This is a genomic window from Micromonospora sp. NBRC 110037 (genome assembly GCF_001652995.1).
Taxonomy (GTDB): Bacteria; Actinomycetota; Actinomycetes; order Mycobacteriales; family Micromonosporaceae; genus Micromonospora; species Micromonospora chalcea.
Genome location: NZ_BBVA01000015.1, coordinates 1 through 53,870, shown reverse-complemented (window position 1 = coordinate 53,870; position 53,870 = coordinate 1). Strand labels below are relative to the sequence as shown.

At 74.4% G+C, this 53,870-nt stretch carries 59 protein-coding genes; 30 read left to right on the top strand and 29 right to left on the bottom strand.

The genetic code is table 11. The features are described from left to right. Positions 1-6: 6 nt before the first annotated feature. The gene (locus A4R25_RS29130; RefSeq protein ID WP_043325043.1) at positions 7-594 is read right to left on the bottom strand and encodes a general stress protein; all 588 of its coding nucleotides are present in this window, start codon (positions 592-594) and stop codon (positions 7-9) included. A gap of 112 nt (positions 595-706) precedes the next feature. Between A4R25_RS29130 and A4R25_RS29125 the strand changes: the two genes are divergently transcribed. Both A4R25_RS29125 and A4R25_RS29120 read left to right on the top strand, forming a co-directional pair. Further along, complete coding sequence (locus tag A4R25_RS29125; protein ID WP_064448761.1) at positions 707-2,515, top strand: glycoside hydrolase family 15 protein; 1,809 nt, start codon at positions 707-709, stop codon at positions 2,513-2,515. A gap of 89 nt (positions 2,516-2,604) precedes the next feature. Next, positions 2,605-3,105: a metallophosphoesterase gene (locus tag A4R25_RS29120; protein ID WP_064448760.1), complete on the top strand. Its 501-nt coding sequence runs from the start codon at positions 2,605-2,607 to the stop codon at positions 3,103-3,105. 4 nt (positions 3,106-3,109) lie between these two features. Here A4R25_RS29120 and A4R25_RS29115 read toward each other — a convergent pair whose 3' ends face one another. Beyond that, positions 3,110-3,334, bottom strand: coding sequence for a DUF3072 domain-containing protein (locus tag A4R25_RS29115; RefSeq protein WP_013474820.1), 225 nt, complete (start codon positions 3,332-3,334; stop codon positions 3,110-3,112). A 101-nt stretch (positions 3,335-3,435) separates the two neighbouring features. Here A4R25_RS29115 and A4R25_RS29110 point away from each other — a divergent pair, with 101 nt between their 5' ends. Then, positions 3,436-4,374, top strand: a complete 939-nt coding sequence (locus tag A4R25_RS29110; protein ID WP_043330356.1) for an NAD(P)/FAD-dependent oxidoreductase — start codon at positions 3,436-3,438, stop codon at positions 4,372-4,374. A gap of 12 nt (positions 4,375-4,386) precedes the next feature. On the opposite strand, the gene A4R25_RS29105 is transcribed toward A4R25_RS29110, so the two are convergent. The 3 genes from A4R25_RS29105 to A4R25_RS29095 form a co-directional block, all read right to left on the bottom strand. Further along, positions 4,387-5,676: a sodium:proton antiporter gene (locus A4R25_RS29105; RefSeq protein ID WP_043325040.1), complete on the bottom strand. Its 1,290-nt coding sequence runs from the start codon at positions 5,674-5,676 to the stop codon at positions 4,387-4,389. Positions 5,677-5,776: 100 nt separating this feature from the next. Then, positions 5,777-6,454, bottom strand: coding sequence for an HAD family hydrolase (locus tag A4R25_RS29100; RefSeq protein WP_043325039.1), 678 nt, complete (start codon positions 6,452-6,454; stop codon positions 5,777-5,779). Positions 6,455-6,463: 9 nt separating this feature from the next. Further along, complete coding sequence (locus tag A4R25_RS29095; protein WP_043325038.1) at positions 6,464-8,617, bottom strand: SpoIIE family protein phosphatase; 2,154 nt, start codon at positions 8,615-8,617, stop codon at positions 6,464-6,466. 200 nt (positions 8,618-8,817) lie between these two features. Here A4R25_RS29095 and A4R25_RS29090 point away from each other — a divergent pair, with 200 nt between their 5' ends. Beyond that, positions 8,818-9,678 carry a hypothetical protein gene (locus tag A4R25_RS29090; RefSeq protein ID WP_043325037.1) on the top strand — a complete coding sequence of 287 codons (861 nt, stop codon included), beginning with the start codon at positions 8,818-8,820 and terminating at the stop codon, positions 9,676-9,678. Between the two features lie 76 nt (positions 9,679-9,754). On the opposite strand, the gene A4R25_RS29085 is transcribed toward A4R25_RS29090, so the two are convergent. Then, positions 9,755-10,117: a DUF6401 family natural product biosynthesis protein gene (locus A4R25_RS29085; protein ID WP_064448772.1), complete on the bottom strand. Its 363-nt coding sequence runs from the start codon at positions 10,115-10,117 to the stop codon at positions 9,755-9,757. A gap of 162 nt (positions 10,118-10,279) precedes the next feature. On the opposite strand from A4R25_RS29085, the gene A4R25_RS29080 reads away from it, so the two are divergent. Then, positions 10,280-10,726 (top strand): hypothetical protein, encoded by a 447-nt coding sequence (locus tag A4R25_RS29080; protein ID WP_030499855.1) that lies wholly within the window; start codon positions 10,280-10,282, stop codon positions 10,724-10,726. A gap of 1 nt (position 10,727) precedes the next feature. Here the strand turns inward: A4R25_RS29080 and A4R25_RS29075 are convergent, their stop codons facing one another. From A4R25_RS29075 to A4R25_RS29055, 5 genes are all read right to left on the bottom strand, one after another. After that, positions 10,728-10,940 (bottom strand): hypothetical protein, encoded by a 213-nt coding sequence (locus tag A4R25_RS29075; protein ID WP_030499856.1) that lies wholly within the window; start codon positions 10,938-10,940, stop codon positions 10,728-10,730. A 165-nt stretch (positions 10,941-11,105) separates the two neighbouring features. Continuing rightward, entirely contained in the window at positions 11,106-11,369 is a 264-nt protein-coding gene (locus A4R25_RS29070) for a hypothetical protein (protein ID WP_030270328.1), read from the bottom strand. 130 nt (positions 11,370-11,499) lie between these two features. Then, positions 11,500-11,721, bottom strand: coding sequence for a hypothetical protein (locus A4R25_RS29065; RefSeq protein ID WP_018788305.1), 222 nt, complete (start codon positions 11,719-11,721; stop codon positions 11,500-11,502). Positions 11,722-11,825: 104 nt separating this feature from the next. Then, on the bottom strand, positions 11,826-12,836 hold the full coding sequence (locus tag A4R25_RS29060) for a sporulation protein (protein ID WP_064448771.1): 1,011 nt from the start codon (positions 12,834-12,836) through the stop codon (positions 11,826-11,828). Between the two features lie 164 nt (positions 12,837-13,000). Further along, positions 13,001-13,648 carry a helix-turn-helix domain-containing protein gene (locus A4R25_RS29055; protein WP_197494992.1) on the bottom strand — a complete coding sequence of 216 codons (648 nt, stop codon included), beginning with the start codon at positions 13,646-13,648 and terminating at the stop codon, positions 13,001-13,003. Between the two features lie 46 nt (positions 13,649-13,694). Here A4R25_RS29055 and A4R25_RS29050 point away from each other — a divergent pair, with 46 nt between their 5' ends. Further along, positions 13,695-14,366, top strand: a complete 672-nt coding sequence (locus A4R25_RS29050; RefSeq protein WP_064448759.1) for an alpha/beta fold hydrolase — start codon at positions 13,695-13,697, stop codon at positions 14,364-14,366. Positions 14,367-14,383: 17 nt separating this feature from the next. Here A4R25_RS29050 and A4R25_RS29045 read toward each other — a convergent pair whose 3' ends face one another. Genes A4R25_RS29045 through A4R25_RS29035 form a run of 3 tightly spaced genes read right to left on the bottom strand, consistent with a single transcriptional unit; the run spans position 14,384 to position 16,400 of the window. Then, positions 14,384-14,845 carry an SRPBCC family protein gene (locus tag A4R25_RS29045; RefSeq protein WP_030499861.1) on the bottom strand — a complete coding sequence of 154 codons (462 nt, stop codon included), beginning with the start codon at positions 14,843-14,845 and terminating at the stop codon, positions 14,384-14,386. A gap of 58 nt (positions 14,846-14,903) precedes the next feature. Then, entirely contained in the window at positions 14,904-15,320 is a 417-nt protein-coding gene (locus A4R25_RS29040; protein ID WP_043325035.1) for a DUF2795 domain-containing protein, read from the bottom strand. Between the two features lie 57 nt (positions 15,321-15,377). Continuing rightward, on the bottom strand, positions 15,378-16,400 hold the full coding sequence (locus tag A4R25_RS29035; RefSeq protein WP_064448758.1) for a YihY/virulence factor BrkB family protein: 1,023 nt from the start codon (positions 16,398-16,400) through the stop codon (positions 15,378-15,380). Positions 16,401-16,542: 142 nt separating this feature from the next. Here A4R25_RS29035 and A4R25_RS29030 point away from each other — a divergent pair, with 142 nt between their 5' ends. Next, entirely contained in the window at positions 16,543-16,947 is a 405-nt protein-coding gene (locus A4R25_RS29030; RefSeq protein WP_043325033.1) for a ChaB family protein, read from the top strand. A 60-nt stretch (positions 16,948-17,007) separates the two neighbouring features. Here the strand turns inward: A4R25_RS29030 and A4R25_RS29025 are convergent, their stop codons facing one another. Further along, positions 17,008-18,441 carry an aldehyde dehydrogenase gene (locus A4R25_RS29025; RefSeq protein WP_064448757.1) on the bottom strand — a complete coding sequence of 478 codons (1,434 nt, stop codon included), beginning with the start codon at positions 18,439-18,441 and terminating at the stop codon, positions 17,008-17,010. A 72-nt stretch (positions 18,442-18,513) separates the two neighbouring features. On the opposite strand from A4R25_RS29025, the gene A4R25_RS29020 reads away from it, so the two are divergent. Beyond that, complete coding sequence (locus tag A4R25_RS29020) at positions 18,514-20,106, top strand: NAD(P)/FAD-dependent oxidoreductase (protein WP_064448756.1); 1,593 nt, start codon at positions 18,514-18,516, stop codon at positions 20,104-20,106. 791 nt (positions 20,107-20,897) lie between these two features. On the opposite strand, the gene A4R25_RS29015 is transcribed toward A4R25_RS29020, so the two are convergent. Both A4R25_RS29015 and A4R25_RS29010 read right to left on the bottom strand, forming a co-directional pair. Further along, positions 20,898-21,665, bottom strand: coding sequence for a polyprenol monophosphomannose synthase (locus A4R25_RS29015; protein ID WP_064448755.1), 768 nt, complete (start codon positions 21,663-21,665; stop codon positions 20,898-20,900). A gap of 15 nt (positions 21,666-21,680) precedes the next feature. Next, positions 21,681-22,202: an SRPBCC family protein gene (locus A4R25_RS29010; protein WP_307189071.1), complete on the bottom strand. Its 522-nt coding sequence runs from the start codon at positions 22,200-22,202 to the stop codon at positions 21,681-21,683. 175 nt (positions 22,203-22,377) lie between these two features. Between A4R25_RS29010 and A4R25_RS29005 the strand changes: the two genes are divergently transcribed. Genes A4R25_RS29005 through A4R25_RS28970 form a run of 8 tightly spaced genes read left to right on the top strand, consistent with a single transcriptional unit; the run spans position 22,378 to position 31,074 of the window. Further along, complete coding sequence (locus tag A4R25_RS29005) at positions 22,378-24,042, top strand: HAD-IIIA family hydrolase (RefSeq protein ID WP_064448754.1); 1,665 nt, start codon at positions 22,378-22,380, stop codon at positions 24,040-24,042. Then, positions 24,039-25,013 carry a glycosyltransferase gene (locus A4R25_RS29000; protein ID WP_064448753.1) on the top strand — a complete coding sequence of 325 codons (975 nt, stop codon included), beginning with the start codon at positions 24,039-24,041 and terminating at the stop codon, positions 25,011-25,013. The genes A4R25_RS29005 and A4R25_RS29000 overlap by 4 nt, the downstream gene beginning before the upstream one ends. Next, on the top strand, positions 24,998-26,215 hold the full coding sequence (locus A4R25_RS28995; protein WP_043325028.1) for a glycosyltransferase: 1,218 nt from the start codon (positions 24,998-25,000) through the stop codon (positions 26,213-26,215). Before A4R25_RS29000 ends, A4R25_RS28995 begins: the two co-directional genes overlap by 16 nt. After that, entirely contained in the window at positions 26,215-26,907 is a 693-nt protein-coding gene (locus tag A4R25_RS28990; protein WP_064448752.1) for an SIS domain-containing protein, read from the top strand. The genes A4R25_RS28995 and A4R25_RS28990 overlap by 1 nt, the downstream gene beginning before the upstream one ends. Continuing rightward, positions 26,904-28,400: a PfkB family carbohydrate kinase gene (locus A4R25_RS28985; protein ID WP_064448751.1), complete on the top strand. Its 1,497-nt coding sequence runs from the start codon at positions 26,904-26,906 to the stop codon at positions 28,398-28,400. The genes A4R25_RS28990 and A4R25_RS28985 overlap by 4 nt, the downstream gene beginning before the upstream one ends. 43 nt (positions 28,401-28,443) lie before the next feature. Beyond that, the gene (locus tag A4R25_RS28980) at positions 28,444-29,145 is read left to right on the top strand and encodes an SDR family oxidoreductase (protein ID WP_043325024.1); all 702 of its coding nucleotides are present in this window, start codon (positions 28,444-28,446) and stop codon (positions 29,143-29,145) included. After that, the gene (locus tag A4R25_RS28975) at positions 29,142-30,101 is read left to right on the top strand and encodes a glycosyltransferase family 9 protein (RefSeq protein WP_064448750.1); all 960 of its coding nucleotides are present in this window, start codon (positions 29,142-29,144) and stop codon (positions 30,099-30,101) included. The genes A4R25_RS28980 and A4R25_RS28975 overlap by 4 nt, the downstream gene beginning before the upstream one ends. Then, positions 30,085-31,074 (top strand): DNA topoisomerase IB, encoded by a 990-nt coding sequence (locus tag A4R25_RS28970; RefSeq protein ID WP_064448749.1) that lies wholly within the window; start codon positions 30,085-30,087, stop codon positions 31,072-31,074. Before A4R25_RS28975 ends, A4R25_RS28970 begins: the two co-directional genes overlap by 17 nt. 170 nt (positions 31,075-31,244) lie before the next feature. On the opposite strand, the gene A4R25_RS28965 is transcribed toward A4R25_RS28970, so the two are convergent. The 4 genes from A4R25_RS28965 to A4R25_RS32050 form a co-directional block, all read right to left on the bottom strand. Continuing rightward, a complete protein-coding gene (locus tag A4R25_RS28965) occupies positions 31,245-32,288 on the bottom strand; it encodes a helix-turn-helix domain-containing protein (protein ID WP_043325022.1) in 1,044 nt (347 codons plus the stop codon). A 125-nt stretch (positions 32,289-32,413) separates the two neighbouring features. Further along, positions 32,414-32,917 carry a hypothetical protein gene (locus A4R25_RS28960; protein ID WP_064448748.1) on the bottom strand — a complete coding sequence of 168 codons (504 nt, stop codon included), beginning with the start codon at positions 32,915-32,917 and terminating at the stop codon, positions 32,414-32,416. Between the two features lie 64 nt (positions 32,918-32,981). Beyond that, complete coding sequence (locus A4R25_RS28955; protein ID WP_064448747.1) at positions 32,982-34,613, bottom strand: ATP-dependent DNA helicase RecQ; 1,632 nt, start codon at positions 34,611-34,613, stop codon at positions 32,982-32,984. A 68-nt stretch (positions 34,614-34,681) separates the two neighbouring features. Further along, the gene (locus tag A4R25_RS32050) at positions 34,682-34,804 is read right to left on the bottom strand and encodes a hypothetical protein (RefSeq protein WP_255358596.1); all 123 of its coding nucleotides are present in this window, start codon (positions 34,802-34,804) and stop codon (positions 34,682-34,684) included. 139 nt (positions 34,805-34,943) lie between these two features. Between A4R25_RS32050 and A4R25_RS28950 the strand changes: the two genes are divergently transcribed. After that, a complete protein-coding gene (locus A4R25_RS28950) occupies positions 34,944-36,443 on the top strand; it encodes a glycoside hydrolase family 3 protein (protein WP_064448746.1) in 1,500 nt (499 codons plus the stop codon). A 45-nt stretch (positions 36,444-36,488) separates the two neighbouring features. On the opposite strand, the gene A4R25_RS28945 is transcribed toward A4R25_RS28950, so the two are convergent. Then, positions 36,489-36,776 carry a GNAT family N-acetyltransferase gene (locus A4R25_RS28945; RefSeq protein WP_064448745.1) on the bottom strand — a complete coding sequence of 96 codons (288 nt, stop codon included), beginning with the start codon at positions 36,774-36,776 and terminating at the stop codon, positions 36,489-36,491. Then, positions 36,773-37,999, bottom strand: a complete 1,227-nt coding sequence (locus A4R25_RS28940) for a cysteine desulfurase-like protein (RefSeq protein WP_064448744.1) — start codon at positions 37,997-37,999, stop codon at positions 36,773-36,775. The genes A4R25_RS28945 and A4R25_RS28940 overlap by 4 nt, the downstream gene beginning before the upstream one ends. A gap of 99 nt (positions 38,000-38,098) precedes the next feature. On the opposite strand from A4R25_RS28940, the gene A4R25_RS28935 reads away from it, so the two are divergent. From A4R25_RS28935 to A4R25_RS28905, 7 genes are all read left to right on the top strand, one after another. Next, complete coding sequence (locus A4R25_RS28935) at positions 38,099-38,458, top strand: hypothetical protein (RefSeq protein WP_043325017.1); 360 nt, start codon at positions 38,099-38,101, stop codon at positions 38,456-38,458. Positions 38,459-38,524: 66 nt separating this feature from the next. Then, the gene (locus A4R25_RS28930) at positions 38,525-39,346 is read left to right on the top strand and encodes a DUF1206 domain-containing protein (protein ID WP_064448743.1); all 822 of its coding nucleotides are present in this window, start codon (positions 38,525-38,527) and stop codon (positions 39,344-39,346) included. Positions 39,347-39,424: 78 nt separating this feature from the next. Continuing rightward, positions 39,425-40,621 (top strand): mechanosensitive ion channel family protein, encoded by a 1,197-nt coding sequence (locus A4R25_RS28925; protein ID WP_043325015.1) that lies wholly within the window; start codon positions 39,425-39,427, stop codon positions 40,619-40,621. A gap of 242 nt (positions 40,622-40,863) precedes the next feature. Next, entirely contained in the window at positions 40,864-41,298 is a 435-nt protein-coding gene (locus tag A4R25_RS28920; RefSeq protein ID WP_043325014.1) for a phage holin family protein, read from the top strand. After that, a complete protein-coding gene (locus tag A4R25_RS28915) occupies positions 41,295-41,636 on the top strand; it encodes a DUF3618 domain-containing protein (RefSeq protein ID WP_043325013.1) in 342 nt (113 codons plus the stop codon). Before A4R25_RS28920 ends, A4R25_RS28915 begins: the two co-directional genes overlap by 4 nt. Further along, positions 41,633-41,905 (top strand): DUF4235 domain-containing protein, encoded by a 273-nt coding sequence (locus tag A4R25_RS28910; RefSeq protein WP_043325012.1) that lies wholly within the window; start codon positions 41,633-41,635, stop codon positions 41,903-41,905. Before A4R25_RS28915 ends, A4R25_RS28910 begins: the two co-directional genes overlap by 4 nt. Positions 41,906-42,192: 287 nt before the next feature. After that, entirely contained in the window at positions 42,193-42,396 is a 204-nt protein-coding gene (locus tag A4R25_RS28905; RefSeq protein ID WP_007075740.1) for a cold-shock protein, read from the top strand. 81 nt (positions 42,397-42,477) lie between these two features. Here the strand turns inward: A4R25_RS28905 and A4R25_RS28900 are convergent, their stop codons facing one another. Further along, positions 42,478-42,666 carry a hypothetical protein gene (locus tag A4R25_RS28900; protein WP_043325011.1) on the bottom strand — a complete coding sequence of 63 codons (189 nt, stop codon included), beginning with the start codon at positions 42,664-42,666 and terminating at the stop codon, positions 42,478-42,480. An 82-nt stretch (positions 42,667-42,748) separates the two neighbouring features. Then, the gene (locus A4R25_RS28895) at positions 42,749-43,732 is read right to left on the bottom strand and encodes an aldo/keto reductase (RefSeq protein ID WP_064448742.1); all 984 of its coding nucleotides are present in this window, start codon (positions 43,730-43,732) and stop codon (positions 42,749-42,751) included. 84 nt (positions 43,733-43,816) lie between these two features. On the opposite strand from A4R25_RS28895, the gene A4R25_RS28890 reads away from it, so the two are divergent. Next, positions 43,817-44,608 (top strand): trans-aconitate 2-methyltransferase, encoded by a 792-nt coding sequence (locus A4R25_RS28890; protein WP_064448741.1) that lies wholly within the window; start codon positions 43,817-43,819, stop codon positions 44,606-44,608. Beyond that, complete coding sequence (locus A4R25_RS28885) at positions 44,605-45,630, top strand: adenosine deaminase (RefSeq protein WP_064448740.1); 1,026 nt, start codon at positions 44,605-44,607, stop codon at positions 45,628-45,630. Before A4R25_RS28890 ends, A4R25_RS28885 begins: the two co-directional genes overlap by 4 nt. Here the strand turns inward: A4R25_RS28885 and A4R25_RS28880 are convergent. The 3 genes from A4R25_RS28880 to A4R25_RS28870 all read right to left on the bottom strand — a co-directional run bounded on the left by A4R25_RS28880 (position 45,587) and on the right by A4R25_RS28870 (position 48,195). After that, a complete protein-coding gene (locus A4R25_RS28880) occupies positions 45,587-45,862 on the bottom strand; it encodes a hypothetical protein (protein WP_113973165.1) in 276 nt (91 codons plus the stop codon). The genes A4R25_RS28885 and A4R25_RS28880 overlap by 44 nt on opposite strands. Before the next feature lie 225 nt (positions 45,863-46,087). Continuing rightward, positions 46,088-47,476, bottom strand: a complete 1,389-nt coding sequence (locus tag A4R25_RS28875; protein WP_176722905.1) for a HAMP domain-containing sensor histidine kinase — start codon at positions 47,474-47,476, stop codon at positions 46,088-46,090. A 29-nt stretch (positions 47,477-47,505) separates the two neighbouring features. Continuing rightward, positions 47,506-48,195 (bottom strand): response regulator transcription factor, encoded by a 690-nt coding sequence (locus A4R25_RS28870; protein WP_064448739.1) that lies wholly within the window; start codon positions 48,193-48,195, stop codon positions 47,506-47,508. A gap of 73 nt (positions 48,196-48,268) precedes the next feature. On the opposite strand from A4R25_RS28870, the gene A4R25_RS28865 reads away from it, so the two are divergent. Then, positions 48,269-49,198: an ADP-ribosylglycohydrolase family protein gene (locus A4R25_RS28865; protein ID WP_064448738.1), complete on the top strand. Its 930-nt coding sequence runs from the start codon at positions 48,269-48,271 to the stop codon at positions 49,196-49,198. Between the two features lie 140 nt (positions 49,199-49,338). On the opposite strand, the gene A4R25_RS28860 is transcribed toward A4R25_RS28865, so the two are convergent. Then, a complete protein-coding gene (locus tag A4R25_RS28860; RefSeq protein ID WP_064448737.1) occupies positions 49,339-50,304 on the bottom strand; it encodes a DUF1775 domain-containing protein in 966 nt (321 codons plus the stop codon). A 203-nt stretch (positions 50,305-50,507) separates the two neighbouring features. Between A4R25_RS28860 and thrS the strand changes: the two genes are divergently transcribed. The 3 genes from thrS to A4R25_RS28845 are packed head-to-tail and all read left to right on the top strand — an operon-like array spanning position 50,508 to position 53,786. Beyond that, positions 50,508-52,529: a threonine--tRNA ligase gene (thrS, locus tag A4R25_RS28855; RefSeq protein WP_043325007.1), complete on the top strand. Its 2,022-nt coding sequence runs from the start codon at positions 50,508-50,510 to the stop codon at positions 52,527-52,529. Between the two features lie 10 nt (positions 52,530-52,539). Continuing rightward, positions 52,540-53,100 carry an HIT domain-containing protein gene (locus A4R25_RS28850; protein ID WP_043325006.1) on the top strand — a complete coding sequence of 187 codons (561 nt, stop codon included), beginning with the start codon at positions 52,540-52,542 and terminating at the stop codon, positions 53,098-53,100. A gap of 32 nt (positions 53,101-53,132) precedes the next feature. Beyond that, positions 53,133-53,786, top strand: a complete 654-nt coding sequence (locus A4R25_RS28845; RefSeq protein ID WP_064448768.1) for a hypothetical protein — start codon at positions 53,133-53,135, stop codon at positions 53,784-53,786. The last annotated feature ends 84 nt before the right edge of the window (positions 53,787-53,870 follow it).

Sequence of the window (53,870 nt, the reverse complement as noted above, 5' to 3'; positions counted from 1 at the left end):
TGCCGGTCAGCGGGCGGTGGCGCCCGTCGGTGTCAGGTGCATCCGGCTGAGCAGCTGCTGGGCCTGCCCGGCCATCTCCGCGTCCACCGTCACCGCGTACTGGGCGGCCCGCAGCGAACTGGCCGACGTGAAGTCACGCTGACCGCCGCTCATCGCGTGCGCGACAGCGCCGAACACGGCACCCCAGATCGCGCCGATCACCAGGCCGACCAGGATCACCGCGAGCCAGTTGCCGGCGGTGAAGATGCCGAAGAGCAACCCGATGAACAAACCGAACCAGGCGCCGGTGCCGGCCCCGAGCAGGGCCGCCCGGCCCGTGGTGAGCCGTCCCATCACGGTCTCCACGAGCGTGAGGTCCGTACCGACGATCGAGGTACGTTCCACCGGGAACCGGTTGTCGGCCAGATAGTCCACCACGCGCTGGGCGGACGGATAGTCCGGGTACGAGCCGATTGTGACGGTCGCCGAACCGGCCTGCGGTCCGTGCCCGTCCCCGCTCGGCGGCGTCGGGCGACCGCCCGGGCCGGACGGGAGGTTGTCGCTGCCCGGCATGCCGGGTTGCCAGGCCGTGGTCGGAGTCGAGGGTCTGGTCATGAGCATCCTCCTTCGTCAACCCGCCGCGTTCCCCTCGCCGGGCAGCGGTAACGCACCGGCCCGGACCGATGTGGCGAGGCATGCCGACGCCCCGCGCCGGGTAGCCACACCCGTGCCGACCCGACACATCAGCGAGCACGGCTTCCTCGCCGACGGGCGCAGCGCGGCCCTGGTCGATCGCGACGGCTCGGTCGACTGGTGGTGCCCGCCCCGGTTCGACGCGCCGTCGGTGTTCGGCCGCCTGCTCGACGAGGACGCCGGGCACTGGAGCATCCGCCCGGAGGGGGAGTCGACGAGCACGCGCTCCTACCTGGACGACGCGCTCGTGCTGCGTACCGTCTTCGCCACCGCGACCGGCACGGTGGCCGTCACCGACGCGCTGGCGCTGGAGCCCGGCGCGCGCGGTCACGACATCGGGATGCGCTCGCCGCGGGTGCTGGCCCGGCTGGTGGAAGGGCTCACCGGCGAGGTGGCGATGCGCGTCGACTACGCGCCCCGCTTCGAGTACGGCCGCGTCGGCGCCTACCTGACCGAACGCGACGGCGTGATCCGCGCCACCGCCGGCGCATGCCGCCTGGAGTTGCGCGCCGATGTCCCGCTCACCATCGCCGGGGGCGCCGCCACCGGGCGGTTCACCGCCCGCGCCGGCAGCACGCACCGCTTCACCCTCGGGTACGCCCCGACGTACGCCGGCGCCGAACCGGCGCTGCCCGACGCCGCCGAGGTGATCGCCGAGACGGTGGCCGGGTGGCGGTCCTGGTCGGCGCTGCACGACTACCAGGGCGAGTACCGCGACGAGGTGCGGCGCAGCGCGCTCGCGGTGCAGGGCATGACGTACGCGCCCAGCGGCGCCGTCGTCGCGGCGGCCACCACCTCGGTGCCGGAGCGGCTCGGCGGCGACCGCAACTACGACTACCGCTACGTCTGGCTGCGCGACTTCAGCCTCACCCTCCAGGCGCTGTGGCGGGCCGCCTGCCCGGACGAGGCGGACCGGCAGTTCACCTGGGTGGCCCGGGCGATGGGGCGGATCGGTGACGAGCCGGTGCCGATCATGTACGGCGTCGAGGGGGAGCGGGACCTGACCGAGCACGACCTCGACCACCTCGCCGGGTACGCCGGCAGCCGGCCGGTGCTCGTCGGCAACGACGCCTGGCGGCAGCGGCAGAACGACGTGCTGGGCGAGGTGCTGGATGCGGCCTGGCTGATGCGCTACTACCTCGACCCCATGTCACCGGAGGTGCGTGACCTGCTGCGCACGCTCGCCGACCAGGCCGAACGCGGCTGGCACCGGCCCGACGCCGGGATGTGGGAGGCGCGCGGCCCGCAGCGGCACTACGTCTCCTCCAAGGTGGAGTGCTGGACCGCGCTGGACCGGGCGGTCCGGTTCGGCTCGCGCATCGGCGAGCCGGCCGACGTGGCCCGCTGGGCCGCCGCGCGCGACGAGGTGCGGGCGGCGGTGCTCGCCCGGGGCTGGAACGAGCGGGTCGGCGCGTACACCGGTGCGTTCGGCTCCGACGACCTGGACGCCTCGGTGCTGGTCATGCCGCTGGTCGGCTTCCTGCCGGCGGGCGACCGGCGGATGCGCGCCACGATGGACCTGCTGGAGCGGCGGCTGTCGCGTGACGGGCTGCTGCGCCGCTTCGACGGCGACCCGGCCGGGTTCGTGATCTGCTCGTTCTGGCTGGCCGCCGGCCTGGCCGAGGCGGGGGAACTGGACCGGGCGCGGCGGCTGTTCGAACGCCTTGCGGCCCGCACCAACGACCTCGGCCTGTACGCCGAGCAGATCGACCCGGGCACCGGCGAGCAGATGGGCAACTTCCCGCAGGCGTACTCGCACATCGGCCTGATCACCGCCGCCGGCCGCATCACCGACGCCGCCGCCCGCGCCGCCGCCCCCGCCCGCGCCGCCTCTCCGCGTTGATCATGAAGTTGACGGCGTAGTCGATCTCCCCGAGTGCCGCCAACCTCATGATCGGCGCGGGAAAGAGGGGGGTGGGGGAGGATGAGGGGGTGGATCTGGTGATCATGGCGGACACGCACGTGCCCAAGCGGGCGCGGGATCTTCCGGGGCCGCTGTGGGCGGCCGTGGAGGCCGCGGATGTCGTGGTGCACGCCGGGGACTGGGTGGACGTGGCGCTGCTGGACGCGCTGGAGGCGCGGTCGCGCCGGCTGGTCGCCGTGTACGGCAACAACGACGGGCCGGAGCTGCGCGCCCGGCTGCCCGAGGTGGCCCGGGTCAAGCTGGACGGCCTGCGCGTCGCCGTGGTGCACGAGACCGGCCCGAAGACCCGCCGCGAGGAGCGCTGCGCCGCCGCGTACGGCGACTGCGACCTGCTCGTCTTCGGGCACTCGCACATCCCCTGGGACAGCGTCGCCCCGGGCGGCCTGCGGCTGCTCAACCCCGGCTCGCCGACCGACCGGCGGGCGCAGCCGCACGCCACGTACCTGACCGCGCGGGTGGCGGCGGGGCGGCTCGACCGGGTCGAGCTGCACCGCCTGCCCCCGCGCTGACCGCTCAGCGGCCCCGGCCGGTCTCCGCCTGCAACTCGTCGATCCGCCGGGACGCCTCGGCCTTGGTCAGGCCCTCCGGCACCGGCTCGCCCGCCTCCTGCGCCAGCGTGTGCAGGTACGACTCCTGGGCGGCGGTGGGCGGCTCGTCGCCGGTGACCCAGTCGTCCGGGTCCTTGACGGCGGCGTCCGGGTTCACGTTCCTGCCGTTGGTGTTGGCGCGGTCGGCCATGCTCATCACCTCTCCTCGAACAGGTGTTCCACTACCCCCGGGCCGCCGGGTTCATGCCGGCCGCCGCCTACGATCACCTGGTGACGACGGACCGGGCGGGCGTGGTGGTGGTCGGCGCGGGCATCGCCGGAGTGGCGTGCGCGACCGAGTTGGCGCGGGCCGGGATCCCGGTACGGCTGCGCGAGCGCGCTCGGGTCACCGGCGGGCGGATGGCCAGCAAGCGTTTCGACGGCCGCCCGGCCGACCTGGGCGCCGCGTACTTCACCGTCGACGACCCGGACTTCGCCGCCGTGGTGGACCGGTGGCGGGCGGCCGGGCTGGCGCGGGAGTGGACCGACACGCTCGCCGCGTACGGGCCGGGCGGACGCGAGCAGGTCACCGGCCCGATGCGGTGGGCCGCCCCACGCGGGCTGCGCTCGCTCGTCGAACACCTGGCCGGCGACCTTCCGGTGACCCACAACCGGCTGGTGATGACAGTCGAGCCGGGCCCCCGGGCCGACGGCGCCGAGGCCGAGGCGGTGGTGCTCGCCATGCCCGGCCCGCAGGCCGCGCTGCTGCTGGACCCGGCGCTGGCCGAGGCGACCCGGGCGGTGGCCGCGCAGCGGTGGTCGTCCGCGTTGACCGGGGTGCTGCACTTCCCGGCCCGCCGCTGGGCGGACTTCCGGGGCGCGTTCGTCAACGACCACCCGGTGCTCAGCCTGGTCTGCGACGACGGCGACCGGCGCGGCGACGGCGCGCCGGTGCTCGTAGCGCACACCACCGCCGGGTTCGCCGCCCGGCACCTGCTCCAGCCCACCGCCGCCCGCGAGGCGATCGAGCAGGCGGTCCGCGACCTGCTCGGGCTGCCCGAGCCGGCGCTGTCGACCCACGTGCACCGCTGGACGTACGCGACCCCGGCCGCGCACGCCGGGGATGCCACGTTCCACCTGGACGACGACGGCATCGGCCTGGCCGGCGACGCGTTCGGCCGCCCGCGCGTGCAGACCGCCTGGCGCTCCGGCCGGGACCTCGGCCGCGCGCTCGCCGCCCGGCTGGGCTGAACCGGGGCGCGCTCAGCCGGTGGCGCCCACCGGCTGCGCCGCCGACCCGGCCCGCGTGTCCTCGCCGGTGCGTTCACCCTCCCGGTCCAGCAACTGCATGACCGGTGTCGCGGCGATCCCGTGCGCCACCACCGAGACCACCACCACGAGACCGACTGTGGCCCAGACCAGCTCCGCCTGCGGGAAGTCGGTCTTGCTGGTGGCGTACGCCAGGTAGTAGAACGAGCCGACGCCGCGGATGCCGAACAGCGAGATCACCCAGTGCTCGGCCGGCTTGCCGGGCGCGCCGCGCAGCGACAGCCACCCGGCCAGCGGCCGGATCACCAGCACCAGGGCCAACCCGGCCAGCGCGGCCGGCCAGGTCAGCGGCGCGAGCAGCCCGCCGATCACCGCGCCGCCGAACAGCAGCAGCAACAGCACGGTGAGCAGCCGCTCCACCTGCTCGGCGAAGTCGTGCAGCACGGAGTGGAACTCGTGGGTGCGCTCGGCGGCCCGGATCGCCCGGGCGGCCACGAACACGGCCAGGAAGCCGTACCCGCCGATCACCTCGACCAGCCCGTACGCGAGGAACGTCGCGGCCAGCGCGAGGAACCCCTCGGAGTGCCGGGCCAGCCGCAGCTTGCTCGGGGCGCGGAAGAACAGCTTGCCGAGCAGCCAGCCGACGAGCAACCCGCCGCCCACCCCGGCGGCGAGCTTGTAGAGCACGTCGACGGCGAACCACTCGCCGAGCCAGCCGGACGGCGCGAGCCCGGTGGTGGCGATCGCGATGGCCGCGTACACGAACGGGAAGGCCAGCCCGTCGTTCAGGCCCGCCTCCGAGGTGAGCGCGAAGCGCACCTCGTCCTCGGAGTCCTCCACGTCGGTCGGTTCGCCCACCTGCACGTCGGAGGCGAGCACCGGGTCGGTGGGCGCGAGCGCCGCGCCGAGCAGCAGCGCCGCGGCCGGCACCAGCCCGGCCCACCACCAGCCGAGCAGCGCCACCGCGGCGATGCACAGCGGCATGGCGATCGCCAGCAGCCGCCACGTCGACGACCAGCGGGCCCAGCTCAACGGACGGTCGATCTTCAGGCCGGCGCCCATCAGCGCGACGATCACGCCGACCTCGGTGAGGTGGGTGGTCAGCTCCGGCCAGCGCAGCGGATCCGGTGTGGGCAGACCGGTGGGCAGCACGAAGACGAGCATGCCGAGCCCGAGGAACGCGATCGGCATCGACAGCGGCCGTCGCTCCAGGACCCGGGGCAGCACCCCGGCCAGCAGCGCACCGACGCCCAGCAGAGCGAACGCGACATCGACCGGTTCCACGGCACCACCCTTCCGACGCCCGGCGGCCGGGCGGTGGAGTCCAGCAGTGCCCCGAAGCGGACCCGGCTAAGCCTGCGCGCGCCCGCCGGTTGACCGCCGCTCAGCCGAGCGAGGCGATGGCGCTGTCGGACAGGGCGTCCAGCAGCGCGGCCGGGTCGTCGTACACCGCGACCGCGCCGGCACCGGCCAGCTCCGCGCGGCCGGTGCCGCCGCAGGTCAGCCCGATGCAGGGGATGTCGAGCTTGCCGGCGGCGGCGACGTCCCAGACCGAGTCGCCGACGAACACCACCCGCTCGGCGGCCAGCCCCGACTGCTCCAGCGCGGCGACCAGAATGTCCGGCGCCGGCTTGCTCTCCCGCGCGTCAGCCGACGAGGTGACCGAGTCGATCACGTCGTCGGCGTCCAGCGCGGCCCGTAGCGCGGTCACCTCGTGCTCGGCGGCCGAGGTCGCGAGCACCACCCGCAGCCCGCGCTCCGCGCAGGCGCGCAGCAGCTCCCGCGCCCCGGGCAGTGGCGTGAGGCGCTCCCAGTACTCGCCGTAGAGCGCGTCGTGCGCGTCGCGCAGCCGGCCGTCGGCGTCCCGGTCGCGCTCCGCGCCGAGCAGGTGGTCGAGGAGCTTGTCCGAGCCCATGCCGATGGACCTGTGGATCCGCGCCATCGGCACCCGGTGGTCGGCCTGGCGCAGCGCCTCCCACCAGCTCACCGTGTGCAGGTACGTGGTGTCGACCAGGGTGCCGTCCACGTCGAAGAGGACACCGCGGCGCTTGTCGTCGGTCATGTCCGGCTCCTACCCGGCCGGGGCGTCGCCGACGCGCGGTCCGTCCGCCGGGATGAGGATCTCGAACCACACAGTCGATCCGCGTACGGTCGGGTCGGTCCCCCAGGCGTCGCTCAGCTCCTCGATCAGGCCGAGCCCACGCCCCCGGCTGCTGAGCGTGTCGGTCTGGGCGCGGGTCACCTGACCCCGGGTGCCCGAGTCGGCCACCGACACCAGCAGCCGCTCCGCGGACAGGTCGACCTCGACCCGGGCGGCGGTGCCCGCGTGCAGCAGCGCGTTCGTGGTCAGCTCGCTCGTGCACAGCACCGCCGCGCCGATCACCGCCTCGGGCACCTGCCACTCGGTGAGCTGCGCGGTCATCCAGTGCCGGACCCGGCTCGGCGCGGTCGGCTCGGCCGGCACCTCCATGCTCGCCGACCGGCTCGGCCGGACCGCGTACTCCACCGCGAGCACCGCCACGTCGTCCTCGGTGGCGCCCGGCACCGCGGCGGTCGCGACAGCGCACAGCGCGCGCGGGTCCCCGCCGGCCGCTCCGGTCACCGCCGCGCCCAGCCCCGCCATCCCGGCGGCCACGTCCTGCCAGCGGCGCTCCACCACGCCGTCGCTGTAGAGCAGCAGGGTGTCACCGGGGCGGAACGGCACGGTGGCGGTACGCGCCCGCCCGCCCAGGCCCAGCGGAGGAGCGGGCGGCACGTCGACGAACTCGGCCACCGCCGCGTCGGGTCCGGCGCGCCGGATCAGCGGCGCGGGATGCCCGGCGCTGGCCAGCGTGACCAGTTCCCGGTCCGCATCGATCACGCCGAACACCACTGTGACGAACAGCTCCTGGGTGCCGCCCTCGACACCGAGGCTGGCGACCAGCCGGTCCAGGCCGTCGAGCACCGCGTCTGGGCGAGGGTCGACCAGGGCGAGCGCGCGCAGCGCGGCGCGCACCTGGCCCATCCGGGCGGCGGCCTGCACGTCGTGCCCGGCCACGTCGCCCAGCACCACCCCGAGCGCGCCGGTGGGCAGCAGGAACGCGTCGTAGAAGTCGCCGCCGGCGGCGTTGCCGTCCACGCCCGGGTCGTACCGGGCGGCGATACGCAGCCGGGGCAGGTCCGGCAGCCGCTCCGGCAGCATGCTGCGTTGCAGCATCTGGGCGGTGCCGTGCTGGGTCTCGAAGCGGCGGGCCCGCTCGGCGGCCTGGCCGACCAGCTCCGCCGACGCGGCGAGCAGCGCCCGTTCCGCGGGGGACCACGGACGCGGCTCCCGGTAACCGATGGTGAGCGAGCCACGGACCACACTCGTGCGCAGCGGCAGCGCCGCCAGCGCGCGGATCTTCTCGTCGTGCCGGTCCGCCGCGACGCCGCGCAGCGGCTGGCCGTCGGCGGTGAACGAGGCCACGCCGCTGCGCGCGGACACCACCGCCGGCAGCGCCGACTCGGCGGACATCCGCCGCCACAGCGGGGGCAGCCGCTCGTCGGCCTCGTCGAGCAGTTCGCCGCGGATGCGGCGGACCAGCCGCCAGGCGCTGCCCTCGTCCACCGCGAACGACACCCGGTCCGCGTCGAAGGAGTGCAGGCAGTAGCGCAGCGTCACCCGGGCCACGTCGTCCAGGGTGAGCGTGCCGGACAGCGCCGCCGCGAAGTCGCTCAGGCTCTGCAACTGCTGGGTCAGCTGGGTGGTCTGCGCCGAGACGGTGAGCACGCCGACGATCCGGCCGGTGGAGTCGCGTACCGCGCAGTGCCCACGGGTGAACACGGCCGGCTCGGCCGGACCCTGCCGGTCGGCGGGCAGCACCGCCTCCCGCTGCAGGAACGGCTCACCGTGCCGGTAGACGCGCTCCAGCGCCTCGCCGGCGCCGGGATCACGCCACACCTCGGCGAACGCCTCGGCCGCCGGCCGGCCCAGCGCGTGCGGGTGCCGGTCGCCGATCAGCTCGGCGTACCCGTCGTTGTAGAAGACGACGAGGTCGTCGCCGAGGAGCAGCGCCATCGGCACCGGGGAGGCGAGCACCACGTCCATCACGGCGCGTACCGCCGGATCCCAGCCCTGCGGTGCGCCCAGCGGCGTGCCGGCCCACGGATGACCGGTCTGCGCGGGCGGCCCGTGGACGACGGGATCGGCGGGCGCTCCCGGTGCGGGGGCGGGCGGTGTGGGAACCCGACCGACGGTGCCTGGCATGACCGCAGCCTAACCGGAGCGTGGCGGGCTGGTTCCGATCATGCGTTCGTGGCGGGTCCCGGCTTCCGGCGGCGCGGACGTTCGGGCAGGTCACGGCCGGTTCGATCACCCATGTCGGGAAATTGGCCCGGTCCGGCTCGGAGTGCTGCCCAGGTCACCGGGTATGCGGGCGGCGCAGTTCACGCGACAGGAGGGACATCATGCCGAAAACCCTCGCGGTCGGGCAGGTCGACATCGGTGCGGCCTGGACCGACTTCTGGAGGTCGGTGCTGCTCTTCGTACCGCGGGCGATCGCGTTCATCGCGATTCTCGTCGTGGGTTGGCTCATCGCTAGAGCCGTACTCAAAATCGTGGACGCGGCACTGGAACGGGTCGGGTTCGACCGCGCCGTGGAACGGGGCGGTATCAAACGGGCCCTGGAACGCACCAAGTACGACGCCAGCGACATCCTGGCCAAACTGGCCTACTACGCGGTCCTGCTGTTCACCCTGCAGTTCGCCTTCGGGGTGTGGGGGCCGAACGCGATCAGCGACCTGATCCGCGGGGTGGTGTCCTGGCTGCCGCGAGCCTTCGTGGCGATCGTGATCGTGGTGATCGCCGCCGCCATCGCCAACGCCGTCCGGGACCTGGTCTCCGGCGCGCTCGGCGGGCTCTCGTACGGCCGGGTGCTGGCCGACGTGACAGCGATCTTCATCCTGGCGCTCGGCATCATCGCCGCGCTGAACCAGGTGGGTATCGCCACCACGGTGACCACACCGGTGCTCGTGGCCTTCCTCGCCACCGTGGCCGGCATCCTGATCGTCGGTGTCGGTGGTGGTCTGGTCAAGCCGATGCAGGACCGCTGGGACGGCTGGCTGCACCGGGCCGCCGAGGAGTCCCGGGCGATCCGGCAGCAGCGGCAGGCGCAGCAGGCCGGCCGGGGCGACTACGAACGCAAGATGGCCGACCGGGGCGGGCAGCCGACGCCGGCCGCGCCGCAGTCGTCGATGTCGGGCGCGGGTACGTACCGCTCCGGCGAGATGGGCGACGAGACGCAGCAGTTCCGCCGGCCGGGAGGCTGACGGCAACGGGTGACGGGGTGTCCGCGGGATGGTGGCGGGCGCCCCGAAACCGTGTCCGGGTCCGGCCGGCTGCCGGTCAGGCCAGGTGACGCGGGTCGAGTCCGCGGGCCAGCAGGCAGACCGCCAGCAGGCGGGTGAGCACCCAGTCCGGCGCGGACCAGTCCACCGGCTCGGCCGGCGGCGTCCAGCCGTGCTCCGCCGCCGCGTCGCGCAGCCCCTCGGCGTATCCGGCGAGCGCCGCCACGGTGAGCGGGTGGCGGTCGCCGTGGAGGCTGTCGCGTACCCCGGCGGCGTGCTGGTCGACCTCGGCGAGCAGCCCGGGGTTCGCGTGGGCCGCGGCGAGGCCGGCGGTGCCGACGGCGGCGGTCAGCGTGGTGAGGGTCGACCGCGCGGCCACTGCCGCGGAGCGGGTCGCGACCCGGTTGTTCGGCACGCGCATGGTGTCCGAGGCTAACGCCGCCCGGTGCGGACCGACCTCGGCCGACCGGCGGACTGCGGGGTCGTCCGGGAGAGCGGCCACGTCGTCCGCGGGGATTGAGTCGCCCGTGCGGGGGCAGAAGTCCGGCACGAGGAGCACGCAGCAGCCCCACGGAGGGACACCATGGGACATCTGGCCGACGGACCGGACCGGGCGCACCGCCGCCCCGACGGGGTGAGTGACGCCACGGTCGAGGCGCTGGGCAGGCTCAGCGAGGCCCTGGAGTGCGTCGAGCGGGCACGCGGGCACCTCTACGAGCTGCATCAGCTGATCGGCCACGCCGATCTGATGCTCGACGACGCCGTGGAGATGTTCCGCCGCGCCGGGCACCCGGGCCTGGCCGAGCGGATCGACCGGGAGCTGCTCGGGCGCAACGTCATCGCCGGGCGGTGGACGTTCCAGATCGTCGAGGACTTCGACGACGGGTACTACGCGCTCTTCCGGGAGCTGGACCGGCAGGCCCGCGACGAGCTGGTCGAGGGCCGGCGGCACCTCTACGAGGCCGAGATGAAGGAACGCCGCCGCAGCCGGGGGATGCCGGGGCACGAGGCGCGCCCGGGCACACGCTGACTCAGTCGGAGGAGCGGGCGTCGGCCGGACGGCGGCGCGCGCCGTCGTCGGCGATGATCACGGTCGCGACCATCAGCGCGACCACCAGGCTGAACAGCCAGGAGCTGTCCTCGGTGAACCGGGCGGAGACCGGAGCCTGGATCGCGGCGAGCAGGAAGCCCAGCCAAGCGAGCTTGCGCTGACGGTTGGAGAGGAAACCGGAGCCCTGTTGCATCCCGAAAGTCTTGCGCGCGACAGGGGGAGTGCCGTCAGCCGTTCGGCCGATTCTGGATGGGCTGTCCGTTTTCCTGGCTGTCCGTACCGCACTTTTTGTCGTATCGGCCGAGCATGAATCCGGCGGCCACGGGCATCGGCGCGGGTGCCCGCAGCCGTCCGGGGATCACATGCTGTCCGGGCCGGTCCGCCCGATCGTCGACGGCCGGTAGGCCCGGTCCGCATCGGTCATCTCGCGCCGCTCGGCCTCCGGGCCGGCGCCCCGGTCCACCGCCTCCGGGCCGTGCCCGAACGCGGCCTCCTCGCCGGCGTCGTTGGCGGTGACGTCGTCGCCCTGGCCGTCCGTGGCCGACCGGGCGATGGCCTGGTCCAGCTCGTGCAGGGGAGTGCGGTCCTCGTCGCGCCACACGTGGCGGTCGTTGTCGGTCATTCCCCTGCGGTACCCGGACCGGATGATCGCAAACGGCCGGGCGCGGCGACAGCCGCGGTCCCGGCTCGTTTCGATCCCGATGCCCGGTGGCCCGGAACGCTTCCCGGGCCACCGGGCATCGGCGATGGCGCTACTTGGCGCCGGTGAGGGCCACCAGGGCGTTGGCGGTGCGGAAGTACGGGTTGCGGCCGAGGTCGCCGACGGTGGTGATGTTGAAGGCGTCCTTGAGCAGCTTGGCGTCGCCGTCGCTGACCCCGGCGAGGGCGGACACCGGGGCGTCGACGATCTCGGTGAGGGTCTTGTCCTGGTAGGCCTTGTCGACCAGCTTGGTGAGGTCGGCGGTGACGGGCATGCACACTCCTTCGACTTCCGGTCGGGCAATCCGACCGGTTGCGGACAAACCTGACGGAATTAGATCATGAAGCGGTACCAGAGATCCACTGTGGATCCCCGGGCTCACTCCTCCTCGTCGCCGCCCTCGTCGTCGCCGAAGGAGTCGAACACCTCGTCGGCGAGCATCCCGCCGGCGAAGCCGAGCGCGGCGCCGCCGACCACGCCCGCGGCGACGGCGCCCATGCCCGGGCCGCCGTGCCGCTCGTGGTGCTCCTCCTTGTGGTGGCCGTACGCGGCGTGCCCGTAGCCGGGCGCGCCGTAGGCGGGCTGCCCGTAGCCGTGGCCGGCGTGCATGCTCTGGTAGCCGTCGAGGGCCTGGCGGACCCACGCGTCGACCTGAGCGGCCCAGTCGACCTGGTCGGCGTCGGTGTGCGCGACGTGGTAGCGGCCGAAGGAGTCATGGCCGCCGGAGAACAGGCCACCGCGCTTGTCGAACTCCAGCACGACGTCTACGCCGTACTCGTTCGCGACGAAGGTCAGCTCGACCTCGTTGACGGCGTGGGCGTACTGCGGGGCGGCGTAGTACTCGATCTCCTGGTAGAACGGCAGGCTCTGGCGCAGGCCCGAGATGTGCCCGCGTTCCAGGTCGGCGCCCTTGAACTGGAATCCGAGCCGGCCGAAGCCCTCCAGGATGCGTTCCTGCACCGGCAGCGGGTGCACGTACACCGGGTCGAGGTCGCCCTTGTCCACGGCGCCGGGGATCGCCACCTCGGTGCGCAGTCCCATCGTCATGCCGTGCAGGCGCTGCCCGTACAGGTCGGTCACCGGCGTCTCCCACGGCATCGCCACCTGGAACGGCAGCGACATCTGCTGTCCCTCGGACAGGCGCAGACCGCCGGCGACCTGGACCCGGTGGAACTCCACGAGGGTGTCGTACTCCTGCTCGGCGCCCTCCATCTCCACCCGGGTGACCAGCCCGACGGTGATGTGGTCGATCTCCACGTCGTGGCTGCCGCCGGTCAGGTTCACCTGCCCGCCCAGCATCAGCCCCGGGCGGGTACCCGGATTGGCCAGGACCGTGTCGACAGCGGGGCCGCCCACCCCGAACGCGCCCAGCATCCTCTTGAACACCACGAACATCTCCCTTGACGGCCACCGGACGTGCGGCACCCGGGATCCGGGGAGAGATTCACCTGGAACCCTTGTGCCGCAACGAGATCAACGGCGTCCATAATGGATCACGCCGCGCCGGGAGACTACCAACGCCACCTGAGAGGTAGCTGAAAGCATTCGCTTCGTCACTGTGGGCCATCGGTCGGCGTGGGGCGCCGGAACAGCCGCAGCAGGCGGGCCGCGACCTCGCCGTCGCCCCGGACGACGACGTCGGCGGCATGCAGCGGCACGCCACCGAAGATGAGCGAGCGGAAGGTCCCGGCGCCGGCCCGGATCACCAGGTCGGGATCGGCGGCGTCGGCGCGTACCACGTCGACGCGTCCGTCCTCGACGGTGACGAGCAGGCTGTCGCCGTCGAGAAGAAGCTGACACCGTACGGCGAAGTCGCGCGCCGCGGCCGGGTCGAAGGTGGTCTTCATGGCGAGGGCCAGCGCGTCGACGCTCAGCTGCGCCGACGAGGTCAGCGGACCCCGGCTGCCCCACCTGGCCAGCCCCAGCAGGGCGGGTTCGAGGTCCCGCCCCCATTCGGTCAGCTCGTACGCCCGGACGCCCGCCGGTGGCCCGAGACGCCGCCGGCGCACCACTCCCGCCTCCTCCAACTCGGCGAGCCGGGCGGTGAGCATGCTCTGACTGGCGCCGGGCAGGCCGCGCCGCAGGTCGGTGAAGCGCTTCGGTCCGAGCAGCAACTCACGGACGATCAGCAACGCCCATCTGTCGCCGACCAGGTTGAGCGCCCGGGCCAGACCGCAGGGATCGTCGTATGCGCGCGCCATCCGCTGATGGTATCGCTACAGCACTCTCTGGTGCTAAATTCGCACCGTGACGACGTACATCCTGATCCCGGGAGCCGGCGGCGACGCCTGGTACTGGCACCGCCTGGTTCCCCTGCTGGAGCAGCGCGGCCACGAGGCGATCGCCGTCGACCTCCCGGCCGCGGACGACAGCGCGGGACTGCCGGAGTACGCGGAAACAGTGGTCGAGGCGGCCGGTGACCGTGGAGACCTGGTGGTGGTGGCCCAGTCGATGGGCGGCCTGACCGCACCACTGGTCTGCAGTCGGCTGCCGGTCTCACGGCTGGTCCTGGTCAACGCGATGATCCCGGCGCCCGGTGAGACCGGCGGCGACTGGTGGACCAACACCGGGCAGGACCAGGCCCGCCGGGAGTGCGACAGGCGCGAGGGCCGCTCTCCCGACGGGCCGTTCGATCCGCTGGTGTACTTCTTCCACGACGTGCCGCAGGACATCACCGACCAGGCCATGGCGGGTGGGTCACCGCAGTCGGGCACGCCGTTCGCGCAGCCCTGGCCGCTTGATGCGTGGCCCGACGTGCCGACCGAGGTCCTGAGCGGCGGCGCGGACAGGTTCTTCCCGGCCGAATTCCAGACCCGGGTGGCCCAGCAGCGGCTCGGCGTCACGCCCGAGCGCCTGCCCGGCGGGCATCTGCTGGCCCTCAGCCGGCCCGAGGCGCTGGCTGCCGCGTTGGACCGCTGAGGGCGGGGGAGGTTGCCTCAGGGGATGGGCCGGTCGACCGCACCGCGCCAGGCGCCCGTCTCCTGACCGCGCCGCTCGATGAACTGCTTGAACCGCTCCAGGTCGCCCTTGGCGCGCCGGTCGACCACGCCGAGCTTGTCGCCGGCCTGCTCGACCGCGCCGTGCGGCTCGAACTCCATCTGCAGCGTGACCCGGGTGTGCCCCTCGTCGAGGCGGTGGAAGGTCACCACGCCCGCCTGCTGGGTGCCCCCGGTGGAGCGCCAGGCCACCCGCTCGTCCGGCAGCTGCTCGGTGATCTCGGCGTCGAACTCGCGCTTCACGCCCGCGATCTCGACGGTCCAGTGGGTCATCGTGTCGGAGAGCTGCCGCACCTCCTGCACGCCGTCCATGAAGTGGGGGAACTCCTCGAACTGGGTCCACTGGTCGTACGCGGTCCGGATCGGGACGTCCACGTCCACGTGCTCGGTAACGCCACTCATGTCGGGGTTCCTCCTGTTCCGCCGGTGTGTGTCTCGTACGGGCCGTGGGCCGGCCCGCTCACCAGCGCGTCGTCTCGTTCCTGTGCCCGAGTGCGGCCCACACCTCGGAGATCGTCTGGTAGTGGGCGTCCGCGGGCAGGGTCTCCAGAGCGGCGACGATGTCCGTCGGCGCCTCGTTCTCCCGCGCGTTCGCCAGCAGCGCCTCCCGGTCGCCGGGCAGGGCGGTCATCGTGATGAACCGCCCCAGACGGCTGCGCGCCTCGACGTCCTCGGAGCTCATGCCCTGCGGCGTGCCGCTGCGCAGCTCCCCGGCCGGCGCCGTGGTGGCCTCCGGCTGGTCCTCGCCGGCGGGCTCCGGGATCCGGAACTCCTCGGCCCGCGAACCGCCGGTGCCGGCGCTCTGGACGAGACCGCTGACCTCGCTGCTCATCTGGTCGTCGACCCTGGGCGAGTGCTTGCTGCTGCCACGTTCCATGCCTTGGGAGATGCCCCGGGGGACCGCCGGTAAACCGGCGCCGGCCGGGAGAGCCGGTCATCCGGGCGGCAACCGGTCGGCCGGCCGCTGCCCGTCCGCCTTCTCGTCGTCGGCCGGGGCGCGCGGCGGCAGCACCGGGTCGTCCGGCTCCTCGACCCCGGCCTGCATCGCCCGCCCGCGCTGCAGCTCGGCGTTGACCTGCACGCCGAGCATCAACGCGCAGTTGGACAGGTAGAGCCACACCAGGAACGCGATGACCGCGCCGAGACTGCCGTAGGTGACGTCGTACGAGCCGAAGTTGGCCACGTACAGGCCGAAGCCGAAGGACGCGAGCACCCAGGCCACGAGCGCCAGCGCGCCGCCCGGGGTGAGCCAGCGGAACCGCGGCTGCTGCACGTTCGGCGCGATCCAGAACAGCAGCGACAGCAGCGTCATGGCGACCACGGCGAGCAGCGGCCACTTCGCCACCGACCACGTGGTGCGGGCCACCGCGCCGGCGTGCAGCAGGTCACCCACCGCGTCGGTGACCGGGCCGCTGACGATCAACCCGGTGGCCACCACCGCGAGCAGCACGATCGTCACCGCGGCCATGCCGATCTGCAACGGGCGCAGGCGGTAGAACGGACGGCCCTCCCGCACCCCGTAGATCGCGTTGGAGGCGCGGGTGAACGCGCCGATGAACCCGGACGCGGACCAGAGCGCGCCGAGCAGACCGAAGCTGAGCAGCACCTTCGCCGAGCCCTGCTGCTCGACCACGTTGCGCACCACACCCACGAACGCGTCGTTGCCGACCACCGAGCCGGCGCCGATCTCCCCGGCCAGGTCGATCACGGTGTCGACGGTGCGCGGGCCGTCGGAGACCAGGCCGACCAGCGCCACCACCACGATCGTGGACGGGAACAGCGCCAGCACCCCGTAGTAGGTGAGCGCCGCCGCCCAGTCGGCGCAGTTGTCGGTGACGAAACCCTTGCCGCTGCGCACCAGCACGCCCCGCCAGGTACGCCAGTTGAGCTGGCGGATCCGGCGGGGGAGACGGGACCGCGTCCGGCCGCCGACCGTCTGTGGTGTCGTCACGGTCATGTCCGCCTCCTCCAGGCTCCGCCACCGGGCGTGGCCGGGCGGTACCCCCGGGGGGAAATCGACAAACCGGGGCGCCGGTTTGCCCGCCGGACGGGAGGGAACCACACCAGGCAGCCGATCGAGACTCCAGGAGGAGGACGAGATGCCCGGGCGCGAGGTACTGCCCAGCACGCTGCGGCGCTCCCCGGCGAAGGCGCAGCGGACCTGGGAGAAGACGCACGACTCGGCGGTCGAGACGTACGGCGAGGGGGAGCGGGCGCACCGCACCGCCTTCGCCGCGGTCAAGCACGAGTTCGAGAAGGTGGGCGACCACTGGGAGCCCAAGGGCCGTAAGGGGCCCAGCGACGAGCAGGCCGAAGGCGGCGGCCCGGCCCGGCGCGCGCCGACGGCCGGCGGGGTGGACGCCAACGCCAGCAAGGACCACCTCATGGAGGTGGCGAAGAAACTGGACGTGCGCGGCCGGTCCCGGATGACCAAGCCGGAACTGGTCAAGGCGATCGAGAAGGCAAACAACAACGCGACCCGCAAGGCCCGCGGGGGTCGCTGACCCCTGGGGGTACGCGTCGAGCCCGGGACCGCCTCGGTCCCGGGCTCGTGTCGTGCCGTCTCACCAGTGGCCGCCGCCCGGCGCCTGAAGGTGCACCGCCTTGACGGTGCTGAACTCGTCCAGCAGTTCCGGGCCGTACCCGAAGCCCTGACCGCTGCCCCGGCGCGGCTGGGCCGCGCCCCCCGGTGCCCCGCCGAACACCGAATTGATCTTCACGGTGCCGACCGGCAGTTCCCGCCAGGCGCGCTGGGCGTGGCTCATCGAGCCGGTCAGCACGGTGGCGGCCAGGCCGTACGGGGAGTCGGCCGCGCAGCGCAGCCCCTCGCTGAACGAGTCGACCACCACCACCGCGGCGACCGGCCCGAACGTCTCCTCGCGGACCAGCGCCATGTCGTGCCGGCACCCCTCGACCACTGTCGCCGGGTAGAACGCGCCCGGCCCCTCCGGCAGCACACCGCCGGCGCGTACCCGGGCGCCGTCGGCGAGCGCGGCCGTCACCTGCCCGTGCACGTGGTCCCGGTGCCGCCGGTCCACCAGCGGGCCGAGCTGCGTTTCCGGGTCACGGCCGGGGCCCACGGTGAGCGCCTCGGCGCGCGCCACGAGCGCGTCCAGGAAGCCCTCGGCGACGTCCCGGTGCACGTAGACGCGTTCCACCGCCACGCAGATCTGACCGGCGTTGGCGAAGCACCCGAGCGCCGCCTGCTCGGCCGCCCAGACCGGGTCGACGTCCGCGTCCACCACCAGCGGGTCGCTGCCGCCGTTCTCCAGCAGCACCTTCGCGCCGGTACGGGCGCCCGCGGCGGCGATCGCCCGGCCGGTCGCAGTGGAACCGACGTGGGCGACGACGTCGACGTCCTGCCCGGACAGCGCGGCCCCCACCTCGCCGCCGCCGCTGAGCAGCGACAGCACCCCGGCCGGCAACGCCGAGTCCAGCGCGCGGGCGAGCAGCCAGCCGGTGGCCGGGGTGCGCTCGCTCGGCTTGTGGACCACCACGTTGCCGGTGACCAGGGCCGCGCCGAGCAGGCCGCACGACACCGCCACCGGGTCGTTCCACGGGGTGATCGCGGCGACCACGCCGCGTGGCTCGGGGGCCATGAAGTCCAGCGCGTCGTGCGCGCCGTGCAGCGTCCGGCCGCCCCGGACCGGCGCCAGTTCGGCGTACTGTCGCAGCGTGCCGATGCCCGCCGCCACCCCGCCCCGCGCGTCCTCCAGGGGCTTGCCCATCTCCGCGGTGGTCGCCTCGGCCAGCTCTCCGGCCGCCGCCTCGACCGCGTCCGCGGCCCGGTGCAGCGCCGCGGCCCGCTCCGCGGTCGGGGTCGCGGCCCATTCCGCCGCCACGCCCCGGGCCGCCTCCACCGCCTTGGCCACCTCGTCGGCGGTCGCCACCGGCGTCCGGGTCACCGGCGACCCGTCCGCCGGATCGTGGACGACAAGCTCGCCGCCCTCGCCGCCGGCACCCCACACTCCACCTATGAGCTGCGCAACCGTGTACATGCGGCCCTGCTTGCCCCGGCCTGGGCCGGGCAAACGCGTTTCGCCCGGTGACCGGCCGGGTAGGCGGATCCGATGACCTCGACCGCCGACGCCGTCGTCATCGGAGCCGGGCACAACGGGCTGGTGGCCGCGAACCTGCTGGTGGACGCCGGCTGGGACGTCACCGTCCTGGAGGCCACCGGGGCGCCCGGTGGGGCCGTCCGCTCCGCGTACGTGACAGCGCCCGGTTACCTCAGCGACCTCTACAGCTCCTTCTACCCGCTCGGGTACGCATCTCCGGTCCTGGACGGGCTGGGCCTGGAACGGCACGGCCTGTCCTGGACGCACGCCCCGGACGTGCTGGCGCACCTGCTTCCGGACGGCCGGGCCGCCGTGGTCAACCGCGACCTGGACACCACAGCGGCCTCGCTGGAGGCGTTCGCGCCCGGCGACGGGGAGCGCTGGCGGCACGCGTACGCCGACTGGCGCCAGGTGGCCGAGCCGATGCTGCAGACCATCACCACCCCGTTCCCGCCGGTACGCGGCGGGCTGGGCCTGCTGCGGCAACTCCGGGTCGGCGGCGCGCTCCGCCTGGCCCGCCGCCTCCTGCTGCCCGTCCGCAAGCTCGGCGCGGAACTGTTTGAGGGCGAGGGCGGCACGGTCCTGCTGGCCGGCTGCGCCCTGCACACCGACCTGTCCCCGGAGGACGCCGGCTCCGGCGTGTACGGCTGGCTGCTCGCCATGCTCGGCCAGCAGGTGGGCTGGCCGGTGCCGGTCGGCGGCGCCCAGCGGATCACCGACGCGCTGGTGGCCCGGCTGGTCGAGCGGGGCGGGCGGATCGAGTACGGCGCCCGGGTCGAGCGGGTGCTCACCGCCCGGGGCCGCGCGATGGGCGTCCGTACCGCCGGGGGAACCGACTGGCGGGCCCGCCGCGCGGTGCTCGCCGACGTGCCCGCGCCGGCGCTCTTCCTCGACCTGGTCGGCGCGGCGGCGCTGCCGCCCCGGATGGTCGAGGACCTGGCGCACTTCAAGTGGGACGGCTCCACGCTCAAGGTCGACTGGGCGCTGTCCGCGCCGGTGCCGTGGAAGAACCGGGAACTGGCCGGCGCCGGCACCGTGCACCTGGGCGCGGACCTCGACGGGCTCACCACGTACGCGGCCGAACTGGCCCGCGGCGAACTGCCCCGGGACCCGTTCCTGCTGGTCGGGCAGATGTCGGTGGCCGACCCGAGCCACTCGCCGCCGGGCACCGAGTCGCTCTGGTCCTACACCCACCTGCCCTTCCGCCGGGACTGGCGGGCCGAGGACGTCGTGGGGCACGTGGAGCGGATGGAGGGGGTTCTCGAGGCGGCGGCGCCCGGCTTCCGGGCGTCGATCGTCGGGCGGCACGTGGCCGGCCCGGCCGACCTGGAGGCCGCCGAGCCGAGCCTGGTGGGCGGCGCGCTCGGCGGTGGCACTGCCGCCGCGTACCAGCAGTTGTTCCTGCGGCCGATCCCCGGCCTGGGCCGCGCCGACACCGCGGTGGACCGGCTCTACCTGGCCAGCGCCTCCGCCCACCCCGGCGGCGGTGTGCACGGCGCGCCGGGGGCGAACGCGGCGCGGGCCGCGCTGGCCCGCGACCGGGCCGTCACCGGCGCGGTGTACGCCCGCACGATCGCCGCCGCCCACCGCGCCGTCTACCGCTGACCGCTGACCAGGTCTGCGCGGCACCACCCTCGCCGCTGCCGTCCTCCGCGCCCTCGCGGGAGTGGGGCCCGGCCCGCGTCAGCGCACCCGCTGCGGCTGACCTCCGCCGACGTCCGCTCGCCCTGGCTGACCTCCGGTCGCACCCATTGCGGCTGACCGCCCGACCCGCCAACCGCAGGACGCCTGGCACCGGAAGCTCGCCCACCGACAGACGGGGTGCCGCTTCCCGCCCTCATCTCGCCAAGTGAAATCAGCAGCCCGCATCCCGGGAACTGGCGCAGATCTTGGTACGAAACGGCCCTCATGGGGGCCCTTTCGTACCAAGATCTGCGGGCCGCGCCTGGCGTGGCCGCGGTCTCGTGCCCGCTGACGTACTGACTGCGGTTAGGTGCCTGATCGTCGCGCGGGTGTGTCACGGGAGTGTTCGGCCAGCCCGCTCCTCGCCAGCCGCCACGCCGCACGCCCACGTCCCGCGTGATCTTGCAGTTGGCGCCCGAGGGATGCCGGTTTTGCCAGGCTTTGCCGGGCACCAAACTGCAAGATCGCGCCTGTGGCGGGGTGGCGGGGTGGCGGGGTGGAGCGGTGAGGCATGCGGCGTTGGTTACGCAGCGTGCTTGATTGCGCCTGGGTGGGGCCGTGGCGCCGGGAGAGCGCCCCAGGTCAACGCGGTGCTGCGCCGGTGGCGGCAGAGCAAAGGTGCGGGGTGCGGGACATGGCGGGGCGAGCGCGCCCTCACGCGCCGTGACAGCGGCGTGAGGGCGCGTTGCGGGCGCGCGGCAGGGCAGGGCGGATCAGGTGTCGAGGTTGCGGTGCCGGCTGCGCAGCTTGAACGGCATCAACGCGCTCTCGATCTTGGTGGCGGTGGTCATCTTCGAGTCGCCGTCGCGGCGCTCCTCGAAGCGGATCGGCACCTCCAGGATGGTGTGGCCCAGCTTGGTGGCGAGGTAGTGCATCTCCACCTGGAAGCTGTAGCCGTTCGACTGGACCCGGTCGAGCCCGATCGCGCGCAGCGCCTCGGCCTGCCAGATCTTGAAGCCGGCGGTCAGGTCACGGATGCGCACGCGCAGCAGCGTGTGCACGTACAGGTTGGCCCAGCCGCTGAGCGCGCGCCGGTACAGCGGCCAGTTCTCGTCCAGCTCACCGCCGGGCACGTACCGCGAGCCGATGACCACCGAAGCCTGCGTGGACAGCAGCGCGCCGAGCATGCCGGGCAGCGCCTCCGGCGGGTGCGACAGGTCGGCGTCCATCTGGGCGACGAAGTCCGCGCCGTCGTCGAGCGCCCGGCCGATGCCGTCCACGTACGCCCGGCCGAGACCCTCCTTGCCCGGGCGGTGCACCACCGTCACCCGGTCCGGGTGCTCGATGGCCAGCTTGTCGGCGACCTCACCGGTGCCGTCCGGGGAGTTGTCGTCCGCGACCAGCACCTTCAGCCCCGGCAGAGGCAGCGCGAGCAGGCGCTCGACCAGCACCGGGAGGTTGCCCGCCTCGTTGTAGGTCGGAACGACGACGGTCAGGCGCGCATCCCCCCACGGGGAGGGTAACTGCACGGGTTCGATCATCACGGACATCCTCGGTCAGCGGACAGGTTCATCTGAGAGGGTATCCAGTGGGCCGTGCGGCGGCCGCACAGACGCCCCGCCGAGGGATCGATCCCGCTCCGGCTTCTGCCGGGTCGCGATGTCGGACAGCCGGGCCAGCGTCTCCCGGTTGCGAAGATGCAGCACCAGGTCGTTGAGCTTGGTCCGGACCCACCGCAGCGGCCCGGCGGCGAAGTCCTCGCCGATGGTCACCCGGGTCCGGCCGTCCTCCAGCGGCTCCAGAGCGAACGCCACTGTCGCCTCGCCGGCCGGCCACAACCCGGCGCGCAGCACGAGCCGGTGCGGCGCCTGGCACTCCAGCACGGTGGACTTGTCCTGCAGCGAGAACGGCCAGGGCCCGGCCCGGTGGTGCAGGTTGCTGCCGACCCGGGGCCACGTGTCGTCCACGTCCCGCACGTGCACGGTGCCCACCACCCAGTCGCTGTACGTCCACCCGTCCGCGAGCACCTCGAAGACCTGCTCCGGAGGTGCGTCGATCACTTTCTCCACAACCGCCATCACCAACCGGTACCCCGCCCCGGGCCGCCGCTAACGGCGATGCGGGTTAGCTTCTCGGGGGCGGCGGGTATCGCCGGACCGGAACGGTCGTGGCAACGTGTGCGCCGGCACCGGCGGGGCGCGCCTGGCGCCGACGTCGACGTTTACTCCTCGGGGGCTCGGGAACCCGCCGCCCGTGCGACGGGACCAGGAGCGGGATCAGTGCAGGTCAGCCCGGGTTGACCCGGGTGCTGACCGGTTCCCGTCCGGCCTCTACGACGCGGTGCTGCTGGACCGGGACGGCACGCTGATCGAGGACGTGCCGTACAACGGCGACCCGGAGAAGGTACGGCCGGTGCCGGGTGCCCGGGAGGCGCTGGACCGGTTGCGGGCGGCCGGGTTGCGGCTCGCCGTGGTGACGAACCAGTCCGGCCTGGCCCGCGGCTGCTTCACCGCGGACGAGCTGAGGCTGGTCAACGCCCGGGTGGAGGAACTGCTCGGGCCCTTCGACCACTGGGCGATCTGCCCGCACGCGGAAGCCGACGGGTGCGCCTGCCGCAAGCCGGCGCCCGGGCTCGTACACGAGGCAGCCCGCGCGCTCGGCACCACACCGACCCGGTGCGTGCTGATCGGCGACATCGGCGCGGACACGGCCGCCGCCGCGGCGGCCGGCGCTGCCACGATCATGGTGCCCACGCCGGCCACCCGGGCCGCCGAGGTGGCCGCCGCGCCGACCGTCGCCGCCGACCTGCCGGACGCGGTGAGCACAGTGCTGGCCAGGATGCGCCTCACGGCCGCGCCGCAACGCGCGGGCCGTAACCGCCGGGGCACGATCCTCGTCGTCCGCAGCGACGCCGCCGGTGACGTGCTGGTGACCGGTCCCGGCATCCGCGCGGTGGCGGCCGGCGCGCAGCGGGTGGTGCTGCTGTGCGGGCCACGCGGCCGGGCGGCGGCCGAACTGCTGCCCGGCGTGGACGAGATCATCGAAGCGCCGCTGCCGTGGATCGACGCGCCCGCCCCACCCGTCGACCCGGGTGACATGCGCGCGCTCACCGACCGGCTCGCGGCCGTACGCGCCGACGAAGCCGTCGTCTTCACCTCCTTCCACCAGTCCGCGCTGCCGCTGGCGCTGCTGCTGCGCCTGGCCGGGGTGCCCCGGATCAGCGCGATCAGCGACGACTACCCGGGCAGCCTGCTCGACGTGCGCCACCGCGTCCCGGCCGGCGTACCCGAACCGGAACGCGCCCTGTCCCTCGCCGCCGCCGCCGGATTCGCGCTGCCCGGCCACGACGAACCCGCCCTGCGCATCCGCTCCGACCGGCTTCCGCCGCCCGCGGCCGAGGCCGGGGCGCCCGGCTACGTGGTGCTGCATCCCGGGTCCTCGGTGGAGACCCGCGCCTGCCCGGAGGAACTGGCCACGCGAGTGGTCCGGGTGCTCGGCGCGGCCGGTCACCGGGTGGTGGTCACCGGCGGGCCGGACGAGCGGGAGCTGACCGCCCGGGTCGCGGCGGCGGGCGGCGTCGACCTCGGCGGGCGTACCGGGCTGGCTGAGCTGGCCGCTGTGGTCGCCGGGGCCGGCGCGCTGGTGGTCGGCAACACCGGCCCCGCGCACCTGGCCGCCGCGCTCGGCGTGCCGGTGGTGAGCCTGTTCGCGCCCACTGTGCCGTTCGGGCAGTGGGGGCCCTACCGGGTGCCGACAGTGCGCCTCGGCGACGCGGCGGCGCCCTGCCGGGACACCCGCGCCACCGTCTGCCCGGTCCCCGGGCACCCGTGCCTGTCGGCGGTCGAGCCGGGCCGGGTGCTGGAGGCGTTGCGGCTGCTCGGCGTGCCGGCGCCGGTGGCGGGCGGGGTGGTCGGATGAACATCCTGCTGTGGCACGTCCACGGGTCGTGGACGACGTCCTTCGTGCACGGCAAGCACCGCTACCTGGTGCCGGTCACGCCGGACCGGGGCCCGTACGGGCTGGGCCGGGCGCGCACCTACCCGTGGCCGGACAGCGCGGTCGAGGTCACGCCGGAAGACCTGCGCGGCGCCGACGTGGACCTGGTGATCCTGCAGCGCCCGGAGGAACTCGACCTGGCCGCCGAGTGGCTCGGCCGCCGCCCCGGACGCGACGTCCCGGCGATCTACGTCGAGCACAACACGCCGAAAGGCGACGTGCCGAACACCCGTCATCCCATGGCCGACCGCGACGACCTGCTGCTCACCCACGTCACCGCGTTCAACGAGCTGTTCTGGGACAACGGCGGCACCCGCACCACGGTGGTCGACCACGGCGTCGTACCGCCCGCCGTCGAATGGACCGGCGAACTCGACCGCCTCGCCGTGGTCATCAACGAGCCGGTACGCCGCTGGCGAGTCACCGGCACCGACCTGCTCGCCCGGTTCGCCGCGCTCGCCCCGCTCGACGTCTACGGCATGAAGGTGGCCGGTCTCGCCGCCCACCTCGGACTGCCCGAGGACCGGCTGACCAGCCACGACGACGTACCCCAGCACGCCATGCACGCCGAACTCGCCAAACGGCGCGCCTACCTGCACCTGTGCCGCTGGACCTCACTGGGCCTCAGCCTCGTCGAGGCCATGACCATGGGCATGCCGGTGGTGGCGCTGGCCACCACCGAAGCGGTGGAAGCCGTCCCGCCGGAGGCGGGCGCGCTGTCCACCCGGGTCGACACGCTCGTCGAGGCCGCCCGTGGCCTGCTGGACGACAGGGAGTCCGCCCGCCGGGCGGGCGCCGCGGCGCGGGCCGCCGCCCGGGGCCGCTACGGCCTGGAGCGTTTCCTCGCCGACTGGGACCGGCTGCTGGAGGAGGAAGTATGCGCATCGCGATGATCTCGGAGCACGCCAGCCCGCTCGCCGTCCTCGGCGGGGAGGACGCCGGTGGCCAGAACACGCATGTCGCGGAGCTCTCCGCCGCGCTCGCGGCCGCCGGTCACGACGTACGGGTCTACACCCGGCTCGACGCGGTGGACCTGCCGGTGAGCGTGCGGGCCCCGGACGGGTACGAGGTGGTGCACGTACCGGCCGGGCCGGCCGAGCCGGTGGCCAAGGACGACCTGCTGCCGTACATGCCGGCGTTCGGCAACTGGCTGGCCGACCGGTGGCGCACCGGCGACTGGCAGCCCGAGGTGGTGCACGCGCACTTCTGGATGAGCGGGCTGGCCGGGCTCGCCGCGGCCCGCCGCGCGGGCGTGCCGGTGGTGCAGACCTACCACGCGCTCGGCACCGTCAAGCGCCGCCACCAGGGCGCGCAGGACACCAGCCCGCCGGGCCGGGTCGAGCACGAGCGGAAGCTGGGCCGCTCGGTGGACCGGGTGGTCGCCCAGTGCCAGGACGAGGTCGCCGAGCTGGTCCGGATGGGTGTGCCCCGCTCCCGGATGACAGTCGTGCCGTCGGGGGTGAACCTGTCCACGTTCGCCCCGCTCGGCCCGGTCGCCGACCGTGACGGCGGCCGGGCCCGCATCCTCACCGTCGGCCGGCTGGTCGAGCGCAAGGGCTTCCAGGACGTCATCCGGGCCGTCGCCGAGGTGCCGGACGCCGAGTGCGTGGTGGTCGGCGGCCCGCCGGCCGGACTGCTGGAGACCGACCCGTACGCGCTGCGCCTGCGGACGCTGGCCCGCTCGCTCGGCGTCGCCGACCGGGTGCGGCTGGTCGGCGCGGTCCCCCGGGAGGAGATGGGCCGCTGGTACCGGTCCGCCGACGTGCTCGTCGCCGCACCCTGGTACGAGCCGTTCGGGCTCACCCCGCTGGAGGCGATGGCGTGCGGCGTGCCGGTGGTCGGCACCGCGGTCGGCGGGCTCATCGACACGGTGGTGCCCGGCCGCACCGGCGACCTGGTGCCGGCCCGCGATCCGGCGGCGCTCGGCGCGGCGATCCGGGGCCTGCTCGGTGACCGGATCCGCCGGTTCGCCTACGCCACCGCGGCGCTGGAGCGGGCGCGCACCCGCTACTCGTGGGCCACCACCGCCGACCGCCTCACCGAGTTGTACGGCGAGGTGGCCAGCGTCGGCCGTCCCACCCGGGTGGTCGCCTGATGACGGCGACCCCGCCGGCCGCCGGCGGCACGCTGCTGGAGGACCATCTGGCGCTGCTGGCCGCCGCGCTGCTGCCGCTGCGGGAGTCGGAGCGGATGCTGGCCCGCTGGGGTGAGGAACTGGCGCAGCGGCTCGCCGCCGGCGGGAGGCTGCTGGTGGCCGGCAACGGCGGCAGCGCCGCCGAAGCCCAGCACCTCACCGCCGAACTCGTCGGCAAACTCCGCCACGACCGCCAACCCCTGTCCGCCATCGCCCTCCACGCCGAAACCAGCGCCCTCACCGCCATCGCCAACGACTACGGCTACGACGAAACCTTCGCCCGACAGGTACGCGCCCACGGCCGACCCCACGACATCCTCCTGCTTCTCACCACCAGCGGCACCAGCACCAACCTCCTCACCGCCGCCCACGCCGCCCACCAGACCGGCCTGCGCACCTGGGCCTTCACCGGCCCCGCGCCCAACCCCCTCGCCGACCTCTGCCACGAGCACCTGGCGATCGACTCGCCGGACGGGCAGGTGGTGCAGGAGCTGCATCTGGTGGCCTCGCACGTGCTCTGCGAGTACGTCGAACGGGCGCTGCCGGCGGCGCTCGCCGCCCCGGCGCCGGCCGAACCGGTGCGTACCGGCGTCGAGGTGGTGCTCGGCGACCCGGACCCGGCGGCGCCCGCCGGACCGGGAGGCCGGGCATGAGGGGGCCGGTGGTGGTGCTCGGGGACACGCTTCTGGACCGCGACGTCGAGGGTCTGGTGAACCGGCTCTGCCCGGACTCCCCGGTGCCGGTGCTGGACGAGACCTCCTCCGTCGACCGTCCCGGCGGCGCCGGCCTGGCCGCGGTGTTCGCGGCCGCCCAGGGCGCCGAGGTCGCGCTGGTCACAGCGGTCGCCGACGACGCCGGCGGGGCCCGGCTCGGCACGCTGCTCGCCGCCGCGGGAGTGCGGTTGTACGCGCTGCCGCTGGCCGGCGCCACCCCGGAGAAGGTCCGGCTGCGGGTACGCGGCCGGGTGCTGCTGCGCCACGACCGGGGCGGCGCGGCCGGTGTGCCCGGTCAGCCCAGCGACGCCGTGCTGCGGCTGATCGCCGACGCGTCCGCCGTGCTGGTGAGCGACTACGGCCGGGGCGTGGCCGGGCATCCCGCGCTGCGCGCCGCGCTGGCCGCCACCCGGGCGCCGGTGGTCTGGGACCCGCATCCGCGCGGACCGGCAGCCGTACCCGGGGTGCACCTGGCCACCCCGAACGAGCCGGAGGCCCGCGACCTGGCCAAGACGCCGCCGGGCGGGTCCCGCCTGTCGGCCGCGTCCCGCAGCGCGCAGGCGCTGCGCCGCCGCTGGCAGGCGCGCGCGGTCGCGGTGACGCTCGGCGGGGACGGCGCGCTGCTCTGTCACGCCGGATCCACGCCCCTGGTGGTGCCGGCGCCACCGGCCGAGGGGGACACCTGCGGGGCGGGGGACCGCTTCGCGTCCACCGCGACGCTCGCGCTGGCCCGTGGGGCGCTGGTCTCCGAGGCGGTGCAGGAGGCGGTCGCGCAGGCGTCCGCGTACGTGGCCGGGGGCGGCGTGGCCGCCGCGCTGCCGGCCCCGGTACGGGCGGTGGCCCCGGCGGTGGTCACCGGCGGCGGCGACCGGGTCGGCGCCGGGGCGGCCGGTGAGGTGGTGGCCCGGGTACGCGCGGCCGGCGGCACCGTGGTCGCCACCGGCGGCTGCTTCGACCTGCTGCACGCCGGGCACGTGGCGACGCTCCAGGCGGCCCGGCAACTCGGCGACTGCCTGGTGGTCTGCCTCAACTCCGACGCCAGCGTGGCCGGGCTCAAGGGACCGGAGCGCCCGGTCGTGCCGCAGGGCGACCGGGGCCGGCTGCTCGCCGCGCTCGGCTGCGTCGACGCGGTGCTGATCTTCGACGAGCCGACCCCGGAGGCGGCGCTGTCCTGGCTGCGTCCGGACATCTGGGTCAAGGGCGGCGACTACGCCAGCGGCGGCGGCGCCGAGACGTTGCCCGAGTCGGAGATCCTGGCCCGCTGGGGCGGGCACACGGTGGTGGTGCCGTACCTCGACGGGCGCTCGACCACCGACATGATCGCTGCCGCGCGGGCGGGACGGGGCAGCGGCGGCTGGCCGGCCCCGACGCTCGACCCGGCGGAGGCCGTCGCGCAGACGGTGGTCCGGTCCACGGCGAAGGGAGCACGATGAACGAGCGACGCATCCGATCCGGCGCGGTCGCGCGGGCGGCGGCATGAACGCCCCCGCCCCCGGCGCCGGGCCCGCGGTCCTGGTCACCGGCGGGTCGAGCGGGCTCGGCGCGGCGGTGGTCGCCGCGGTGGCCCGCTCCGGTGGACGCCCGCTGGTGCTGGACCGGCAGCGTCCCGCCGACGGTGTGCCCTGGGCCGAGTGCGACCTGGCCGACACCCGAGCCGCCGAGGCCGCCACGCGCGATCTCGCGGAACGCTCCGGCGGGCTGGACGCCGTGGTCACCGCCGCCGGCATGGACGTGCCGGGGAAGCTGGCCGACATCCCGGCGGAGACCTGGGAACGGATCGTCACTGTGGACCTGCTCGCCACGGCCGCGGTGATCCGGGCCGCGCTGCCCTGGCTGGAGGCGTCCCGCGGCAACATCGTCACGGTGGCCTCGACGCTGGGCGTGAAGGCGGTGAGCGACGCGACGGCGTACTGCGCGGCTAAGTTCGGGGTGGTGGGCTTCACCCGGGCGCTCGCCGCCGAGCTGGCCGGCACTGTGGGCGTGACGCTGCTGATCCCGGGCGGGATGCGGACCGCGTTCTTCGACGAGCGGGACGCGCAGTACCGCCCCGGCCCGGACGCGGTGCTCAACGAGCCGTCCGACACCGCCGCCGCGGTCATGTTCGCGCTCTCCCAGCCGGCCGGCTGCGCGGTACGCGAGATGGTGGTGTGCGCCGCGCAGGAGTCCTCGTACCCGTGATCCTGGTGCTGCGGGCGCTCGGCGTCGGCGACCTGGTCACCGCCGTGCCGGCGTTGCGTGGCCTGCGCGCCGGCCTGCCGGGCCGGGAACTGGTGCTCGCCGCGCCGGACTGGCTGGCGCCGCTGGCGGAGCTGACCGGGGCGGTCGACCGGGTACTGCCCACCACCGGACCGGACCGGATCGCGTGGACCGGACCGCCGCCGGAGGTGGCGGTCAACCTGCACGGCCGGGGGCCGCAGTCGCACCGGGCGCTGGCCGCCGTACGCCCCGGCCGGCTGCTCGCCCACCGCAACCCGGACGCCGGGCACCCGGACGGCCCGGCCTGGGACGACGACGAGCACGAGGTGCGCCGCTGGTGCCGCCTGCTGCACGCGTACGGCCTGCCGGCCGACCCGGGAGACCTCGCGCTGCGCCGTCCGGCGGCGGGCGGCGTACCGGCCGGGTTGACGCTGCTGCACCCGGGCAGCAAGATCCCGGCGAAGCGCTGGCCGGCGCGGCGGTTCGCCGGGCTGGCCCGGGAGCTGACCGCGCGCGGTCACCGGGTGGCGGTGACCGGATCTGCCGGCGAGCGGGCGCTGGCCGAGCGGGTCGCCCGCGACGGGGGGCTGCCGCCGGAGGCGGTGCTGGCCGGCCGGACCGGGCTGGCCGAGCTGGCCGCGCTCGTCGCGGGCGCGCGGCTGGTGGTCAGCGGGGACACCGGCGTGGCGCACCTGGCCACCGGCTACGGCACCGCCTCGGTGGTGCTGTTCGGGCCGGTGCCGGCGGCGCACTGGGGGCCACCGGCGGACCGGCCTCGCCACCGCGCCCTCGGTGCGATCGAGCCCACGCACGTCAACCCGGATTCGACCGGGTCACGCGGGGTAGGAAGCCACCCGACATTGAATGCCATCGGGATCGACGAGGTGGTGGCCGCGGTGGCCGACGTGGAACGGGTATCCGGTGAGGTTGCGGCGTAGCGATCCGGGCCGGCCGGGGTACGCGCGCCGGCGACGCGGCAAGGGCTGGCTGTTCCTCGACCCGGCCGGCGAGCCGGTGCGCGACGCCGGGGAGCTGGCCCGGCTGCGCGAGCTGGTCATCCCGCCCGCCTGGCAGGACGTGTGGATCTCGCCGTACCCGAACGGCCACATCCAGGCCACCGGCATCGACGCGGCGGGCCGCAAGCAGTACCTCTACCACCCGGGCTGGCGGCGCAAGCGCGACGAGGCGAAGTTCGACCACGTGCTGGAGGTGGCCCACCGGCTGCCCGCGCTACGGGACCGGGTCACGCAGGACCTGGCGCTGCGCGGCCTGCGCCGGGAGCGGGTGCTCGCCACCGTCGCCCGGCTGCTCGACATGGGCGCCTTCCGGGTCGGCAGCGACCAGTACGCCACCGGCGACGACCCGACCTTCGGGGTGGCCACGCTGCGCCCCGAGCACACCCGCTCCCGGGGCGGGTGCGTGGTCTTCGAGTTCCCCGCCAAGGGCGGCATCGAGCAGGTCCGCCGGATCGAGGACGCGGAGCTGTGCCGGGTGCTGCTCAACCTGCGCCGGCGGCGGCGGGCCCAGGAGCGGCTGTTCGGCTACTGGGACGGCCGGTCCTGGCGCGACGTGCGCAGCGACGAGGTGAACGACTACCTGCGCGACGCCAGCGGCGGGGAGATGACCGCGAAGGACTTCCGTACCTGGCACGCCACCGTGCTGGCGGCGGCCGAGCTGGCGAACGTGGGCCCGCAGCGCTCCGCCACCGCCCGCAGGCGGGCGGTGGCCGGGGTGATGCGGTCGGTGGCCGAGTTGCTCGGCAACACCCCGACGGTGGCGCGGGCCTCCTACGTGGACCCGCGGGTGGTCGACCTCTACCACGACGGGGTGCTGGCGCCGGTGCAGCCGGAGATGCCGCGCGAGGCGGTGGAGAAGTCGGTGCTGGCGCTGCTGGAGGAGGAGGCCGGCTGACCGGCCCCGTCGGTCCTGGGGGGAAGCGCGACGGGGCCGGAAACCTCGTCCGGCGCGGATGCGGGGAGACCGCCACCGGGGCGGCCGCCCGCGGCCGGGCCGCCGCGGACGCCACGCCACGGCCCCCCGATACCAGTGGGCCACCGCTGGGAGCGGTCTCAGCCCTGCGTTCAGTATGTCCGCGCCGAGTTGACTGCGGATGCCGTGGTGTTGACGATCCGTGCCGGTTCCAGATGACGGGCCCGGAATGCCTGCGGTGTCTCCGCGTGCGCGGCCCGGAAGGCGCGGCTGAAGTGTGCCTTGTCCCGGAACCCCCAGCGGGCGGCGATGAGCTGGATCGAGCGGTCGCTCAGCGCCGGGTCGGCGAGGTCGCGCCGGCACCGGGCCAGCCGCTCGTCCCTGATGTACGCCGCGACGGTGGTCTCCTCGTCCTCGAAGAGCCGGTGCAGCGAGCGCACCGAGATGTGGTGCGCGTCGGCGATCCGGCCCGGGTCCAGCGAGGCGTCCCCGAGGTGCTGCTCCACGTACGAGCGCACCTGGGCGAGCAGGGCGCGCCGCCGGATCTCGGTGGGGACCGCCTCCTCGGAGACCAGGTTGCGGCCGAGCAGCGTGGCGACCAGGTCCAGGCCGATCCCGCCCAGCCGCTCGGCGTCGGCGGCGTGGTACTGCTCGGGGTGCGCGGTGATCCGGACGAGGAAGTCGGCGAGCAGGCCGCCGACGCCCTCGGAGCCGGACATCCGCCCGGCGAACAGGGGAGCGAGACGGCGGCGCGGCAGCGGCAGCGCGTCGTACGGCATCAGGGCCACGATCGAGCGGGCGTACGCGGGCCCGGCCGGGTCGGCGTGGTGGCTGACCTCGTGCGGGCGGGAGCAGTCGTAGAAGGTGAGGTCGCCGGGGCGGCAGCAGGCCCGCTGCCCCGCCTGGTCGGCCTGGCTGGTCCCGGTGAGCGTGAGCGCGAGCAGGTAGTAGTCCGGGTCGGAGCGCTGGATCAGCTTCGAGGTGCGGACGCAGTCCACCGACGGGTAGCGGTAGCGGATGAGCCGCATCCGGCCCAGCTCGACGAACTCGGCCCGCGCGACGAAGTCGTCGGCGTGCGCGGTGTGCACCCGCAGCGGCGTCGGGGTGCTGGCCATCATGTCCAGCCACATGCCGAAGCGCTCGCGTGGTGGCAGATCCTCCGTGTCGAGCACCTGCCGGCGCAGCTTCCCGTCCATCAACCGACCCCCGTGGTTCGTCACACCTGCTAGAACCAGGACGCCCCACGGGGCCGAAAAGCGACACCCGTGGGGCCGTGACGTCCGTCATTGACGGACCGGGGAGCCTTCTGTTAGCAGTCCGTTCAGTCGTTCAGCACCTGGGCCAGCCGGTCCCGGAACCGCCGCTCCGAGTCGGTCACCGTGTCGCCGCCGAGGCCCAGGATGCCGCCGGTGGAGGCCGCGCCCACCACCTGCTCGGCGATGTCCACCAGCCAGTGCCGGTACGCCCCGGCCTGACCCTCGTCCACCCGGGCGGCGAGCAGGGCGGCGGCCTGGCCGGCCCGGGCCAGCACGTCCTCGATCATCGCCTTCGGGTCCTCCGGCGTGAGCACCGGAAGCTCCGCGCCGGTCTCCGGGTCGCCGACCCGGTCGACGATCTCGCCGGCCACCGCCGCGACGAGCGGGCTCGCCGACTCGCGGCCGGCGGCGATGGTCTGCAGCCCGGCGGCGTTCTCGGCCATGGTGCGGCGGGTGCCGTCGGACTCGGCGGCGGCCGCCGCGGTGAGCACCGACTGCGGCAGCCCCACCAGCAGCCCCCACTCCTCGTCGGAGACGCCGAACCGGGTGTACGCCGGCTGCTCGATCACGATCAGGCCCCTTTCGCCGTGGTCGTCGTTCGTCGACGGGCGCCGCCGCGGCGCCCGGGTCAGGCTAGTCGAGTTCCAGCAGTCCCTGTTCGGACACCACGGGCACGGAGAGCGTCTTGTAACCGACCTCGTCGAAGAGCACAGTCATCCGGTCCTCCTCGTAGCTGAGCACCAGGCCGGCGCCCCACTCCGGGTGGCGCACCTGGCTGTGCACGGGGAACGGCCCGACCGCGCCGTCTCCGGCCACGCTGGTGCCGGCGTGGCAGTTGTCGCAGTGCCCGCAGACCTCGTGCATCTGCTCGCCGAAGTACGCCAGCAGGGCCTGGCCCCGGCACCCGGTGGTCTCGGCGAACGCGCGCATCATGTCGGTACGCGACCGGGTCACCGTCTGCTGCCGTTCCGCCTCGGCCAGCGCGGCCCGGCCGGACTCGGCGGCCGCCGGGGCGTACCGGGGCGCGCCGATGCGCTGCCGGGCGCGCGGCTCGGCGGCGCCGACCTGCTCCAGCAGGGACAGGTACTGGCCCAGTTTGCGCGGGCCGAGCCCGGTCAGCTCGCGCAGCTCCTTGCGGTTGCGGGCCTTGCCGCGCAGCACCGCGGCCAGCTCGGTCAGCTCCTTTTCGTCCGGCAGCCCGCCGCTGAAGTAGCGCTGCAGGCCGACGTCCTCGGCGCGCCACAGCAGCAGCACCCGGGCCGGTGAGCCGTCGCGCCCGGCGCGGCCGATCTCCTGGAAGTAGCTGTCCGGCGAGTCGGGCAGCGCCATGTGCACCACCCAGGCGATGTTCGGCTTGTCGATGCCCATGCCGAACGCCGACGTGGCCACCATGATCGGCACCCGGTCGGCGAGGAACGCCTCGTGCAGCTCGTGCCGGGCCGCGGTGGGCATGCCGCCGTGGTAGAACTCGGCCGGGAAACCGGCGCCGGTGAGCCGCTCGGCCAGTTCCTCGGCCGCGCGCCGGGTCGGCACGTAGATGATGCCGGGCCGCTCGTCGTCGCGCAGCAGCGCGATCAGCCGCCGCCACCGGTAGTCGTCGGTGGGGCAGTGGGCCACCTCGAGGAAGAGGTTGGGCCGGTCCAGCCCGGAGACCACCACCTCGGGCTCGCGCAGCCGCAGCCGGGCGATGATGTCGTCGCGTACCGGCGGGGAGGCGGTGGCGGTGAGCGCCACCACCGGCGGGCGGCCCAGGCCGTCGATCAGGTGGCCCAGCGCCAGGTAGTCCGGGCGGAAGTCGTGGCCCCACGCCGAGATGCAGTGCGCCTCGTCGATCGCCACCAGCGCCGGCTTCAGCTCCCGGACCTCGGCGAGCCGGTCCGGGTTGCTCAGCGCCTCCGGCGTGATGAACAGGAACTCCGCCCGCCCGGCCCGGATGTCCTCGATCGCCTCGGCCTGCTGGGCGGCGCTCTCGTCCGAACTGATCCGCACCGCGCGCAGCTCCGGACGCTGCCGTTCGTTGAGCGCGGCGATCTGGTCCTGCTGCAACGCCAGCAGCGGGGAGATCACCACCGTGGGGCCGGGGATCAGGCTGGCCGGGATCTGGTAGATCGCCGACTTGCCGGCGCCGGTGGGCAGCACCACCAGCGCGTCGCGGCGCTTCATCACGGCGCGCATGGCGGCGAGCTGGTTGGGCCGCAGCGCGGTCCAGCCGAACAGGTTCCGTGCCGCCCGGCGCAGGCTGGAGGAGTGAGTGGTCAGTTTCATCAAGCGCCTCAGCTACCCCCGGCGATCCCGCGCGAAACCGCCTGCGCCGCTCACCCGCCCGGTGCGGATCAGCGGCGGAACATGGCGCGGATGGCGATCAGCAGGAACAGGCCGCCGACGATCAGGCCGAGCAGCCGTACGCCGGGGATGTCGGCGGCGCTGGTGGCGTCGGCGAGCGGCAGGGCGGACATGTGGGAACTCTCCCACGGGAGGTCGCGGGACGCCACCGCCTAACAGTAAGGATTGTTGACTATTTAGCTGCGCGGTGTGACCATGTCAGCACCCGCCGGCCCCGGCGGGTCCGTGGGGGAGACGGGGGTACGACAGCACATGAGCGAGCGGACCGAGGGATCGACCGGAGATCTGGCGGCGCTCGCCGCCGCCGTCCTGCAACCGGGGTTCGTCGGCACCACGCCGCCGCCGTGGGTGTGCCGCTGGCTCGGCGAAGGGCTCGGCTCGGTCGTCCTGTTCGCCCGCAACGTCGTCGACCACGAGCAGGTCGCCACGCTCACCGCGAACCTGCGGGCCGAGCGGCCGGACGTCATCGTGGCGATCGACGAGGAGGCCGGCGACGTCACCCGGATCGAGTCCGCCCGGGGCAGCTCCCGGCCCGGCAACTACGCGCTCGGCGCGATCGACGACCCGGCGCTGACCGAGGAGGTCGCCCGCGACCTCGGCGCCGAACTGGCAGCCGTCGGCGTCTCTCTGGACTACGCCCCGGACGCCGACGTCAACTCCAACCCGGCCAACCCGGTGATCGGGGTGCGCGCGTTCGGCGCCGACCCGGACCTGGTCGCCCGGCACACCGCCGCCTGGGTACGCGGCCTGCAGTCCGGCGGCGTCGCCGCCTGCGCCAAGCACTTCCCCGGACACGGCGACACCCGGGTCGACTCGCACCACGACCTGCCCCGCATCGGCGGCGACCGGGCCCGCCTCGACGCGGTCGAGCTGGCCCCGTTCCGGGCCGCCGTGGCCGCCGGGGCGCAGGCGGTGATGACCGGCCACCTGCTGGTGCCGGCGCTGGACCCGGAACTGCCCGCCACGCTCAGCCCGCGCGTGCTGGGCGGGCTGCTGCGCGAGGAGATGGGCTTCGGCGGCGTGGTGGTCACCGACGCGGTGGAGATGCGGGCGGTGGCCGACCGGTACGGCTTCACCGGCGCGGCGGTGCGCGCGCTCGTGGCCGGCGCGGACGCGATCTGCGTGGGCGGGGAACGGGCCACCGAGGCCGACGCCCGCGAGCTGCGCGACGCGATCGTCGCCGCGGTGATCAGCGGCGAGCTGCCCGAGGAGCGGCTCGCCGAGGCGGCCAAGCGCGTCGGTCAGCTCGCCGCCTGGAGCGTCGCCGCCCGCGCCCGCCGGGTCGCCGGCACGCCACCGGCCGACGGCTCACCGATCGGGCTGGCCGCCGCCCGCCGGGCGGTCCGGGTCAGCGGCGACGCCGCGCTGCTGCCGCTGGCCGGGCCGGCGCACGTGGTGGAGTTCGCGCCGCCGCGCAACATCGCCATCGGCGAGGAGACGCCGTGGGGGATCGCCGCGCCCCTGGCCAGCCTGGCGCCGGGCACCACGACCGCTCGCTACGCCGCCGACGCCGTACCGGCCGACCCGGCCGACCTGCCGGCCGGACGGCCGCTCGTGCTGGTCGTGCGCGACCTGCACCGGCACGACTGGATGCGGGACGCGGTGCGCCGGGCGCTCGCCGCGCGCCCGGACGCGGTGGTGGTCGAACTGGGCGTGCCCGAGCTGGTCACCGGCGCGGTGCACCTGGCCACCCACGGCGCCACCGCCGCCGCGGCCCGCGCCGCCGCCGAGGTGCTCAGCGGCGCCCGCTGACTCCCGGGCCGGCCGGGCGGGGAGGTCCCCCGGCCGGCCCGGGCCTCACGCCGGGTCGGCCACCAGGTCGGCGTACTCGGGGTGACGCTTGACGAACGCGGCCACGAACGGGCAGCTCGGCACGATCCGGCCGCCCCGGGCGCGGACCTCGTCCAGCGCGCCCCGGACCAGCGCCGCGCCGACGCCCTGACCCTGGAACCGGTCGTCGACCTCGGTGTGCGTGAAGACCAGCACCCCGTCGCCGGGGGTGTACGCGGCGAACCCGGCCAGCGCGTCGTCCACCAGGATCTCGAAGCGACGCTTGGCGGGGTTGTCCTCGACCTGAAAGCTCACCGGGCCATTCTCCCTCCGGGGCCGGCCAGCCGGTCCAGTTCGGTCAGCAGCCGGTCCACCTCCTCGACCGTGTTGTAGTGGTAGACGCTGGCCCGGACCGCGCCGCCGTCGGCGCGCAGGCCCATCGTGCGGAAGTACTCGTAGGCGTAGTAGTCGCCGTGCGACAGGCACAGCCCCGCCTCGCCCAGCGCCGCCGCCGTCTGCGCCGGGGCCAGGCCAGCCACCCGGAACGACGCCGTCGGGCAGCGCCGGGCCGGTGCGCCGTAGACGGTCACGAACGACCGGCCGGTCAGCCCGGCGAGCAGCCGATCGAAGACCGCCTCCTCGTGCGCCTGCGCGGCGGCCAGCCCGGCGCGTACCCGCTCCCGCCGGTCGCCGGTCGCGGCCGGATCCAGGCCGGCCAGATGGTCCACCGCGGCGGTCACCCCGGCCAGCAGCGGGAAGCTCGGCGTGCCGTACTCGAACCGGTCCGGCACCGAATCGGCGGAGGGAAGCAGCTTCGCCGGGCGCAGCGCCTCCCAGCGCGCCGGGTCGGCCACCATCGCCGCGAGGTGCGGCCCGGACCACTTGTACGCGCTGGTCACCAGGAAGTCCGCGCCGAGCGAGGCCAGGTCGGTCGGGCCGTGCGGCACCGAGTGCACGCCGTCCACGCACACCAGCGCGCCGGCCGCGTGCGCGGTCTTGGCGATCGCCGCCACGTCCGGCACGGTGCCGATCGCGTTGCTGCCGGCGGTCACCGCGACCAGCCGGGTCCGCTCGGTGACCAGGTCGGCGTACTGGCCGGCGGGCAGCTCGCCGCTCACCGGGTCGAACTCGGCCCAGCGCACGGTGGCGCCGGCCGCCTGCGCGGCCTGCACCCAGGGCCGGACGTTCGCGTCGTGGTCCAGCCGGGACACGATCACCTCGTCGCCCGGCCGCCAGCCGGCGCCGAGCGTGCGGGCCAGGGTGTACGTCAGCGCGGTCGCGCTCGGACCGAGCACCACGCCCGACGGCTGCGCGCCGAGCAGGTCGGCGACCGCCGCCCGCGCCCCGGCGACCAGCTCCAGCGCCCGGCGGCCGGGTACGAAAGCGGTGCTGCGGTTGCCGGTGGCGGCGCGCATGGCGCCGGTCACCGCCTCGATCACGCCGGCCGCGGTCTGGGTGCCCCCGGCGCCGTCGAAGTGGGCGAATCCCTCGGCCAGGGCGGGGTAGGCGGCCCGGACCCGGGCGACGTCGAAAGCCATTCCGGCACCCTAGCGCGCACCCCGGACGCCCCGCCCGGCGTGCCGTCGCGGGCCCCGGGCGCGACGGCGCGCTGGCGCAGTCCGCCTATCCTTGGGCGGGTGACGATCCGACGCGCCACCTCCGCCCCCGCCCGCCGTGCCGCCGGTCTGCTCGCCGGTCTCGCCCTCGGCGCCGCGCTGCTCGCCGGATGCAGCTCCGAAGGCGCCGAGACCGACTGCGGCCTCGACGCTTGCACGATCACCTTCGACCGTGGCGTGGAAGCAAGCGCCCGGATCCTCGGCGTCGAGGCGAAGCTGGTCGGCGCCCAGGGCGACCAGGTCACCGTCGAGGTGGCCGGGGAACAGCTCTCCCTGACCGTGGGCCAGCAGGCCACCGAGGTCGCCGGCTTCCAGGTCAGCCTGGACAGCGTCACCGAGCAGCAGGTGGTGCTGCGGGTCGCCCGCGACCTCGCCGGCTGATCCGTTTCGGCCGCTCCCGGCGGGCGCGGACGTTTGGAAAATCGCCCGCCGGGAGATTGAGGGCTCATGTCTCTCACCCGGAATGCCGGAGCCACCGCCGCCCAGGCTCGAAACAGCCGGTGGCTCGAACTGTTGACCCGTGGCGGCTTCATCGGATACGGAATCGTGCACCTTCTCCTCGCCTGGCTGGCGCTGCAGATCGCCTTCGGCAAGTCCGGCGAGGAGGGGAACCAGAACGGCGCGCTGCGCACCCTCGGTGAACAGCCGCTCGGGAAGTTCCTCCTGATCGCGATGGCGGTCGGCCTGTTCGCCATGGCGGTCTGGCAGGCCTTCGAGGCGATCTCCGGCCACGTCTCCCGGACCGGCAAGGAACGCACGTTCGAACGGATCGCCTCGGCGGTCCGGGTCGTCGTGTTCGTCTGGCTGGGCTGGACCGCGATCAAGGTCTTCCAGGACGCCAGCGCCAACGCCTCGGACCAGCAGCAGCAGTTCTCCGAGAAGCTGATGGCCTCCGACGGCGGCCGGTGGCTGGTCGGGCTGGCCGGACTTGCGCTCGCCGCGCTCGGCGTCGGCATGGTGATCTACGGCCTGAAGAAGAAGTTCGAGCGCAACCTCAAGACCGGCGAGATGAGCCCGAAGACCCGCCAGCTCACCCGCCGTCTCGGCATGGCCGGGTACGCCTCCCGGGGCACCGTGTTCGCCATCGCCGGCGTGCTCGTCGTGGTCGCCGCGGTCAACTACGACCCGGAGAAGGCGCGTGGCCTGGACGCCGCGCTGCGGACGCTGCGCGACCAGTCGTACGGGCCGTGGCTGCTGGCGCTCATGGCGCTGGGCATCGCCGCGTTCGGCGTCTACTGCTTCTTCCAGTCCCGGTACCGCAAGGTCTGATCCTGGTCGATACCCGGGCCGCCGGGCACCATTGGGCCTTTGCGCCCGATTCCGCCCGGTCGGAGGGAGAGAGAGTTCGTGCAGAGTTACGTCGTGACCATCGCCGCCGCGCTCGCCGCGGCGGCGATCGCGTTGGTGCTGGCCCAGGTGGTGCACCGGGTCACCCGCCGGCTGGGCCGCCGCTCGCTGCTGATGACCGAGCTGACCGAGCACGCGCACCGCGCGTTCCAGGTGGCCGCCACAGTGGTCGCGGTGCAGATCGCGGTGCGGTTCACCACCCTGTACGCGGTCGGCAGCCCGTGGCGGCAGTTCGTCCTGCACACGCTCGTGCTGGCGATGATCGCCGCCACCGCCTGGCTGGTGGCCTCGCTGCTGGTGGTGGCGGAGGACACCGCGCTGGCCCGGTTCCGGGTGGACGTGCCGAACAACCGGCACGCCCGCCGGGTGCGTACCCAGGTGGTGCTGCTGCGCCGGCTGACCATCGCGGTGATCGTGATCCTCACCGTCGGCGTCATGCTGATGACGTTCCCGGCCGTACGCGGCGTCGGCGCGGGTGTGCTGACCTCCGCCGGTGTGATCGCCGCGGTCGCCGCGCTGGCCGCGCAGAGCCTGCTCGGCAACGTCTTCGCCGGTCTCCAGCTCGCGTTCAGCGACGCGGTGCGGCTCGACGACGTGGTGGTGGTCGAGGGCGAGTGGGGCCGGATCGAGGAGCTGACGCTCAGCTACGTGGTGGTGCAGGTCTGGGACGACCGCCGCCTGATCCTGCCCACCTCGTACTTCACCAGCCGGCCGTTCCAGAACTGGACCCGGACCGAGGCGGCGGTGCTCGGCACCGCCGAGTTCGACCTGGACTGGGCCATCCCGGTGCAGGCGATGCGGGAGGAGCTGCGCCGCCTGTGCGAGGGCACCGAGCTGTGGGACGGGCGGGTCTGCGTGCTCCAGGTGACCGACGCGACCGGCGGCATGGTCAAGGTCCGCGCGCTGGTCAGCGCCGCCGACGCGGGCAGCCTGTGGGACCTGCGCTGCCTGGTCCGCGAGCACCTGGTGACCTGGGTACGCGACCAGCGCCCCACCGCCCTGCCCCGGCTGCGCGCCGAGGTGGGCGACGCCACCGGCCCCCTGCCCTGGCAGGCGGCGCAGCCGCGCCGCCCGGTCCGCCGCCCGGCCGGCACCGAGGCGCCCGACGACGCGCGGGTCTTCGGCGGCAGCGACGACGGCGAGGCGCGCAGCGAGGTGTTCGTGGGCCGCGAGGACCACGCCGAGGCGCGTCGCTGACCCCGTACCCCCGATCGGGGACCCCGGCTGCCCACGGCGCCGGGGGTTCCCGCGTTCGGGCGGCTTTCCGGCCGGACGGGTTTGGCCGGACGGTTGCGGGGGACGTGGTGCGCACGCCCCGGATCCGGCGCTCACGGCGCCGGGTTCCGGCGGCGCGCGGCCGGGCGGACCGGCCGCGCCGCGCAGGATTGACGGGCGGCGACTCCGGGCATACAGCGCGGTGATGACGAAAGGAGGACAGCATGGCTGACGTCGCGAGTCGCAGCACGTCCCGGACCGGGAACGAGCCGTCCACCGCGGAACTGGTCCAGCGCGCCACCGAGCAGGTCACCCGTCTGGTACGGGACGAGCTGGCGCTGGCCCGGGCGGAACTGACCCAGAAGGGCAAGCACGCCGGGATCGGGATCGGTCTGTTCGGCGGCGGCGGGGTGATGGCGCTCTACGGCGCCGGCGCCCTGGTCGCCACCGTGATCCTGCTGCTGGCGCTGGTCATGCCGGCGTGGCTGGCGGCCCTGATCGTGGCGGTGGCGTTGTTCCTGCTCGCCGGAATCCTGGCGCTCGTGGGCAAGAAGCAGGTCAGCCGTGCCGTCCCGCCGGTGCCCGAGGCGGCCGTCCGTAGCGTGCGGGCGGACGTCGACACGGTCACCGCCGCGGTGAAGGACGGGAGACGGGCATGACCGGCAACGGAACCGGGGACGTGGCGGCGCTCCGGGAGGAGATCCGCCGGACCCGGGTGGAACTCGGTGAGACGATGGAGCTGCTCGCGGCCAGGGCCGACCCGAAGGCGCTGGTGCGGCACTCCGCCGAGGCGGCGAAGGCGCGGATGCGCGAGCAGGCGTCGCTGACCGCGGCCCGGGTGCGCGGGCGGGCGGCGGAGCGGGCCCGGCTGGTCCGGGCGCAGGCGTACGAGAAGGGTGAGGCGGTCGGGCGCAACCCGTTGCCGTGGGCGGCCGTCGCGGCCGGGGCCCTGGTGACGGTGGTGGTGCTGGCGATCGTCCGAGGGAGGCGCAGGTGAGCGGGAAGATCGGCAAGGCGGCGTACAAACCGGTGGGGGTGCTGCTCGGCCTGGCCGCCGGTACCGTCGCCGGCGTGATCTTCCGCCAGGTCTGGAAGTTGACAGCGGGCGACGGCGAGGCGCCGAGCGCCACCGACGAGGACCGCCGCTGGGGCGAGGTGCTCGCCGCCGCGGCCCTGCAGGGCGCCATCTTCTCGGTGGTGCGGGCCGCCGTCGACCGAGGTGGAGCGGTGGGCGTGCGCCGGTTGACCGGTCGCTGGCCGGACTGACGAAAGGCCGGAAAGGCCCCTTTCCCGAGCGCGGGAAAGGGGCCTTTCGCATGGCTCCGGCGGGGCCGCGCAGCGGCGTCGGCGCGACCTTCAGGTCACATGTCGGAGAATTTCGTCCGCTAGGCTGTGCGAAGTTTTTGCGTACGTGGTTTGCTGTCTCACGCTGTTGAGAGACGCGTGGGTTGAGAGAAGTCTCCGGTACTGGGGGCCGCCTCAGGCGCCGCTGCTCGAAAACGGCCAATCGGCCGCACGGCGTGCTCGGCCGCCAGTTTTAGAAGGAGATACACATGGCGCAGGGAACCGTGAAGTGGTTCAACGCTGACAAGGGCTTCGGCTTCATCACCGTCGACGGCGGGGGTGCTGACGTGTTCGTCCACTTCTCGGCCATCCAGACCAGCGGCTACCGCACGCTGGAGGAGAACCAGCGGGTGGAGTTCGAGATCGCCCAGGGTCAGAAGGGTCCGCAGGCCGAGCAGGTCCGCCCCATCTGAGCTGACCGCACCGGCCGCGCCGGCCGGTGCCGGAAGCCCCGCATCCCGTACGGGAGGCGGGGCTTCGCCTTGCCCGGCGCCTCAGCGGCGGGCACGCATGCCCCACCACAGCCCGACGAGTCCGATCAGGATCAGCACCGCGCCCACGTACGCCCAGAGCCGCTCGTCGCTCAGCGCGCTGCCCTCGACATACCCGAGCCCGAGCACCGTCCACAGCGCACCCAGCACCACGGCGAGCAGCCCCACTGTGAGCCGGAACCAGCCCCTCATCGTTCCCCCTCCGACGACGACAGTTCCGCTCCAGCATGCCCGGCGGCGCGGGCGGCCGGCGACGCCGCGCCGACCGGCCGGCTCACCACCGGTCGTGCACCTGCGGGCGGATCAGCTCGTCGTAGGCGGCCCGCACCGCGGCCAGCTCCACGTCGGTCAGTGCCGGCTGGCCGGCTGCCTCCGCGTTGCGCCGCGCCTGCTCGGGGGAGCGGGCGCCGGGGATCACCACCGTCACGCCCGGCTGGTCGAGGATCCAGCGCAGCGCGAACTGCGCCATCGTGCGGTCGTCGCCGACCAGCGGGGCGAGCCGGCGCACCGCGGCCAGGCCCAGGTCGTAGTCGACGCCGGAGAACGTCTCGCCGACGTCGAACGACTCACCGTGCCGGTTGAACGTGCGGTGGTCGTCCGCCGGGAACGTGGTGTTCTCGTCGTAGCGGCCGGAGAGCAGGCCGCTGGCCAGCGGCACCCGGGCGATGATCCCGACCCCGGCGGCAGCGGCGGCGGGCAGCACCTGCTCCAGCGGCTTGTGCCGGACCGCGTTGAGGATGATCTGCACGCTCGCCACCCCGGGCCGGGCGATGGCGGTGAGCGCCTGGTCGCAGGTCTCCACGCTGACGCCGTACCCGGCCACGCGCCCCTCGGCGACGAGCGTGTCGAGGGCGTCGAAGACCCGGTCGTCGGCGAAGACGGCGGTGGGCGGGCAGTGCAACTGCACCAGGTCGAGCGTGTCGACGCCGAGGTTGGCGCGGGACCTGTCGGTCCAGGCCCGGAAGTTGTCGAGTGTGTACGCCTCCGGCGTCTGCTCCACCCGTCGGCCCATCTTGGTGGCCACGGTGAGCCCGTGTCCGGGGCGGGAGCGCAGGAACCGGCCGATCAGCGCCTCGCTGCGGCCGTCGCCGTACACGTCGGCGGTGTCCAGGAAGGTGACGCCCGCGTCGACGGCGGCGGCGAGCACGGCGAGCGCCGCGTCCTCGCTGACCTCGCCCCAGTCCGCGCCGAGCTGCCACGCGCCGAGTCCGATGATGCCGACGTGCCGGCCGAGCCGGTCGAAGCTGCGCTGTTCCACCCGGCCGAGCCTAGTGAGCCGCTTGCCGTGGCGCGCGGCGGGCCGTACGGTCTAACAAGACGTACGTACGGTTTGGAGGCTGTCATGTGGGATCCGCGCACCTACCTGCGCTACGGCGACGAGCGCTCCCGGCCGTTCCACGACCTGCTGGCCCGCGTCGGCGCCGAGTACCCGCGTGCCGTGGTCGACCTCGGCTGCGGCCCCGGCACGCTCACCGCGACGCTCGCCGGCCGCTGGCCCGGCAGCCGCGTCACCGGCCTCGACTCCTCCCCGGAGATGATCGCCCGGGCGAGCGCCGAGGGCGGTCCGGTCACGTACGCGGTCGGCGACGTCCGCGACTGGCGGCCCGAGCCCGACGTCGACGTGCTGGTCGGCAACGCCGTGCTCCAGTGGGTGCCGGAGCACCGCGACCTGCTCCGCCGCTGGGCGCACGCACTGCCGGCGGGCGCCTGGATGGCGTTCCAGGTGCCGGGCAACTTCGACGCGCCGTCGCACCGGCTGCTGCGCTCCGTCGCCGCGCGGGAACCGTGGCGCGACGCGCTCGCCGGCAAGCTGCGCGAGGCGCCAGTCGACGAACCCGTCGGCTACGCCACGCTGCTGACCGGCGCGGGCTGCGCGGTCGACGCCTGGGAGACTACGTACGTGCATCTGCTGCCCGCCACCGGCGCCGACCACCCGGTGCTGGCCTGGATGGAGGGCACGGCGCTGCGCCCGGTCCGCGCCGCGCTGGACGCCGCCGGCTGGGCCGCCTTCCGCGCCGAGCTGGGGGTACGGCTCGCGCAGGCGTACCCGGTGCGGCAGGGTCAGGTGTACTTCCCGTTCCGCCGGATCTTCATGGTGGCCCGCACCGGCGCCCGCGCAGAGGAGAACTCGTGACCGACCTGCCCACCTTCATCGCCGGACTACCAAAGGTGGAGCTGCACGTGCACCACGTCGGCTCCGCCTCGCCCCGGATCGTCGCCGAGCTGGCCGCCCGGCACGAGGGGCGCAGCCCGGTGCCGGCCGACCCGGAGGCGCTCGCCGACTACTTCGCGTTCCGCGACTTCGCCCACTTCATCGAGGTCTACCTCAGCGTGGTGGACCTGATCCGCGACGCCGACGACGTCTGGCTGCTCACCCACGAGGTCGCCCGGGAACTGGCCCGCCAGCAGGTCCGGTACGCCGAGCTGACCGTCACGCCGTACTCGCACGTGAACCGGGGCATCCCGGCGCCGGCGTTCTGCGAGGCCATCGAGGACGCCCGCAAACGCGCCGAGGCCGACTTCGGCATCGCGCTGCGCTGGTGCTTCGACATCCCCGGCGAGGCCGGCCTGCCCGCCGCCGAGCAGACGCTGCGGATCGCGCTCGACGAACGACCCGACGGGCTGATCAGCTTCGGCCTCGGCGGCCCCGAGATCGGCGTGCCCCGGCCGCAGTTCAAGCCGTACTTCGACCAGGCGCGGGCGGCCGGGCTGCGCTCGGTGCCGCACGCCGGCGAGACCACCGGCCCGGAGACGATCTGGGACGCGCTGCGCGAACTGGGCGCCGAGCGGATCGGCCACGGCATCTCCGCCGTGCAGGACCCGGCGCTGCTGACCTACCTGGCCGAGCGGCGGATCCCGCTGGAGATCTCCCCGACCTCCAACGTGCGCACCCGGGCCGTGCCGAGCATCGACGCGCACCCGCTGCCCCGGATCGTCGAGGCCGGCGTGCCGGTCAGCATCAACTCCGACGACCCGCCGATGTTCGGCACCACGCTCAACGACGAGTACGCGGTGGCCGCCCGGCTGCTGCGACTCGGCCCGGACGGCGTCGCCGCGCTGGCCCGCGACGCGGTCGCCGCTGCGTTCCTGCCCCCGGCCGAGCAGGCCCGGATCAGCGCCGAGATCGACGCGTACCGGGTGAGCGCGGCACGCTGAGCGGCCGTACCGGCGTCGGCCGCCGGGAACCCCGGGGCGGCCGGCGCCGCGCGGTCAGCATCACCCCGGCCAGGGCCAGCGCGGACAGCGCGGCGGCCGGACCTGACGCGACAGCCGCCGGCCGGACCGGGCCGTGGGCGAGCACCGGGTCCTGCCAGAAGGCGAGCGTGAGGGCGATGCCCAGGCCGATCACGGCGGCCCAGCGGAGCAGACGGCCGACGGTCGGCGTCATGACGGTCACCTCGCCCGGAACGACGGGAGAGCGCGCGACGGGAGCGAGGTGTGGGGGGACCGAACTCCCGCCGCGCGCACCGATCCGTCGGCCGAAAGGTGTTACGGGGCGTCCCGGCCGACGGAACTGATGGGTTCTGTCGGTAATCCTGGCAGTTCACGGCGGTTTCCCGGCCGTCGTTAAACCACCTTTAAGGAGAACTTGCGCCGGCCCACAGTCAAGGCGTCAGCGCGGACGCGGCCAGCGCCGCCCGGCACGCGGCTCGCGGGCGTCCCGGGCCATCCGTCCGACCAGCCCGAACCGGTTCACCGGCCGGGGCGCCGCGTCCGGGTCGGCCAGCAACATGACCACGCTGGCCCCGCCCAGCCGGGCCCGGTCGATGCTCACCGAACCGTTGGCCTGCAACGCGACCCGCTTGGCGATGTCCAGCCCGAGCCCGGTGGAGCCCTGGTCGCTCTCGCCCCGGCGCAGCGCCCGGTCCGGGTTCGGGATGCCCGGCCCGGCGTCGTCGATCCGGATCGCCACCCAGCCGTCCCGGCGGCTCACCGCCACCTCGAACGCGGTGCCCTGCGGCGTGTACCGGAACACGTTGCCGATCACCGCGTCCAGCGCGGCGGCCAGCTCGGCGCGCGGCACCGGCGCCGGGATGCGCAACTGCGCACCGACCACCCGGTGCGGGCGGTTCTGGTCCCCGGCCAGCGCCGACCAGAACACCATCCGGTCCCGCACCACCTCGCTGACGTCGCACGACGCCGGCGCCGACTCCTGGCTCACCGCCTTGCGGGTCGTCTTGATCAGCTGGTCGACCTCGCCCTCCAGCGTGACGATCGCCTGCCGGATACGCCGGATGCCACGCCGCCGGTCCAGCTCCGCCTCACTGAACGTGCCGATGCTCGTGTCGTCGGACTCCAGCGCCTCGGCGTCCAGCCGCAGCGCGGTCAACGGCGTCCGCAGCCGGTGCGACAGGTCGGCGACCAGCTCGTGCTCGTCGGCACGCAACGCGACCAGCCGTTCCGTCATCCGGTTGAACGCGTGCCCGGCCTCGGCCAGCTCGCGCGGTCCGGTCGGCTCGACCCGTACCCCCAGCTCGCCGTCACCCACCGCGAGCGCCGCCTTGACCAGGTCGCCGGTGGCGTCCACGGCCCGGGCCGCCACCCGGTCGACCACCACCACCGCCGCGCCGACCAGCGCCAGCGCAATCCCGAGCAGCAACAGCCAGCGGCCCCCGCCCTCGTCGAGCGCCTCGTCGGGTACGAAGACCTCCACCACGGCGACCCGCTCGCCGAGCACCACCGGGTCCAGCCGCAGCACCCCGCCGTCCACCTCGGTCACCACCGAACGCCGCTGCGCGGCGGCGTCGGCGAGAGCTGCCGCGTCGGCCCGGCCGGCGGACTCGTCCGCCCCGATGCCGTGCACCACCGGGCGCAGCGCCGGGTCGTCGCCCGCCGCGGCAGCCACCGCCCGCTCGACAGCAGCGGTGTCGGTGCTCACCGCCAGGGCCCCGGTCACCAGCGCGGCGCGGCGCGCGGCGTCGGCCAGTTCCGCCTCCCGGGCCCGGTCGGCGAGGGTGAGCCCGAGCGGGACGAGGAAGGCGAGCGCGATCAGGCCGCACATGCCGGCGGTGAGCCCGGCCAGCGTCAGCCTCAGTCCGGCGCCACCAGCCGGAAGCCGACCCCCCGCACGGTGCGCAGGTAGCGCGGCTTCGCCGCGGACTCGCCCATTTTGCGGCGGAGCCAGTACAGGTGCACGTCGATGGTCTGGTCCTCGCCGACCGATGGCTGCCGCCATACCTCCTCCAAGAGTTCCCGCCGGGACACTACCCGGCCGGGACGCGCGGCGAGATACGCCAGCAGGTCGAATTCCTTACGGGTCAGCGCCAGCGGTTCCCCGTCCAGCACCGCGCTGCGCTCACCCACGTCGACCCGCAGGCCGCCGACCGTGTGCACGGCCGGCGCGACGGTACGGCTGGCCCGCCCGGCCCGCCGCAGCACAGTGGTGATCCGGGCGTCCAGGTGCGCGCCGGTGAACGGCTTGACCATGTAGTCGTCCGCCCCGGCGCGCAGCAGACGCACCACCGACTGCTCGTCGTCGCGGGCGGTGGCGATGATGATCGGCACGTCGGTGATGCCGCGCAGCATGCGCAGCGCGTCCGAGCCGTCCAGGTCGGGCAGACCGAGATCGAGCACCACCAAATCCGGTGTCTCGGCGGCGACCCGGCGCAGCGCGTCGAGCGCGGTGCCGACGGCGTGCACCGCGTGCCCCCGGTCGGTGAGCGACCGCAGCATGGCGCCGCGCACGACGTGGTCGTCTTCGACCAGCAGGACGGTTGCCACGTCAGCACCGTACTCGTCGTGGCAAGCCGGTCGCGTTGCGGCGGTCCGGCGAAGCGGGCAAGCTGGGACGGCGATGACGTTCACGCTCTTCCCCGACACCCGCCTCACGCTCGCCCGCGACGCGCTGGCCGGCCTGTCGGTGGGCGACGCCCTCGGCTCCCAGTTCTTCGTTCCCGGCCGGCGCCCGGACGACCTCGCCGCCGGCCGGCTGCCCGCGCCGCCGTGGGAGTGGACCGACGACACCGAGATGGCCTGCTCGGTGGTGGCCGAACTGGCTGCCGGGGCACGGATCGACAGGGACCGGCTGGCGTTGGCGTTCGCGCAGCGCTGCGAGCCCTACCGGGGGTACGGGCCGGGCGCGGTGAGGGTGCTGCGGCTGATCCGTACCGGCACGCCGTGGCCGGTGGCCGCCGCGTCCGCGTTCGACGGGCAGGGCTCCTGCGGCAACGGCGCGGCCATGCGGGTCGCGCCGCTCGGCGCCTGGCACGCCGACTCCACCCGGCGCGCCGCCGAGCAGGCCCGGGCGTCGGCCGAGGTGACCCACGCCCACCCGGAGGGCGTCGCCGGCGCGGTGGCGGTCGCTGTCGCCGCCTCGCTCGCCGCCCGCGCCCGCCTCGACGGCGGCCGGCCCGAGCCGGCCCGGCTGCTCAGCGCCGTCGCCGGGGCGCTCGACCCGGCCGGGGAGGTGCACCAGGGGGTACGCCGGGCCGCCACGCTGCTCGGTCGTCCCGCCGCCGAGGCGGCCGACGCGCTCGGAAACGGATCCCGGGTCACCGCGCAGGACACCGTGCCGTTCACGCTCTGGGTGGCGGCCACGCTGCTGCACGACTATCCCGCCGCGATCCGCGTCTGCGTGGAGGCGGGCGGCGACGTGGACACCACAGCCGCGATCGTGGGCGGGATCGTTGCCGCGTACACCGGGGTCGGCGGGCCCGGCGGCGTGCCGCAGGACTGGCTGACCGCGCGCGAGCCCCTTCCCGGCTGGGTCACCACCCCCGCCTGACCCGTCCCACCCGCACCCGCGCTCGCGGTCCGCCGCCGTAGGAGTCCGAGATCTTGGTACGGAACGGCCCTCCTGGGGGCCGTTCCGTACCAAGATCTACTGTGGTCTCGCGGTGCTCCCGCTTTCTGGGCGGGCGGCGGTCAGGGGCGCGTGGAGGCGGTGCCGGCGGTGACGGGTTCGCCGGCTTCGGAGGTCGCGCTCTCGAGGGCCGCGTTGCCGACGCGGGGCACGCTGTCTTGGGTCGCGGTGGCGTCGGGAGGTGTGCGGCTGTCGGGGGCCGCGGTGGTGTCGTCGAGCGGCAGGGTCATGGCGTCGCGCCGGCGGCGGCTGAGCAGCCAGCCGATCGCCGCGCCGCCGGCCAGTCCGGCGAGCAGGCCGCCGCCGAGCAGCAGGTCCGCGCTCGGCCCGTCGTCGGCCGTGCCGGCCGTCGGCGCGCCGTTCGGGGCACCGTTCTGAGCACCGCCCTGCACCCCGCCCTGGGCTCCGCCCGCCGCGCCGTGACCGCCGTGCGCGCCGCCGTTCGTGCCGGCGCCGTTCGCGCCGGGGTCGCCGTTGTGCGTCATGGTGCCCGGCAGCGGCGGCAGCAGGTCGACGGTCGGCGCCGGGTGCTTGCCGCCCGCCGGGTCGGCCCACTGCACGACGGTGCCGTCGGCGTACGTCTGGGTCACTGTGAACGTGAGCCGGTCGGTGGCGGGCATCGGACCCATGCCGAGCGGCAGCCGGGCCGCTCCGGCGCCGGTGCCGGGCACCCGCAGCCAGGTCACCGAGTGGGTCACCTGGTTCAGTTCGGCCGCGTGCATGCCGGGGACCGGCTGGTCCAGGGTGCGGGTGGTGATGGTCGGAGCCCAGTCCGGCACCGACAGCGGGTACACCTCGCCGATCGGGGCGTCCGGGGGCATGGTCAGTTCGATCTTCGTGGTGCGGGTGCCGGGGCGGTCCGCCGGCACCACCACAGACAGCTGGATCGCGTCGCCCTGGCGTACCTCGGCGGGTGAGGTCGTGACCGTCACCCCGGCCGCGCTCGCCGCGCCCGGCCAGCTCACCGCTCCGGCGAGCGCGGCGGCCAGCAGCGCCGCCGCCCACCGGCCCTGACGAATCATCCTCATCGTGGCCCCCATCCATCTCGACCGGGGCCGGTCCGGCTCCGGCCCCACCTGGTAGTTCGGGCGGCGGGGCGAAAAGGTTCAACGCGGGCCGAACTCGTTGCCGGCGGGCAGCGGCGTCGGCGACGGCACGCCTCGGGGCGACCGATAGCATCGCAGGGGCCGGTCACCGGCCCGATCCGTACCGTCGACGACTAGGAGTCACCGTGTCCGCACCCCGTACCCCCGTCGTGGCCGACCCCGTCGTCGTCGCCGCCGGGACCACGGCGGCCGACGCGGTGGCCGCGGCCGGCCTGCCGATGAGCGGGCCGAAGGCGATCGTGGTGGTCCGCGATCCGCAGGGCCAGCTGCGCGACCTGGACTGGCGTCCGGCCGAGGAGGTCGCGGTCGAGCCGGTCGCGCTGGACAGCCCGGACGGGCTGAACGTGCTGCGCCACTCCACCGCGCACGTGCTGGCCCAGGCGGTGCAGGACGTCTTCCCGGAGGCGAAGCTCGGCATCGGCCCGCCGATCGAGAACGGCTTCTACTACGACTTCGGCGTCGACAAGCCGTTCCAGCCGGACGACCTGGCCAAGCTCGAGAAGCGCATGCAGGAGATCGTCAAGTCCGGCCAGCGGTTCCGCCGCCGCCGGTTCGCCGACCTGGACGAGGCGCGGTCCGAGCTGGCCGCCGAGCCGTTCAAGCTGGAGCTGATCGAGGTCAAGGGGGAGGGGCTGGACTCCTCCGAGGTGATGGAGGTGGGCGGCGGCGAGCTGACCATCTACGACAACCTCGCTGCGAACGAGGACAAGGTCTGCTGGTCGGACCTGTGCCGCGGCCCGCACCTGCCGAACACCCGGCTGATCGGCGCGTTCAAGCTGATGCGCTCGGCCGCCGCGTACTGGCGCGGGTCGGAGAAGAACCCGCAGCTGCAGCGCGTGTACGGCACCGCGTGGCCGACCCGCGACGAGCTCAAGGCGTACCTGAAGCTCCTGGAGGAGGCCGCCCGCCGCGACCACCGCAAGCTCGGGGCGGACCTCGACCTGTTCAGCTTCCCCGACGAGATCGGCTCCGGCCTGCCGGTCTTCCACCCCAAGGGCGGCGTGCTCAAGCGGGTGATGGAGGACTACGTCCGGGCGCGGCACGTCGAGGAGGGCTTCGACTACGTCGGGACGCCGCACATCTCCAAGGAAGGGCTCTTCCACACGTCGGGACACCTGCCCTACTACAAGGACACGATGTTCCCGCCGATGGAGATGGAGGGCAGCGACTACTACCTCAAGGCCATGAACTGCCCGATGCACAACCTGATCTACCGGTCGCGCGGGCGGTCCTACCGGCAGCTGCCGCTGCGGCTGTTCGAGTTCGGCACGGTCTACCGGTACGAGAAGTCGGGCGTCATCCACGGCCTGACCCGGGTGCGCGGATTCACCCAGGACGACTCGCACTCCTACTGCACGAAGGAGCAGGCGCCGGCCGAGATCAAGCACCTGCTCGGCTTCGTGCTCAGCCTGCTGCGCGACTTCGGCATCGACGACTTCTACCTGGAGCTGTCGACCCGCGACGACTCGAAGCCGGACAAGTTCGTCGGGTCCGACGAGGACTGGGCGACCGCCACCGCCGTGCTGGAGCAGTGCGCGCTGGAGACCGGGCTGGAGCTGGTGCCGGACCCGGGCGGCGCGGCGTTCTACGGCCCGAAGATCTCCGTGCAGGCCAAGGACGCCATCGGCCGGACCTGGCAGATGTCGACGATTCAGTACGACTTCAACCAGCCGAAGGGCTTCGGGCTGGAGTACCAGGCGGCCGACGGCACCCGGCAGCAGCCGGTGATGATCCACTGCGCCAAGTTCGGGTCGATCGAGCGGTTCATCGGCGTGCTCACCGAGCACTACGCGGGCGCGTTCCCGGCCTGGCTGGCGCCGGTGCAGGTGGTCGGCATCCCGATCCGCGAGGAGCACGGCGACTACCTGGTCGACTTCGCCGCGACGCTGCGCCGGCACGGCGTCCGGGCCGAGGTGGACCTGGGCGACGACCGGATGCAGAAGAAGATCCGCAACGCGCAGCAGCAGAAGATCCCGTTCATGGTGATCGCCGGGGACGACGACGTGGCCGCCGGCACCGTCTCGTTCCGCTACCGGGACGGCTCGCAGCGCAACGGCGTGCCGATCGACGAGGCGGTCGCGCACGTGCGCGAGGTGGTGGAGTCGCGCACCAACGCCGGTCCTGCCGCCGAGCGGGCCGGATCGTAGGATCGCCGGTGTGACAGGGGCGGAGCGGGACACCGGGTACGGCGGCGACAACGGTCTGGCGGACGGGCTGGACCGGCTCTGGACGCCGCACCGGATGACCTACATCTCCGGCGAGGACCGGCCCGAGGGCGGGTACGAGAAGCCGGCCGGCTGCCCGTTCTGCCTCGCGCCCGGGCTGCCGGCCGAGGAGTCCCTGGTGGTGGCCCGGGGCGAGCACGTCTTCGCGGTGCTCAACCTCTACCCGTACAACCCCGGGCACCTGCTGGTCTGCCCCTACCGGCACGTGGCCGACTACACCGAGCTGGACGAGCCGGAGACGGTCGAGCTGGCCGCGTTCACCAAGGCCGCCATGCGGGTGGTCCGGCACGTCTCCAGCGCGCACGGCTTCAACCTGGGCATGAACCAGGGTGGCGTGGCGGGCGCGGGCATCGCCGCGCACCTGCACCAGCACGTGGTGCCGCGCTGGGGCGGCGACGCCAACTTCATGCCGGTGATCGGCCGGACGAAGGTGCTGCCGCAACTGCTCGCCGACACCCGCGAGCTGCTCGCCAAGGCGTGGGCGGCGGCCTGACGCCGGCCCGTTCCGACAGTACGATCTTGCGCATGGCTCTCCTGCACCGCGCGGAACTGCGCCCCTCGAAACTGGAGCTGCTCGTACCCTGGCTGCCCGGCCGGTCCTGGTTCGCCGGGGAGGCGGGCGCGGAGGTCACCCGGGTCGCGGCGTACCGGTTCGACGATCCGGCCGGTGAGGTGGGCGTCGAGACGCTGCTCGTGCGCGCCGGTGACGGCCCGGTGCTCCAGGTGCCGCTGACCTACCGGGGCGCGCCGCTGGCCGGGGCGGACGACTTCTTCGTGGGTCTCGTCGAGCACTCGGTGCTCGGCCGCCGCTGGGTGTACGACGCCTGCGGCGACCCGGTGTACCCGCCGCTGCTTGCTGCCGCAGTGCTCGCCGACGCCGGCCAGGCCGAGGAGTATTTCGAGGTCGACGGCAAGCGTGAGATGCGTCCGGCGAGCATGACGCTGACCGGCAGCCGGACCGGCCGCCCGGTGCCGACCGGTCCGGCTTCGACTGGTTCGGTGTCGGCTGGTTCGGTTTCGACCGGCTCGGGTGACGGCGGCGTGACGGTGGTCCGGGTGGGGGACGTCGAGCTTGCGGTGGTCCGGCGGCCCGTACCGGCCGAGGTGCCGGGCTCCGGCGGGCTCACCGGCTCCTGGCCGGGCCAGGACGAGCCGGTGCTGCTGGCCTACGCCCGCTGACGGCTCGCCGGGCGGCGGCGTTCCTCCGCAGAGCCGGATCGGGAGGGATGACCTCGGACCGATATACCTCAGAGTCATATTTAT

Excerpts from the sequence above, each read along its gene's own strand:
- A4R25_RS29130 (WP_043325043.1), bottom strand. The coding sequence starts at position 594 with ATGACCAGACCCTCGACTCCGACCACGGCCTGGCAACCCGGCATGCCG.
- A4R25_RS29115 (WP_013474820.1), bottom strand. The coding sequence starts at position 3,334 with ATGGCCGACCGCGCCAACACCAACGGCAGGAACGTGAACCCGGACGCC.
- A4R25_RS29100 (WP_043325039.1), bottom strand. The coding sequence starts at position 6,454 with ATGACCGACGACAAGCGCCGCGGTGTCCTCTTCGACGTGGACGGCACC.
- A4R25_RS29095 (WP_043325038.1), bottom strand. The coding sequence starts at position 8,617 with ATGCCAGGCACCGTCGGTCGGGTTCCCACACCGCCCGCCCCCGCACCG.
- A4R25_RS29090 (WP_043325037.1), top strand. The coding sequence starts at position 8,818 with ATGCCGAAAACCCTCGCGGTCGGGCAGGTCGACATCGGTGCGGCCTGG.
- A4R25_RS29085 (WP_064448772.1), bottom strand. The coding sequence starts at position 10,117 with ATGCGCGTGCCGAACAACCGGGTCGCGACCCGCTCCGCGGCAGTGGCC.
- A4R25_RS29080 (WP_030499855.1), top strand. The coding sequence starts at position 10,280 with ATGGGACATCTGGCCGACGGACCGGACCGGGCGCACCGCCGCCCCGAC.
- A4R25_RS29075 (WP_030499856.1), bottom strand. The coding sequence starts at position 10,940 with ATGCAACAGGGCTCCGGTTTCCTCTCCAACCGTCAGCGCAAGCTCGCT.
- A4R25_RS29070 (WP_030270328.1), bottom strand. The coding sequence starts at position 11,369 with ATGACCGACAACGACCGCCACGTGTGGCGCGACGAGGACCGCACTCCC.
- A4R25_RS29065 (WP_018788305.1), bottom strand. The coding sequence starts at position 11,721 with ATGCCCGTCACCGCCGACCTCACCAAGCTGGTCGACAAGGCCTACCAG.
- A4R25_RS29055 (WP_197494992.1), bottom strand. The coding sequence starts at position 13,648 with ATGGCGCGCGCATACGACGATCCCTGCGGTCTGGCCCGGGCGCTCAAC.
- A4R25_RS29045 (WP_030499861.1), bottom strand. The coding sequence starts at position 14,845 with ATGAGTGGCGTTACCGAGCACGTGGACGTGGACGTCCCGATCCGGACC.
- A4R25_RS29040 (WP_043325035.1), bottom strand. The coding sequence starts at position 15,320 with ATGGAACGTGGCAGCAGCAAGCACTCGCCCAGGGTCGACGACCAGATG.
- A4R25_RS29035 (WP_064448758.1), bottom strand. The coding sequence starts at position 16,400 with ATGACCGTGACGACACCACAGACGGTCGGCGGCCGGACGCGGTCCCGT.
- A4R25_RS29030 (WP_043325033.1), top strand. The coding sequence starts at position 16,543 with ATGCCCGGGCGCGAGGTACTGCCCAGCACGCTGCGGCGCTCCCCGGCG.
- A4R25_RS29025 (WP_064448757.1), bottom strand. The coding sequence starts at position 18,441 with ATGTACACGGTTGCGCAGCTCATAGGTGGAGTGTGGGGTGCCGGCGGC.
- A4R25_RS29020 (WP_064448756.1), top strand. The coding sequence starts at position 18,514 with ATGACCTCGACCGCCGACGCCGTCGTCATCGGAGCCGGGCACAACGGG.
- A4R25_RS29015 (WP_064448755.1), bottom strand. The coding sequence starts at position 21,665 with ATGATCGAACCCGTGCAGTTACCCTCCCCGTGGGGGGATGCGCGCCTG.
- A4R25_RS29010 (WP_307189071.1), bottom strand. The coding sequence starts at position 22,202 with ATGGCGGTTGTGGAGAAAGTGATCGACGCACCTCCGGAGCAGGTCTTC.
- A4R25_RS29000 (WP_064448753.1), top strand. The coding sequence starts at position 24,039 with ATGAACATCCTGCTGTGGCACGTCCACGGGTCGTGGACGACGTCCTTC.
- A4R25_RS28995 (WP_043325028.1), top strand. The coding sequence starts at position 24,998 with ATGCGCATCGCGATGATCTCGGAGCACGCCAGCCCGCTCGCCGTCCTC.
- A4R25_RS28990 (WP_064448752.1), top strand. The coding sequence starts at position 26,215 with ATGACGGCGACCCCGCCGGCCGCCGGCGGCACGCTGCTGGAGGACCAT.
- A4R25_RS28985 (WP_064448751.1), top strand. The coding sequence starts at position 26,904 with ATGAGGGGGCCGGTGGTGGTGCTCGGGGACACGCTTCTGGACCGCGAC.
- A4R25_RS28980 (WP_043325024.1), top strand. The coding sequence starts at position 28,444 with ATGAACGCCCCCGCCCCCGGCGCCGGGCCCGCGGTCCTGGTCACCGGC.
- A4R25_RS28965 (WP_043325022.1), bottom strand. The coding sequence starts at position 32,288 with ATGGACGGGAAGCTGCGCCGGCAGGTGCTCGACACGGAGGATCTGCCA.
- A4R25_RS28955 (WP_064448747.1), bottom strand. The coding sequence starts at position 34,613 with ATGAAACTGACCACTCACTCCTCCAGCCTGCGCCGGGCGGCACGGAAC.
- A4R25_RS32050 (WP_255358596.1), bottom strand. The coding sequence starts at position 34,804 with ATGTCCGCCCTGCCGCTCGCCGACGCCACCAGCGCCGCCGACATCCCC.
- A4R25_RS28950 (WP_064448746.1), top strand. The coding sequence starts at position 34,944 with ATGAGCGAGCGGACCGAGGGATCGACCGGAGATCTGGCGGCGCTCGCC.
- A4R25_RS28940 (WP_064448744.1), bottom strand. The coding sequence starts at position 37,999 with ATGGCTTTCGACGTCGCCCGGGTCCGGGCCGCCTACCCCGCCCTGGCC.
- A4R25_RS28930 (WP_064448743.1), top strand. The coding sequence starts at position 38,525 with ATGTCTCTCACCCGGAATGCCGGAGCCACCGCCGCCCAGGCTCGAAAC.
- A4R25_RS28920 (WP_043325014.1), top strand. The coding sequence starts at position 40,864 with ATGGCTGACGTCGCGAGTCGCAGCACGTCCCGGACCGGGAACGAGCCG.
- A4R25_RS28915 (WP_043325013.1), top strand. The coding sequence starts at position 41,295 with ATGACCGGCAACGGAACCGGGGACGTGGCGGCGCTCCGGGAGGAGATC.
- A4R25_RS28905 (WP_007075740.1), top strand. The coding sequence starts at position 42,193 with ATGGCGCAGGGAACCGTGAAGTGGTTCAACGCTGACAAGGGCTTCGGC.
- A4R25_RS28900 (WP_043325011.1), bottom strand. The coding sequence starts at position 42,666 with ATGAGGGGCTGGTTCCGGCTCACAGTGGGGCTGCTCGCCGTGGTGCTG.
- A4R25_RS28890 (WP_064448741.1), top strand. The coding sequence starts at position 43,817 with ATGTGGGATCCGCGCACCTACCTGCGCTACGGCGACGAGCGCTCCCGG.
- A4R25_RS28880 (WP_113973165.1), bottom strand. The coding sequence starts at position 45,862 with ATGACGCCGACCGTCGGCCGTCTGCTCCGCTGGGCCGCCGTGATCGGC.
- A4R25_RS28875 (WP_176722905.1), bottom strand. The coding sequence starts at position 47,476 with ATGTGCGGCCTGATCGCGCTCGCCTTCCTCGTCCCGCTCGGGCTCACC.
- A4R25_RS28865 (WP_064448738.1), top strand. The coding sequence starts at position 48,269 with ATGACGTTCACGCTCTTCCCCGACACCCGCCTCACGCTCGCCCGCGAC.
- A4R25_RS28860 (WP_064448737.1), bottom strand. The coding sequence starts at position 50,304 with ATGAGGATGATTCGTCAGGGCCGGTGGGCGGCGGCGCTGCTGGCCGCC.
- A4R25_RS28845 (WP_064448768.1), top strand. The coding sequence starts at position 53,133 with ATGGCTCTCCTGCACCGCGCGGAACTGCGCCCCTCGAAACTGGAGCTG.